General features: G+C 59.4%; 49 protein-coding genes (2 of these 49 only partly in view). 22 read left to right on the top strand and 27 right to left on the bottom strand.

The features are described 5' to 3' along the window. Positions 1 to 321, bottom strand: partial view of a hypothetical protein gene (locus tag VFQ24_15275; GenBank protein ID HET9179715.1) — the beginning only. 774 nt of this gene lie to the left of the window's left edge; only the first 321 of its 1,095 coding nucleotides appear in the window; it begins with the start codon at positions 319 to 321; its stop codon lies beyond the left edge, outside the window. 371 nt (positions 322 to 692) lie between these two features. Then, the gene (locus VFQ24_15280) at positions 693 to 2,624 is read right to left on the bottom strand and encodes a peptidyl-prolyl cis-trans isomerase (protein ID HET9179716.1); all 1,932 of its coding nucleotides are present in this window, start codon (positions 2,622 to 2,624) and stop codon (positions 693 to 695) included. A 183-nt stretch (positions 2,625 to 2,807) separates the two neighbouring features. Here VFQ24_15280 and VFQ24_15285 point away from each other — a divergent pair, with 183 nt between their 5' ends. The 7 genes from VFQ24_15285 (at position 2,808) to VFQ24_15315 (ending at position 12,820) form a co-directional block, all read left to right on the top strand. Then, positions 2,808 to 4,106: a hypothetical protein gene (locus VFQ24_15285; GenBank protein HET9179717.1), complete on the top strand. Its 1,299-nt coding sequence runs from the start codon at positions 2,808 to 2,810 to the stop codon at positions 4,104 to 4,106. Between the two features lie 47 nt (positions 4,107 to 4,153). Beyond that, a complete protein-coding gene (locus VFQ24_15290; GenBank protein HET9179718.1) occupies positions 4,154 to 5,179 on the top strand; it encodes a rod shape-determining protein in 1,026 nt (341 codons plus the stop codon). Positions 5,180 to 5,325: 146 nt separating this feature from the next. After that, positions 5,326 to 6,219: a rod shape-determining protein MreC gene (gene mreC / locus VFQ24_15295; protein ID HET9179719.1), complete on the top strand. Its 894-nt coding sequence runs from the start codon at positions 5,326 to 5,328 to the stop codon at positions 6,217 to 6,219. Between the two features lie 116 nt (positions 6,220 to 6,335). Next, a complete protein-coding gene (gene mreD, locus VFQ24_15300) occupies positions 6,336 to 6,848 on the top strand; it encodes a rod shape-determining protein MreD (protein HET9179720.1) in 513 nt (170 codons plus the stop codon). A 186-nt stretch (positions 6,849 to 7,034) separates the two neighbouring features. Next, the gene (mrdA, locus tag VFQ24_15305; GenBank protein ID HET9179721.1) at positions 7,035 to 8,921 is read left to right on the top strand and encodes a penicillin-binding protein 2; all 1,887 of its coding nucleotides are present in this window, start codon (positions 7,035 to 7,037) and stop codon (positions 8,919 to 8,921) included. Between the two features lie 15 nt (positions 8,922 to 8,936). Then, the gene (gene rodA, locus VFQ24_15310) at positions 8,937 to 10,025 is read left to right on the top strand and encodes a rod shape-determining protein RodA (protein ID HET9179722.1); all 1,089 of its coding nucleotides are present in this window, start codon (positions 8,937 to 8,939) and stop codon (positions 10,023 to 10,025) included. 281 nt (positions 10,026 to 10,306) lie between these two features. Continuing rightward, the gene (locus VFQ24_15315) at positions 10,307 to 12,820 is read left to right on the top strand and encodes an Rne/Rng family ribonuclease (GenBank protein ID HET9179723.1); all 2,514 of its coding nucleotides are present in this window, start codon (positions 10,307 to 10,309) and stop codon (positions 12,818 to 12,820) included. Positions 12,821 to 13,030: 210 nt separating this feature from the next. Here VFQ24_15315 and VFQ24_15320 read toward each other — a convergent pair whose 3' ends face one another. From VFQ24_15320 to VFQ24_15365, 10 genes are all read right to left on the bottom strand, one after another. Beyond that, complete coding sequence (locus tag VFQ24_15320; GenBank protein HET9179724.1) at positions 13,031 to 14,215, bottom strand: hypothetical protein; 1,185 nt, start codon at positions 14,213 to 14,215, stop codon at positions 13,031 to 13,033. Further along, entirely contained in the window at positions 14,203 to 14,886 is a 684-nt protein-coding gene (locus VFQ24_15325; protein HET9179725.1) for a methyltransferase domain-containing protein, read from the bottom strand. Before VFQ24_15325 ends, VFQ24_15320 begins: the two co-directional genes overlap by 13 nt. 14 nt (positions 14,887 to 14,900) lie before the next feature. After that, positions 14,901 to 16,151 carry a beta-ketoacyl-[acyl-carrier-protein] synthase family protein gene (locus VFQ24_15330; GenBank protein ID HET9179726.1) on the bottom strand — a complete coding sequence of 417 codons (1,251 nt, stop codon included), beginning with the start codon at positions 16,149 to 16,151 and terminating at the stop codon, positions 14,901 to 14,903. Positions 16,152 to 16,286: 135 nt separating this feature from the next. Then, a complete protein-coding gene (locus VFQ24_15335) occupies positions 16,287 to 16,847 on the bottom strand; it encodes a YceI family protein (GenBank protein HET9179727.1) in 561 nt (186 codons plus the stop codon). Between the two features lie 252 nt (positions 16,848 to 17,099). Continuing rightward, positions 17,100 to 18,323: an NAD(P)/FAD-dependent oxidoreductase gene (locus VFQ24_15340; GenBank protein HET9179728.1), complete on the bottom strand. Its 1,224-nt coding sequence runs from the start codon at positions 18,321 to 18,323 to the stop codon at positions 17,100 to 17,102. Positions 18,324 to 18,468: 145 nt separating this feature from the next. Beyond that, the gene (locus tag VFQ24_15345; GenBank protein ID HET9179729.1) at positions 18,469 to 19,746 is read right to left on the bottom strand and encodes an MFS transporter; all 1,278 of its coding nucleotides are present in this window, start codon (positions 19,744 to 19,746) and stop codon (positions 18,469 to 18,471) included. Between the two features lie 42 nt (positions 19,747 to 19,788). After that, complete coding sequence (locus VFQ24_15350; GenBank protein ID HET9179730.1) at positions 19,789 to 20,568, bottom strand: glucosamine-6-phosphate deaminase; 780 nt, start codon at positions 20,566 to 20,568, stop codon at positions 19,789 to 19,791. Positions 20,569 to 20,679: 111 nt separating this feature from the next. Then, on the bottom strand, positions 20,680 to 21,585 hold the full coding sequence (locus tag VFQ24_15355; GenBank protein ID HET9179731.1) for an amidohydrolase family protein: 906 nt from the start codon (positions 21,583 to 21,585) through the stop codon (positions 20,680 to 20,682). 228 nt (positions 21,586 to 21,813) lie between these two features. Continuing rightward, the gene (locus VFQ24_15360) at positions 21,814 to 23,247 is read right to left on the bottom strand and encodes a Gfo/Idh/MocA family oxidoreductase (protein HET9179732.1); all 1,434 of its coding nucleotides are present in this window, start codon (positions 23,245 to 23,247) and stop codon (positions 21,814 to 21,816) included. Between the two features lie 48 nt (positions 23,248 to 23,295). Further along, on the bottom strand, positions 23,296 to 24,303 hold the full coding sequence (locus VFQ24_15365) for a PmoA family protein (protein ID HET9179733.1): 1,008 nt from the start codon (positions 24,301 to 24,303) through the stop codon (positions 23,296 to 23,298). 539 nt (positions 24,304 to 24,842) lie between these two features. On the opposite strand from VFQ24_15365, the gene VFQ24_15370 reads away from it, so the two are divergent. The 13 genes from VFQ24_15370 (at position 24,843) to VFQ24_15430 (ending at position 41,273) form a co-directional block, all read left to right on the top strand. After that, positions 24,843 to 25,886 carry a LacI family DNA-binding transcriptional regulator gene (locus VFQ24_15370; protein ID HET9179734.1) on the top strand — a complete coding sequence of 348 codons (1,044 nt, stop codon included), beginning with the start codon at positions 24,843 to 24,845 and terminating at the stop codon, positions 25,884 to 25,886. 179 nt (positions 25,887 to 26,065) lie between these two features. Next, positions 26,066 to 26,941, top strand: coding sequence for an alpha/beta hydrolase (locus VFQ24_15375; GenBank protein HET9179735.1), 876 nt, complete (start codon positions 26,066 to 26,068; stop codon positions 26,939 to 26,941). Between the two features lie 238 nt (positions 26,942 to 27,179). Beyond that, positions 27,180 to 28,313 carry a DNA-processing protein DprA gene (gene dprA, locus VFQ24_15380; GenBank protein ID HET9179736.1) on the top strand — a complete coding sequence of 378 codons (1,134 nt, stop codon included), beginning with the start codon at positions 27,180 to 27,182 and terminating at the stop codon, positions 28,311 to 28,313. A gap of 83 nt (positions 28,314 to 28,396) precedes the next feature. Next, on the top strand, positions 28,397 to 30,808 hold the full coding sequence (gene topA, locus VFQ24_15385) for a type I DNA topoisomerase (protein ID HET9179737.1): 2,412 nt from the start codon (positions 28,397 to 28,399) through the stop codon (positions 30,806 to 30,808). 197 nt (positions 30,809 to 31,005) lie between these two features. Continuing rightward, complete coding sequence (locus tag VFQ24_15390; GenBank protein HET9179738.1) at positions 31,006 to 32,076, top strand: SMP-30/gluconolactonase/LRE family protein; 1,071 nt, start codon at positions 31,006 to 31,008, stop codon at positions 32,074 to 32,076. 27 nt (positions 32,077 to 32,103) lie between these two features. Further along, positions 32,104 to 33,156, top strand: a complete 1,053-nt coding sequence (locus tag VFQ24_15395; protein HET9179739.1) for an alpha/beta fold hydrolase — start codon at positions 32,104 to 32,106, stop codon at positions 33,154 to 33,156. Between the two features lie 69 nt (positions 33,157 to 33,225). After that, positions 33,226 to 34,620: a methylenetetrahydrofolate--tRNA-(uracil(54)-C(5))-methyltransferase (FADH(2)-oxidizing) TrmFO gene (gene trmFO / locus VFQ24_15400; GenBank protein ID HET9179740.1), complete on the top strand. Its 1,395-nt coding sequence runs from the start codon at positions 33,226 to 33,228 to the stop codon at positions 34,618 to 34,620. 22 nt (positions 34,621 to 34,642) lie between these two features. Next, a complete protein-coding gene (gene xerC / locus VFQ24_15405) occupies positions 34,643 to 35,587 on the top strand; it encodes a tyrosine recombinase XerC (protein ID HET9179741.1) in 945 nt (314 codons plus the stop codon). Between the two features lie 211 nt (positions 35,588 to 35,798). Beyond that, positions 35,799 to 36,992 (top strand): acetyl-CoA C-acetyltransferase, encoded by a 1,194-nt coding sequence (locus VFQ24_15410; protein HET9179742.1) that lies wholly within the window; start codon positions 35,799 to 35,801, stop codon positions 36,990 to 36,992. A gap of 13 nt (positions 36,993 to 37,005) precedes the next feature. After that, positions 37,006 to 37,974, top strand: coding sequence for a signal peptidase I (lepB, locus tag VFQ24_15415; protein HET9179743.1), 969 nt, complete (start codon positions 37,006 to 37,008; stop codon positions 37,972 to 37,974). Between the two features lie 32 nt (positions 37,975 to 38,006). Then, positions 38,007 to 38,897 (top strand): 3-hydroxybutyryl-CoA dehydrogenase, encoded by an 891-nt coding sequence (locus tag VFQ24_15420; protein ID HET9179744.1) that lies wholly within the window; start codon positions 38,007 to 38,009, stop codon positions 38,895 to 38,897. Positions 38,898 to 39,003: 106 nt separating this feature from the next. Next, on the top strand, positions 39,004 to 40,056 hold the full coding sequence (gene recA / locus VFQ24_15425) for a recombinase RecA (protein HET9179745.1): 1,053 nt from the start codon (positions 39,004 to 39,006) through the stop codon (positions 40,054 to 40,056). 107 nt (positions 40,057 to 40,163) lie between these two features. Further along, positions 40,164 to 41,273, top strand: coding sequence for a penicillin-binding transpeptidase domain-containing protein (locus tag VFQ24_15430; GenBank protein ID HET9179746.1), 1,110 nt, complete (start codon positions 40,164 to 40,166; stop codon positions 41,271 to 41,273). 67 nt (positions 41,274 to 41,340) lie between these two features. Here the strand turns inward: VFQ24_15430 and VFQ24_15435 are convergent, their stop codons facing one another. From VFQ24_15435 to VFQ24_15480, 10 genes are all read right to left on the bottom strand, one after another. After that, positions 41,341 to 42,084, bottom strand: coding sequence for a phosphoadenylyl-sulfate reductase (locus VFQ24_15435; protein HET9179747.1), 744 nt, complete (start codon positions 42,082 to 42,084; stop codon positions 41,341 to 41,343). Positions 42,085 to 42,142: 58 nt separating this feature from the next. Then, complete coding sequence (locus VFQ24_15440) at positions 42,143 to 42,913, bottom strand: sulfite exporter TauE/SafE family protein (protein ID HET9179748.1); 771 nt, start codon at positions 42,911 to 42,913, stop codon at positions 42,143 to 42,145. Then, the gene (gene sat, locus VFQ24_15445; protein HET9179749.1) at positions 42,907 to 44,076 is read right to left on the bottom strand and encodes a sulfate adenylyltransferase; all 1,170 of its coding nucleotides are present in this window, start codon (positions 44,074 to 44,076) and stop codon (positions 42,907 to 42,909) included. Before sat ends, VFQ24_15440 begins: the two co-directional genes overlap by 7 nt. Before the next feature lie 341 nt (positions 44,077 to 44,417). Beyond that, positions 44,418 to 45,134, bottom strand: coding sequence for an HAD-IA family hydrolase (locus VFQ24_15450; GenBank protein ID HET9179750.1), 717 nt, complete (start codon positions 45,132 to 45,134; stop codon positions 44,418 to 44,420). A 45-nt stretch (positions 45,135 to 45,179) separates the two neighbouring features. Beyond that, complete coding sequence (gene add, locus VFQ24_15455) at positions 45,180 to 46,202, bottom strand: adenosine deaminase (GenBank protein HET9179751.1); 1,023 nt, start codon at positions 46,200 to 46,202, stop codon at positions 45,180 to 45,182. Between the two features lie 68 nt (positions 46,203 to 46,270). Next, entirely contained in the window at positions 46,271 to 47,179 is a 909-nt protein-coding gene (locus VFQ24_15460; protein HET9179752.1) for a hypothetical protein, read from the bottom strand. 51 nt (positions 47,180 to 47,230) lie between these two features. Then, a complete protein-coding gene (locus tag VFQ24_15465) occupies positions 47,231 to 48,793 on the bottom strand; it encodes an amino acid permease (protein ID HET9179753.1) in 1,563 nt (520 codons plus the stop codon). Positions 48,794 to 48,947: 154 nt separating this feature from the next. Next, positions 48,948 to 49,103 (bottom strand): hypothetical protein, encoded by a 156-nt coding sequence (locus VFQ24_15470; protein HET9179754.1) that lies wholly within the window; start codon positions 49,101 to 49,103, stop codon positions 48,948 to 48,950. Between the two features lie 15 nt (positions 49,104 to 49,118). After that, entirely contained in the window at positions 49,119 to 50,417 is a 1,299-nt protein-coding gene (locus VFQ24_15475; protein HET9179755.1) for a redoxin domain-containing protein, read from the bottom strand. Positions 50,418 to 50,449: 32 nt separating this feature from the next. Beyond that, positions 50,450 to 52,816 carry a UvrD-helicase domain-containing protein gene (locus VFQ24_15480; GenBank protein HET9179756.1) on the bottom strand — a complete coding sequence of 789 codons (2,367 nt, stop codon included), beginning with the start codon at positions 52,814 to 52,816 and terminating at the stop codon, positions 50,450 to 50,452. 438 nt (positions 52,817 to 53,254) lie between these two features. Between VFQ24_15480 and VFQ24_15485 the strand changes: the two genes are divergently transcribed. Together VFQ24_15485 and VFQ24_15490 are read left to right on the top strand one after the other, a co-directional pair. Further along, the gene (locus tag VFQ24_15485) at positions 53,255 to 53,632 is read left to right on the top strand and encodes a hypothetical protein (protein ID HET9179757.1); all 378 of its coding nucleotides are present in this window, start codon (positions 53,255 to 53,257) and stop codon (positions 53,630 to 53,632) included. Beyond that, on the top strand, positions 53,629 to 53,991 hold the full coding sequence (locus VFQ24_15490; GenBank protein ID HET9179758.1) for an EamA family transporter: 363 nt from the start codon (positions 53,629 to 53,631) through the stop codon (positions 53,989 to 53,991). Before VFQ24_15485 ends, VFQ24_15490 begins: the two co-directional genes overlap by 4 nt. 8 nt (positions 53,992 to 53,999) lie before the next feature. Here VFQ24_15490 and VFQ24_15495 read toward each other — a convergent pair whose 3' ends face one another. From VFQ24_15495 to pssA, 5 genes are all read right to left on the bottom strand, one after another. Then, positions 54,000 to 55,181, bottom strand: a complete 1,182-nt coding sequence (locus tag VFQ24_15495; GenBank protein ID HET9179759.1) for a hypothetical protein — start codon at positions 55,179 to 55,181, stop codon at positions 54,000 to 54,002. A gap of 17 nt (positions 55,182 to 55,198) precedes the next feature. Then, positions 55,199 to 55,930, bottom strand: a complete 732-nt coding sequence (locus VFQ24_15500) for an SDR family oxidoreductase (protein ID HET9179760.1) — start codon at positions 55,928 to 55,930, stop codon at positions 55,199 to 55,201. Positions 55,931 to 56,075: 145 nt separating this feature from the next. Then, positions 56,076 to 56,609 (bottom strand): LptE family protein, encoded by a 534-nt coding sequence (locus tag VFQ24_15505; GenBank protein HET9179761.1) that lies wholly within the window; start codon positions 56,607 to 56,609, stop codon positions 56,076 to 56,078. Next, positions 56,606 to 57,670, bottom strand: a complete 1,065-nt coding sequence (locus tag VFQ24_15510; GenBank protein ID HET9179762.1) for an Asd/ArgC dimerization domain-containing protein — start codon at positions 57,668 to 57,670, stop codon at positions 56,606 to 56,608. Before VFQ24_15510 ends, VFQ24_15505 begins: the two co-directional genes overlap by 4 nt. Beyond that, positions 57,667 to 57,671 carry the end of a CDP-diacylglycerol--serine O-phosphatidyltransferase gene (pssA, locus tag VFQ24_15515; protein HET9179763.1) on the bottom strand. It continues 862 nt past the right edge of the window, so only the last 5 of its 867 coding nucleotides appear in the window; its start codon lies off the right edge, out of view; the stop codon is at positions 57,667 to 57,669. The genes VFQ24_15510 and pssA overlap by 4 nt, the downstream gene beginning before the upstream one ends.

A 57,671-nucleotide genomic window follows, 5' to 3' on the forward strand; every position in this document is an offset into this window, starting at 1 on the left:
AAATCCTTTACTGAACTGCTGGATGAATTTTTCTCCCGCTTCGTCCAGTTTTCTCCTGGACTGCACGCTCAGATACAGCTTCCCGTTTCCTGTCTGCTCGGACTTTTCCAGCGACCGGAATACGGCGACGACAGCATTCCTGGAAGAATTGTCTCGAGTGGCTGGAACCGGAGGCGTTTCGCTGCGTCCCTTGGAACTCCAAGAATGGACCGGCGTTGCAAGCACCAGGATCAACACAAAAGCAAAAAGCCGGTTCTGATATTTCAGGTCCGCTCGTTGCGATCCGCGTCTGTCTTTGCTGTCGAGCATCGGGTCTCTCATGATTCTTCACTCCCAGGCGGTCAGATCCGAACACCGGCGGGCCGATACCCTGCGGCCTGTTGCGGAGTTCAAAATCAAGAACAGCATAGCAAAAAGGCAGGCCGTGGAACACCCCAGCTAACGAAGAGCTGGTAGCGAGGACCACCTTTTTGGAGGTCCGCAGTGTTCGATCGAATGAGGATAAAATCCGCAGACCGCGGATGCGGCGGTTTGCGCTATCCCTGCTTCTTCGAGCGGCGGGTCGGTGTGGCGCGGCACGCGCGAAGCGGAATGTCAAATTTGAAAGCCCAGATTTCAGATGTCTGTTCGGTGCGGCGAGCCGCGGGCGGGAGCTGAGATCAGCCCCGAAATGGCGCGCCGAGCTGGGGCAATTATTGAGTTGAATAGGAAGCCAGGAAGGTTTTCATTCCCTGCTCGTTCATTTTGAGCTGGCCGGAGGCGATAAGTTCCTTCTTGAGGTTCTGGCGGTAGATCTCATACGCGAGGGCGCGCTTCTGGGTCAGAAGCTGTTCGCGGATCTCGGTTTGCTGCGCAGCGAAGCCGCTTTCATCCGGAGGAGTGTGAGTCAGGACGTGGATCACGACGTCATTACCCTCCGCCGTAAGCACTCCGCTAGTCTGGCCAGGCTGGAGCGTGAAGGCTTCCGGCACGCCCTGGCCGGGTCCGAGATTGGGGACGGTGTCCTGCTGGGTAAAATCATTGCTCTCCTGCAAGTTGTAACCGCCGGCCTTGGCAAGCTTGGCAAAGTCGCCCTTTTTGGCAGCCTCGGCGAAAGCCTGCGCTTTCTGGTGGGCCAGGGTCTGGGACTGCGCCGCGCGGTAATCCTCTTCCACGCGGGCGCGAACGTCGTCGAGCTTGGGCGTGTGGGCAGGGACAATCTGCGTCACCTGGATGATGGCCGTGCCTTTGGGAACGGTGATCGGCTGGCCCACTTCGTCCTGGCGCAACTGGAATGAGAGGTTCTGGAAGGCATCGTTCGAGCCGAAGTCGGGAACGGTCTGGTTGTACTGGTAGAGAGGGGTCTGCTTGACCTCGAGCCCGGCCTGTTTGGCGACGGACGCAAACTGCTTGGGGTTGGCCTTGAGTTTGGTTTCAAGCTGGTCTGCATAGGCCTCGAGCGCGGCAGCCATTTTTTGCTTCATCAGCATGTCGTGGATGGCGCCCTGGACATCGTTGAAGGATTGCAGGTGTGCGGTCTGCTTGTCGAAAACCTTGATGATGTGGATGCCGTAGGTGGTGTGCACCAGCCCGCTGACCTGCCCGGGGGCCATGTTGAACGCCGTGTCTTCAAACTCCTTCACGGTCTGCCCGTGCGTGATCCAGCCGATGTCGCCGCCGTTTGAGGCGCTGGTGTCTTCCGAATATTTTTTCGCCATGTCGGCGAAGTTGGCGCCCGCCTTGATTTTGGCCAGCACGTCGGCCGCAGTCTTTTCCAGTTGCTTAACCTGCTCCGGGGTCTTGCCCGTGGTCTTGAAGAGAATGTGCGAGACCTTCACGCGGTCCGGCACGCGGTAATCTTCAAGGTGGCTGGTGTAATACTGCTTCATTTCAGCGTCGCTGACGTTGACGTTGGCGCGCACGTCGTCGGGAGTGATGAGGACGTACTGGGCCTGCCGCTGCTCTTTCTGCTGATAGCGGGCGGCGTTTTTCTGGAAATAAGCCTGCAGGTCCTTCTCGGTGACGGGGACGGCCTTCAAAAACTTGCTGGGATCAAAAACCACGTACTGAATTTTCGCTTTCATGTAGTGCTGGTTATAGTCCTCGTGCACCTCGGCAGGCGCGACCGCAACGCCGTCGGACACCACCGCCTGGATCTTCTGGATCAGCAGGCTCTGACGAATCTCGTCCTCGAACTCCTGGGTGGAAATGCCCATCTGCTGGCTGACGAAGTTCTGGTATTGCTGCATGCCGATAAAATTGCCGTTGGGATAGAGCCAGGGCAACTGTCGCATCGCGGCCCTCAGTTCCTGGTCGGAGACCTCCAGGCCCATTTTCCTGGCCTGCATCGCCATGGCCTGGTTCAGGACCATCTCGTCCAGCATGGTGCCGGCGATGACGGGCACAAGCTGCGGATTGCTCCCCAGCGAGGAGTTGCGCAGGCGGGTATCGATGCGGTCTCTGAGGTCCTGCATGGTGATTTTGACGCCGCCAATGCTCGCCAAAACGTCGCTTGAACCCTGCTGAATGTCCCCGCCGCCGAGCGGCGTGAACACCAGAATCATGCCGAGAGAAACGATGGTGAGGAAAAAGACCAGCAGGTACTTTTTCACCCGCTCCCGGTGTTTTTGAAAGAGTCTGAACATTATTGCTCCGGACGCATAGTGTCGATCTTAACCATTATAAGTCAGCCCGAAAGGGCTAACAACTGAAAGGAATGAGCGGATTGAAGGACAAATCGGATTGCAGGCTCCCGAGAGGCTCAAACCAGGGAAAACTGCTTGACCCAATTTAACCTTTGGTCAAGAATGCTCTAGGGTGTTGGCCGAATGGCTCTGAAATCACGAGTTTCAGGCCCCGAACAAGGACATAAAGTCGAGGTCGAATGGACGACCGTCAGCTATCGCACCATCGCTTTCTATGCTGTGCTCGGCCTGGTCGCGGTGGGTTTTATCCTCTACCTTATAGCGCCGGATTACTTTGCCCGGAGGGCCCGAGGCGCGCTCGACGCCCTGACGGCGGGGGTGGTGGAGAATGGAGCGGCAAACGATGCGTCGTCAAAGCGCGATGCACACTTCGTGAACCTTGACGGGACGGTCCGCGTAAAGAAGGCCCAGTCGCCTCAATGGGTGCAGGCGAATTACAATACCAATCTCGCCACCGGAGACTTCATCCAGACCGGCAGCGACGGAGTGGCCAGAATCATTTTTGCAGACGGGACCAATTACGTCATTAAGCCAGACTCCCTGATTGCAGTGGAGGAAAGCGGCGAAGACCCGGTGACCCGGGCGACGCGGGTGTCCGTGCAGGTAACTTCCGGCGCCGTAGACCTGTCCACGGGAAAGTTTGAGGTCCCGGGTTCCACCTCCAAAGTGGCCTTCGCGGATGCGCTGGCCAGCCTGGGCGAGGAAAGCCGTGCCGTGGTGCAGAACGATCCAAAGCGGAACATCCACCAGATGACCATGGACCAGGGCGACGCGCGCCTGACTCGAGGGTCAACCACTGTGCAACTGGGACAATATGACAAGGTAGCTTTCTCCGCCAGCCGGCCCGGCCTGCTTCGTGAGAAGGTGATTGCGCCGCCGGACCTCTTGTTGCCCGCCAACATGGCCCTGAGCGTCGTCCAGAATACGCGATCAACCAGAATTGAATTCAGGTGGTCAGCCGTGGAGGGCGCCCGGGCATACGTGCTGGAGGTTTCGCCTTCCGGCATGTTCTCGAACCTGGTGGTGAACCGGAAAGTGGAGGGGACCTCGGCGGAGGTGTCGGGGCTTGACGAAGGGGTTTACTATTGGCTTGTTAAGTCGATCGACGGGAGCGGGAATGAGAGCCAGCCGTCCCTGCCCAACCGGTTCGACCTTGTTCAGCAGATTTCAGAAAACCACCAGGCGTTTCTCGAGGTCACGAACATCACCCAGCACGGCCGCGTCGTGGAAGTTGTGGGCCGCACGGAACCGGGTTCCACGGTGATTATCAACAATCAGCAGGTGTTTAATATTGCGGCGGACGGGACGTTCCGGCACTTTACGTCTCCGCTGGCCAGAAAGGGCTCAAACCAGATCACGATTACGGCGCAGGACCGGAAAGGCAATACCAAGACCATCCGCAAAGCGGTCGTGATCGAGTAGCAAAAACCGAATCGCTATTCGTTTCCAGAAAGGGACCCGTTAAAAGAATGAGTTTTCGTTCTCTCTTCAGCGTTTTTTCTTCAGACCTGGCCATTGATCTCGGCACGGCCAACACCCTGGTTTTTGCGAAAGGGAAGGGCGTGATCGTCAACGAGCCCTCGATTGTCGCCATCAACAAGGTCAACGGCGACATCGAGGCTGTGGGCCGCGATGCCAAGGAGATGCTGGGGCGCACGCCCGGCAACATTGTGGCCATCCGCCCCCTGAAAGACGGCGTGATTGCAGACTTCAAAGTAACCGAGAAGATGCTGAATCATTTCATCCAGAAGGCGCACAACCGCAAAGTTTTTGTCCATCCGCGCATCGTGATCGGCGTGCCCTCGGAAATCACCCAGGTGGAAAAACGCGCCGTGCAGGACTCGGCGTTCCGGGCCAAGGCCAGCGAAGTCTATCTGGTGGAACAGGGCATGATGGCCGCCATCGGTTCCGGCCTGCCCATCACCGAACCTTCCGGCAGCATGATCGTGGACGTCGGCGGAGGCACCACCGACATCGCGGTGATTTCGCTTTCGGGCATTGTGTACAGCCGGTCGGTGCGGGTTGCCGGAAACGAAATGGACGAGGCCATCACCGCCTATTTGAAGCGCCGTTACAACCTGCTGGTGGGCGAGCGTACGGCCGAGGGGATCAAGATGGAAATCGGCTCCGCCTATCCGCTGGAAAAGCCCCAGACCATGGAGATCAAGGGGCGGCATCTGCTGGAAGGCGTTCCCAAAACCATCACCATCGACGATTCAGAAATCCGCGACGCGCTCTCGGAATGCGTCGCCACCATCGTCAACGCCATCCGCGTGGCGCTGGAGCGAACGCCGCCGGAACTCTCCGCGGACATTTCAGACCGCGGCATCGTGATCACCGGCGGAGGCGCTCTGCTGAAAAATCTTGACAAGCGCATCCGCGAGGAAACCGGCCTGCCCGTTTCGATTGCCGAGGACCCGCTGGCATCCGTGGTTCTGGGAACGGGACGAATGTTAACTGATTTTAACCTGCTGCGGCGGGTTGCTATAGAATAGAAGGTCCTCCGGGCTGCCGGACCAGAGACCCCGGCGCCTGGAAGGAATGGCCGGCGCCGAGAAAGGAACGGAGCGATAGACGACGAAAGGCGCGACCTGTAAGCACTCTTCAGTGATCTGCCAGGGCCCGGATTGAAGCGGCTGCATTGAAACGAACTGCCTTTGCACAATTCGACAAGAGCGCCTGGCTGCCGGACGTTGTAGTAAGGCACGCGTCCTTTTTTGTGCTGCTGGGAGTTCTGCTCGCCCAGCTTCTGCTGCTCTCGATTCAGGTCACGCGAAACCAGAACGTAAAGCTCATCAACGTCTGGGCCGCGGAATCTTTCGGTCCTTTTGAGCGCGGCTTGCACGGCGCCATCGGAGGCACGGTGGAAGCCTGGGCATCCGTTCACGACCTGTGGGCTTACAAGCAGGCCAACAAGCAACTGGGTTCAGAACTGGTGGTTGCCCGGTCGCGGATTCAGCAGCTCTCAGAACGAGCTTCTGAGGTAGACCGGCTGAAAGCCCTGCTGCAATTCAAGGAACAATCGCCTTACAAGACCGTCGCTGCGCAGGTGATTGCCGCAAGTCCGCAAGACAGTTCCAACACGATCACCATTGACCGGGGCAAGGATGCGGGCATTGAAGCTGATATGCCCGTCATTACGCCGGAAGGCGTAGTGGGCAAGGTTGTCACCGCTTATGCCCATACGGCGCAGATCCTGCTGATCACGGACAGCATGAGCGGCGTCGGCTGCATGTTGGAGGAAAGCCGCATCCAGGGGGTTTTGAAGGGCGGCAGCCGGAACCAGTGCGAACTTCATTACGTGATGGACGACCAGAAAGTGCCTGCCGGCGAGGCCGTCATCACCTCCGGCCTGGACCAGGTTTATCCCAAGGGCCTGCTGGTGGGACACGTCGTCCGCTCGGAAGAGGGCAACATTTACCGGCAGATTACCGTGAAGCCGGCAGCTTCCCTCAACCGGCTCGAGAACGTTCTGGTCCTTTTCAAGCCAGCCACGGCGCAGGAAGAAGAAGTGGCGCAACACGGGCGTCGATAAGGACGGGGCCGGGAACGTCTGCCTTGCCAGCCCAATCGCATTCTTAGCGGCGGCCGGGCCGTTTGTTTCCTGAATCCCGTTGCGCATAACGGGCCAATGCACCGCGGGTGGATGAAATGGAGCTCTACCGCCATCGACCGAAAGAGGCTTTCCGGGCCCACCCTGTAGTCCTGTCACTGATTGTTTTCGCCAGCCTCCTGCTGGAAGTCACGCTGCCGCCCGCCCTGCCGGTCGCCCGGCTGTTTCAGCTTCCCCTGCTCGTCACCATTTATTTCTCGATGATCCGGGAGAACCAGGTGTTTGGCACGGCCTTTGGCACCATCGTGGGACTGCTGGAAGACGCGCTCTCGCACGGTTACCTGGGCCAGATGGGTATGGCCAAGGCCCTGGTGGGCTATCTGGCCGCAACGGCGGGGCTGAAGCTCGAATTCGATAACCTTCTGGTGCGGGGATTTCTAATTGGCGCACTCGTTGCCGTCCACAACAGCTTTGTTTATCTGCTGACCCGCCAACTGCTGGGCTTGCCAGCCCCCTTTGAGCCTCTCCACATTTTGACCAGCACGCTGGTTAACGTCGCCCTCGGCCTGGCTCTGTTTCCCCTGTTCGACCGCCTCAGAAAGAGGGCCTGAAATTACAGCTCGCGAAGCGGGGACAATTGCTTTATTTTGCTCAGGCTGGTGTGTTATCGTGTGGGCTGGTTGGGAGGGGAAATTCTGTATTGCTCCTTGCCGCGCCGGTCATCGGGATGAAATCCGGACGCGAGAGGAGTGGCGGCCCTGTTGTCTCTGAAGGACGCCTGACGGAAGTTTCTGGTAATGCAGGTTCGATTCCCCGAGGACGAGCGGTTTCCCTCCTGGAAGATTACCTTCCTCGAATATTTCGTCGCGGCGGCCTTTATCGGTCTGCTGGTGGGTTACTGGCGCCTGCAGGTCGGGCAGCACGTGCAAATGCTGGAACAGGCCGAGCACAACCGGATTCGCGAGCTTCCCATCATTGCTCCACGGGGCCGCATCCTTGACCGGCAGGGGCGCGTCCTGGTGGACAACTTCCCGTCGTTTACCATCCTGCTAAATCGCGAAAACGCTTCGCAACTCCGCGATGCCCATCTTGAGAAGCTCTCCCGGGCACTGGACCTTGATCCTGGCGATGTCGAGGACATGGTGAAGCGCTCCGTGAAGCTGCCCCGTTACCAGCCCATCGTGCTGAAGCAGGCGGCCACCTTGAAGGACGTTGCCTTCATTGACGCGCACCGGTCCGAGCTGCCTGAAGTCGACGTCATCCAATCACAGCAGCGTTTTTATCCCAAGCATAGCGTCGCCTCGGCGGTGTTGGGCTACGTCGGGGAAGTATCTCAGGCTGACCTGGCGCGGCCCGGAGCAAATTACCGCGCCGGCGACCTGATCGGAAAATTCGGCATCGAGAGGGAATACAATTCCATCCTGCGCGGGCGCGACGGGATGAAGCGCGTGGTGGTCAACAGCCGCGGCCAGGAAGTTGGAACGCTTGGAACGGTAAACGCACTGCCGGGCCACGATCTGCGTTTGACGTTGGATCTGGACGTGCAACTCACCGCCGAAGCCGCGCTGGGAGACAGGCCGGGCGCCGTGGTGGCGCTGGATCCGCGCACCGGAGAAGTGCTGGCCATGGTCAGCCATCCTACCTTTGATCCCAATGACTTCACGCACCACATCCCCGTGGCGACCTGGAAGCAGCTCACCAGTGACCCGATGCATCCGCTGATGAACAAGGCGATCCAGGCGCAGCTTGCGCCGGGGTCGATCTTCAAAATCATTACAGGGACTGCGGCGCTCGAGACCGGGACCATCACGCCGGACTTCAAGGTCCTCTGCGACGGCAAAGTGACCATATACGGACACACGTATCACGACTGGACGTGGTGGACGCTCCACGGAGGCCACGGGACCGTCGATCTCCATCGAGGGATTGTGGTTTCCTGCGATGTCTACTTTTATACGCTGGGCAAGATGCTGGGCATCGACAAGATCGACTACTTTGCCGAACGCCTGGGTCTGGGCCATCGGACAGGCATTGATCTTCCGGACGAGGATGCCGGACTGATCCCGTCGCCGGCCTGGGTCCGAAAGGTTTTTCACCACCCCTGGTGGCCGGGCGTCACCATGTCCGTTGCCATCGGACAGGGGGCCGTGCAGGCTACGCCCTTGCAGATTGCGTACGTGATTGGGGGCATCGCATCGGGCGGCGACTTTGCGCGGCCTCATCTGGCATTTGGCCGGGAGCTTGAAAATCTGGGCGTCGATCCACCGGCGAATTCCACCGTGCGCTTTCCGCTTCATGAGAGTACGGTGCAGGCCGTGACCAGCGCGATGTGGGGCGTCGTGAATGAACCCGGAGGAACCGGAGCAAGCGCCCGGTGCCAGGGGCTGAACGTCGCCGGAAAGACGGGGACCGCCCAGGTGGTCAGCACCAGCCTGGAGGCGGCCTCCCACAACGCGGAATACAGGAACAACGCCTGGTTTGTGGGCTATTCGCCCTCGCCGGACCCCGGCATTGTGGTGGCTGTCCTGGTGATGCAGGGTGAACACTCCTCGGTGGCGGCGCCCATAGCCGGGGATGTCATCAGGGCGTATTACCATGAGAAAGGCCAGGCGCCGAATCCAGACCAGTTAGTGAGCCAGGTGACCGGCAAAGCGAAGCCGGGGGCCGCGCCCCGGCAGCCCTGAGGTTGGCGGCAGTTCATGCGAAATTCGTTCAATTTTCATGATTTTGACTGGGTCCTGTTCGGGCTGGTGCTGCTGATTGCCGGCATTGGGCTCCTTGAAATTTACAGCACTACCACACTGACGCCGCTGGCCGGCCAGTTTCAGAAGCAGATTTACTGGCTCCTGCTGGGCTGCGCCCTGACCGTGATCGTGAGCCAGTTGGATTACCATCTGGTTCTGGCCCATATTCCCTGGATTTATTTTCTCGCCGTGCTCACCCTGGGCGCCGTTCTGCTGCTGGGGCCGCGCCTGGCCGGAACCCATCGGTGGATACAGGTGGGCGGGTTTACTTTACAGGTGTCAGAACTCGCCAAGTTGGTTATAATATTAGCGGTGGCCGCAGCGTTCACCAGGAGGCGAAACCGGGCCTTCACCTGGGGAGAATTAGCCAGGCTGGGGCTCCTGGCCGGTGTGCCGGGAATCCTGGTTGCGCTGGAGCCGGATCTTGGGACCGCGTTGACCTTTCTGCCGATTGTGGCAGCAGGGGCATTCATGGCAGGCATCCGGCGCCGGCAAGTGATGGTTTTGGGACTGATAGGGATATTGGCATTGCCCGCCGGCTGGTTTGTGTTACGCCCTTACCAGCGTGAGCGGCTGGAAGCTTTTGTGCATCCCAAGCAGAACACCCAAGGCTCCAGTTACCAGGTAACCCAAACCAAGATAGCAATCGGCTCGGGTGGTTTGTGGGGCCGGGGACTTGGGAACGGCACCCAAAGCCAACTGGGGTTCATTCCGGTTTCCCACGCAGATGCCATTTTTGCCGCGTTTTCTGAAGAACGGGGCTTTATTGGCACGCTGGCCGTTTTTGTGCTTTATGCTATTCTGCTCTTGCGTTTGCTTGAAGGCGCAAGGACGGCGGCTGACCAGGCGGGAAGCTTCCTCCTGATCGGTTTCGCTTCGGTCCTGTTTTTTCAGGTTGCTGTAAACGTGGGGATGATGATTGGCCTGTTTCCAATCACCGGCATCCCGTTACCGCTCATGAGCGAGGGCGGGTCTTCGATGCTCTTTATTTTTCTGGGGCTCGGGCTCGTTATGAGCGTCAAGAAGCAACGGTTTGTGAATTAGCTGAAGATTGAACGCGAAAAGTGGCAGCAGCTTTTGGATTAAGTTTTCGGACCCAGATGTTTTGGGACGGCTCAAAGCAGCCGGATATTTTTTAGTGATGGTTCGGGCACGCTCACCCGAGGCCCGCACGGTCTGGTCGGGGACCTCCGGGAGGTTTCCCAAGACTGGCCGGACGTGCGTAGCGAAAGAAAGGGCGTGTGCGGCCGGACCCGGGACAATCGAAGTTGATCTCCGCATTTGCGGATTGATCCTTCCCGATTGCCCGGTATAAAGGAGTTTCCATGAACAAGGAGATGTTTATTTCATCGTCTCCACACGAGACGAAGGTGGCCGTGTGCGAAGACGGTCAACTGGTTGAAATTTATTTTGAGCGGGACACCGACGTGGGTCTGGTGGGGGGCATTTACAAGGGCCGTGTCAACCGCGTGCTGCCCGGAATGCAATCGGCTTTCGTCGATATCGGGCTCGAACGGGACGCCTTCCTGTACGTTTCCGATTTCTCGCTCCAGGACCAGGATGAGTTTGAAGGCGTCCTGGATGAATCGCAAACGCGGGGTGCCACCCTTGAGGTAGAACCCCCAAAGCCTCTCGCCGAAACAGCGGCCCCAGCCGGCCCGGAGAAGCCCGAGGCCGGGCGACCCACCGCAGCGGGTCGCGAGGCAGTGGAGCCGGCGGAGGTGAAGGAAAAACCTGCCGTCGCGTCAGCCACCCAGCCGTCCACCACAGATTCGGCCACGGCGCGCCACTCCGGCCCTCCCACGGAACCCTCCGGCGAGGGCAGGGATTTTCATCGCCGCTCTCATCGGGGCCGCAGGCGCCGCGGACGTCGCGGACGCGGAGGCTTTGGCGACCGTCGCCCCGAACGCCACGCTGAGCCGCAGGCGGAAGTTCCTAGTCCCCAGCCGCCCGCTCAAACCGATGATTTCGAAATTCTACCTGGTGAGTCACTGGCCAAGCATAGACATCCTTCCGCCGAGGCGACGGCCTCCGCCAGAGGCGCTGCGAATCCAACGTTCGAGGAACCGGGTCCAGCAATCGTAACGGGCCGGACAACGGCAGACTTCGATGCGCATGCTCACGACGCAGGGCTGGGCGACGATTCGGAAGCGGAAGAATATCGCGCGGAAGTGGCGGGCGAAATCGGCGCTGAATTCGATCAAGAAGGGCCGGAGCCTGGCGCTACTGATTTCGACGACCCTGTCCCCGATTTTTCCTCCGCAGCTCGCGCGCAGGACGAGGATGCTCCGGAAGAGTCGGAGCGCGCCCATGAGTTCGCGGCCGAAACCGAGCCAGAGGATTCAGATACCGAAGAAGCCGTGTGGTCCAAACCATACGAGGATTCCAGGCTGGAAGCGTCCCTGACCGGGGACGAGGATTCCGGCGCCGACGATGGCTCCCAGGCAGAGGAACAGGCCGCCGGGACTCCTGAAGGGGCCGGCGAGCCATCCGAGCGCTCTTTTACGCTGCGCGAACCTCATGGACGACCGCATTTTGCGCCACGCAGAGGACGCCGTGGACGCCGCCGCACGGGCAGGAATTCCCGCCGCAACGTCGGCCGCGAGCGCGAGTCGGCGCGGCCAGGCGGCCAGCAGGGGCTGCTGATTTCCGAACTCCTCAAAGAAGGCCAGGAAATCATTGTCCAGATCGCCAAGGAGCCGCTGGGAACCAAGGGCGCCCGCATCACCTCGCATGTGGCCTTGCCGGGGCGCTACGTCGTCTACATGCCGACCATCACCCACATCGGGGTTTCGCGCAAAATCGCCTCCGAGCAGGAGCGGCTGCGGCTGCGAAACATCGTGATGGAGCACAAGGGTGCGCTGACCGGCGGGTTCATCGTTCGCACGGCCGGAGAAGGCCGCTCGGACGAAGAAATCAAGGCCGATCTCAGGTTCCTGACGAACCTCTGGAACGATGTCCGCACGCGCGCCGAGCAGGTGAAGGCCCCGGCGCTGCTCTACCGCGACCTCGACCTGGCGCAGCGGCTGATGCGCGACCTTGTGACTCCGGACTTCAAATCCATCTGGCTGGATAACGAGGCCGACTACGAGCGCGTGGTGGAATTTATAAACCGGCTGCAGCCCTCGCTGGTGGGATGCGCCAAACTCCACACCCGGCTGACCTCGCTCTTTGAAGAACACGGAATCGAAGATGAAGTTGCCAAGGCGCTCAAGCCGAAAGTATGGCTGAAATCCGGTGGCTATATCGTCATCAACCAGACCGAGGCGCTGGTAGCCATTGACGTCAACACCGGCAAGTACGTCGGCAAGACCAACCGGCTCGAGGACACCATCGTCAAGACCAACATTGACGCGGTCAACGAAATCGTGCGGCAGATCCGCGTGCGCGACCTGGGCGGGATTATCGTGATCGATTTCATTGATATGGATGAACGCCGCAACCGCAACAAGGTGGTGCAGGCGCTCGAAGAAGCAATGCGCCGCGACCGCGCTCCGACCAAGGTGCTCTCCTTTAATGATTTTGGCCTGGTCGCGGTGACGCGCAAGCGCGTGAAGCAATCGCTGGAACGCACTCTATGCGATCCCTGCGCCTACTGTAACGGATCAGGCTGGGTGAAGTCCGTCAGCACCGTCACCAACGAAATCATGGCTGAAGCGCGCAAGATGGCCGATGAAATCGAGGGAAAGACGATGACGCTGCGGGTGAACCCCGAGGTTGCCAAGGAACTGAAATCGAAGGATGGAACCTTCATCCGGGAAATCGAAGCTCTTACCCACAAGAACCTGGTGATCAAGAGCGACCCGGCCATTCATCAGGAACGATTTGAGATCTTCTAATCAGGATGCCTGAAGGGCGCCTGCTTTTATGAGACGGTCTGCTTCTCATCTCTGAAAGCACGACGCGTCATTCCGATCCCGCAAAGCGGGAGAGGAATCTGTTTTTTCCGGGCAGTACCCTTCGATGCAGCAGATCCTTCGCTTCGCTCAGGATGACGTTGGCCAACGGATGTGATTTTTCGCATCCGCCGTTTATCTCACTGCAGCTACTTAGCTGAGTTCTGCTTCCGCATTTCCGCGCCAGCGCGTCTCGCGAACCAGACGCCGCCCAAGCCAGGGAAGCGGCGCAGTCACCAGGCCGTGCGCCCAGTCGGGGCAGTGAATCAGTCCGCGGGCCAGGCCTGCAATCCAGTAACTTCGCCGCACGGCCTCCGACAGGCTCCGGGTGTAATTCTCGGCCGCTGCTTGAGCATCGAATCCTTCGATCAGCGTGCCTGCGACCGCCTGCGCGGCCAGTCTGCCACTGTGCAAGGCCATTGAAATCCCCTCGCCGGTGAAAGGATCGAGAAAGCCCGACGCATCGCCCACCATCAACGCCCCGTCCTGCGCGGCCTGGCGCCGGGCCAGGCGTACCGGGGCCGTTGTTACCACGGGAGAAACCTGCGCCGCGCCGCGCAACCGGGTTTCAAGGGCAGGTAAATGGGACACCTGCGCCAACCACGCGGCGAAATCCTCCTGCACCTTCAGGCCCGCTTGCCGGGCGTGCCGGCGATGCACCAGGCAGCAGACGTTACAGGCCCCATCTTCCACCGGAGCCAGCCCGCAATAACCCCCGCGGAACAGATACATTTCAACCTTGTCGCGGCGTGCAATGCCGGCAAAATGCGCCTTGGCTCCAATCCAATCGCCGCGGCCTGGAAGCCCAGGCCGGCCCGCAGGCGAGCACAAACCCTCGATTGCCCACCAGCGCCCGCAGGCGACAATCAACGATCTTGCCTTTCGTCTACACCCGGCGGCAGTTTCAATTTCCCAAAGGCCGGCCCCGTTGCTCCCGCACTCTGGCGCGCGCACCCTGCACACGGCTTCGCCTTCATACGCCTCGACGCCAGCCGCTTCCGCCGCCTTCCAGAGCTCGTGGTCAAGGCGGCGGCGCGACAGCCCCATTGCAGGCCGTGGCAAGCCGAAAGTCCGCGACACGCCGCGGTGGGTGATGAATTGGGCGCCGTGAATTTCAGCGCCATCGGTGATGGCTGAGGGAATATAGTTTTCCAGAATGGGACGGGCTTCGGAAGAAATGAACTCGCCGCAAACTTTGTCGCGCGGAAAACGGTCCCGCTCCCACAGGGCGGCCCGCAGGCCATGGTGGCGGGCTTCCAGCGCCGAGATGGTTCCGGCGGGGCCTCCGCCGATGATCGCCAGATCGAGAATGCCTGAAGGCGGCGTCAATTTTTCCATAGTAAAAGTCCCAGCCGGTAGGCAGGAAGCCGCTCGACTTCAAAATCGGTGAAGCCGGCGCGCGCGGCCAGAGCTGCCAACTCGACCTTCGTGTATGCCTGGCGCACGCTGGCCGCGCCGTCATGGCGTGTGATGCGGCTGCGCGCAAAGGGCCAGGCGAGACGGATGAAAATATAGGGTAGAAGATTTCGCTCGAGGTCGTTGATCAGCACGGCTCGAGAGGCGATGCCGGCAAGAGTGCGCAGTAACCGAACGGCTTCATCGCCGGAAAAGTGGTGCAGAAAAAGATTGCAGATGACCACATCAAAAGACCCGCCTGCGAAAGGAAGCTGGAAAACGTCAGCGACGATCTGTGACAACTTGCCGGAGGGACCGTTCCGGTTGCGCAGATGGCTAAGGCGGCGGTCGAGCGCCACAAACCGGGCGCTCCGGTTGGACCGCGCCAGCTCGGATTCGAGATGCGCCGCAAGCCGCGAATCGCCCGCGCCCACGTCGAGGATGCGCGCGTGCCGGGAACCGCTGCGCGCGAAATAGCGGTCCAGCAGATGCAGACAGCCGGATACGCCTCCCAGCCAGCGGTTGATTCGCCACAGGTCGTCAAAGCTCTGCCGGATTTCCTCGGGTGTGCCGAGGTCATCGTCAAGCCATTCCTGTGAGGGAGCGCGAAGCACGGAGCCATCCTTCTCTACGCGGCCCGCGAAACCACCAGCGCGGAATTTTTTGACCCGAACGCGATGCAGTTGCAGAGGGCGTGTTCAATTTCAATCTGACGCGACTGGTGCGGCACGTAATCCAGGTCGCACTCCGGGTCGGGCACATCGACGTTGAGGGTGGGAGCGGCACGCCCGTCGCGCATGGCCAGCAAGGTTGCGGCGAGTCCCGCCGCGCCGGAAGCTCCCTGGGGGTGTCCAATCATGGACTTCAGCGCCGAAGCGGGCACGCGATAGGCGCGATCGCCAAGGGCCAGCTTGAGCGCCCGGGTCTCGATGCGGTCATTGAGCACCGTGGACGTGCCGTGAAGGTTCACGTAATCCACCTGGTCCGGGCCGATCCTCGCCTGCTCCATTGCCAGGCGCATGGCGCGCGCCGGCTCTTCGCCGTTTTCTTCGAGGCGCACACGGTGGAAAGCTTCGCAGGTGGAACCGTAACCTGAAATTTCACCATAGCTGCGCGCGCCCCGTGCCTGGGCGTGCTCGTCAGCTTCAAGAACAAACATCCAGGCGCCCTCGCCCAGCACAAAACCGTCACGGTCGGCCGAAAACGGCCGCGAGCCACGTTCCGGCTGACTGTTCCATGAAGAAGTGAGGATGCGCATCAGAGAGAAGCCTTTCATGATTAAGGGCGCCAGAGGAGCGTCGGCCCCGCCGCACACCACCACGTCCGCCATTCCGCATCGGATGTTCTGCGCGGCGTAACCGATTGCGTCGGTCGATGAGGTGCAGCCGGTCGAGATGAGGTGGCTGAAACCGCGAAAGCCGAAGTGCATTGAGATCTCACTGGCAAGCGTTCCGATGGTCGCGGAGGGGATCGTATAAACGCTGCATTGACGCGCCTGCCCGGAGTAGTAGAGTGCAAATTGATGCTCGACAAATTCCTGGCCGCCGCCGCCTGAGCCCAAGAGTACGGCGACGCGGCGCCGGTCTTCCACCGCCATTTTGGACGGGTCGAGCCCGGCGTCCGAGACGGCCTCATGCGTGGCCGCAATCGCCAGGGGCACCACGCGGCTGACATTCGTCGTGTCCTTTTCACTGATGTAGCGAGTTGGTTCAAAACCTACAACTTCACCCGCGATCTGAACAGTGAGCATCGACGGATCGAAACGCTGGATGCGGCGAACGCCGCTCCTGCCCTGGCAGCATGCCTGCCAGAAGGCCTCGCGACCGAGCCCGTTGGGGCTTACCACGCCGATGCCTGTCACCACAACACGGCGGCTCAATTGGCCCTCCTGACGATGCAACAGATTACCTTCTCATCTGGTTTTCGGCTGTTTATAAAATAAGAACGACGGCCGGGGAAAATAATCCTGAGGTACCCAAAGCGACACAACGGTGCGCGAGAGGAAATCGCGCGCTCAGCGGATGCGGTCGAGGACAATGTTGTAGGTGACCTCAAAATCATTTTTTATCTTAACCGTTCCGAATGCGGTGCTAAAGGGTTGGATGTTGAAATTGGTCAGTTTGAACGTCGTTTTTCCCCGAATTTGCAATTTATCGCCAATTTGTTGACAATCCAGCGAAAATTGCTCCCTGCGGGTGACGCCGTGAAGCTCGACGGCGGCCGTCATGCGCCAGGCGGCGTCCTGCTCCGTCGGACTAAACGAGACCGAGCGGAGCTTGATCACAGGAAAGTTTTTCACGTCAAGCTGGGTGGGCCCGAGCATTGTCTCTTGCACCTCCTTGCGATCGGCAGCGCCTGCCCACGGGTCAATCACCGCGAGAGACGCCGACTCACCCAGCAGTTCGGCTGCCCAGCCATCGGCCGGCGAAAAATTTGCTTTGCCTGAAAAATGATCCAGAGTGATCAGGTGATTGCCTCCCAATCCGCCCAGCAGCCCGCCTCTGAAGAGGTGAATTTCAATCCGGCTTTCTTTCGCATCGACCCGGTAGCACCCCGGGCCCTGAGCTGGCAGCATCCTCGGTGCGGCGGGAAACGACGCCAGAGTAAGAAAGAACAACAGGAGCGCCCGTCTGGCAGGAGCAATTGTCGAACACGCGCAAAACCTGTTTTGAAGATCAATTCCGGCGGTTCGCAGTCGCCTGCCGCGGGAACCAGGGGAAATTTGATTATCCAATCGCTGTCGCTCACTCCTCAGGAACTGCGCACGACATCACCCGCACCCGCAGGCCAAACGCCGCCTCAATCTTAGAGGCAAGGGGGACCCAAATCAACAGGAAGAACCCGGAAAAACAGGGTGTCGGCCCCGACTACTGCCCGAGAGCTGGAACGAGCGCAGGAGGGTTACAACCGAGGGGTTTTCCCCGTACAGGAACGCCCTGCCAGCAATTCGCGGGACGAGTGGGAATTTGAAAATCATTTCAATACGGCCTCGGGTCTGACTTTCCCGATCGCCTCCCGGTAGCCTCTTAACATAGTCGCCCAATTTCCGGCGCCATTTCGTATTGTAAGTTTCAAGCACGGCTGCAGGCGAAGGTCCCTTCAGCGCCTGGTGGACGACATCAACGGCGACCTCTGCGCTCACCATGGCCGGATATATTCCTTCTCCCGTCGAGCCGGAAACAAAGCCAGCCGCATCGCCAATCAGCATCACGCGACCGCGCGCCAGGGCGGGAAGGCGGTAAACGCCTCCCACAGGATCGAGATCGAAATAAATCTTTTCCTCTGGCAGATCGTCTGGGACCTGTTTCTTCTCACGAAGCGCGCGGACAAACTCGCGAAAAAGCGGCTGAATCGAGCGGCCGTCCTTCAAAAGAGCGCCAATGCCGATGCAGACGTGCCGGCGCTTGGGGAAGACCCAGCCGTAGCCTTGAATGTCCCTGAACTCCAGGAACACCTTGAAGGGAAACCTCTCGCCGTAAAATGCTCTGATGCGCTCGGGTGGGAATGGAACGTCGGTGTTGGCGCACAACACGTAATCGCCCGGCGACCATCCTTTGTGCAGACCCGCCTTGACGGCAACCCGGCTGGACGCGCCATCGGCGCCGATAAGGACACGCCCTGTAACTTCCCTGCCGCCCTCAAGCCGCACGCGGACACAGTCCCGCTCCTCCACCAGGTCAGCAACGGCCGAGCCGCCCATGAACTGCGCACCCGCCTCCATCGCGATCCGGCGCAGTCCGTCGTCGAATTTGGACCTCAAGGACAGATAGCCGGACGGACGGCCTTCCACGTACCGGGCCTGCCTCTCAATCGCGCGATCATAAAATGCCACGCCATAGAACGGGTTCTCGACCAGCTCTGAAAGCGAACTCTGTAGATAGGTGAACCGTTCAAAGGCCAGGCGGTTGATCCAGCTTGCGCAGGTCTTGTGACGGGGAAAATTCGACCGGTCAACGAGGAGTGTGGAATAGCCGCGATCTGCGAGCAATCTGGCTGCGGTGGAACCGGCTGGCCCCGCTCCAACCACGATGACATCTGCACCATTATTCATCGCCACTAACCGTCATGTCCGCACAGAAACACGCAAAGGGAAGTGTCACGGCAAGCCTGCCCCGAAAGCACCCGCGGTCTCACAATAAAGTTCAGTGGCATTTTCATCCGTCTGCGGGAGTCCGGGCTTCAACTCACGTGGCGCTTCACGCTTTTTCGCTGCTTTCGGGAGCCCGGATGAGAATAAGGACGATGGCAGTCGCCAGCAGTGGAACGGTACCGGCGGCTACGAAAGCGGGAAAGTAAGAAAACTTGTCAACAATATATCCAATCAGAAGCGTAAAAGCGGTGCTCACCAGTCCCGCGCCCAGCCCGCTGAGTCCGGTGACAGAAGCAACCACATCCTGCGGAAAGAGGTCGGAAGGAAATGTCAGCCCCATGGTGGACCAGCTCGCGTATCCCCACGTGGCAAGGCTGATCAGCAACAGAGCGGACATCGCGCTGTGAGCGGTGGCGGCAGGGATGCCGGCAAGAATGGGCACTGAACTCAAAATGCACACCAGCTTGCGCGAGCGAATCACGGGCATTCCGCGCTTGATGAAAAATCCGGTCGCAAACCCTCCGGTGAAGTTTCCAATATCGGCGGCAAGAAAAGGGATCCAGGCAAACGCGCCAATCTGTTGCAGGCTGAACCCGCGGGCCTCGCTGAGGTATGCCGGGAGCCAGAACACGTAGAACCACCAGATTGGATCGGTCAATGAGCGCCCCAGGACGATGCCCCAGACGTTCCTTTCCTTCAACAGGCTCAACCAGCGTTGGGCGCCCTTCAGCGCCGAGGGGCCTGGCGTGCCCCGGCGCTCCTGGATCATTTTTCGCTCCTCTTCGCCCAGCCGGGGATGCGAGTTGAAGGGATGATAAAAATACAGCCACGGAATGAGCCAGATGAAGCCCAGAAGCCCTGCGGCCACGAATGAGTATCGCCATCCAAATTCATAGGCGATGAACGCCACGAAGGGCGGCGCGATAACGGCGCCAACGCTCGAGCCGCTGTCAAAGATGGCCACGGCAAGCCCGCGCTCATCAGCAGGAAACCACTCCGCCACGGTCTTGCTGGCCCCCGGCCAGTTGAAGCCCTCGCCGATTCCCAGCATGAAGCGGAAGACGGCAAGCGAAAACACGGAACTGGCCATCGAATGCACCATGCTCGAAATCGACCACCAGATCATGGCCAGGGTCAGCCCGCGCCGCGTGCCGATGATGTCAATGATGATGCCGCCGATCAGCCACATGCCTGCATAAGCAATCTGGAATGCCGACACAACGTAGGAGTAGTCCTCGTGGGTCATGTGGAACTGCTGCATGATGACGGGAGCGAGGACGGAAAGGGTCTGCCGGTTGATGTAATTAATGACCGTCGAGCAGAAAAGCGTCCAGACAATAAACCATCGCAGGCGCTTAATCGGTTTGGCTTTGTCGTCCAGCATGCGGTTCAAACTTCAAGCAAATCAGTTTGCCTCATCGAGCAGTCATTGCGGTAACTCGGCAGACGAGGCAGGGTCAAGATATACGGTCGTGTTGGGATGCTTCCGCATGATGGTGGCCGGGCAGCGGGTGGAAATCTCTTCGGTCAGCGTGCGGCGGACAATGTGCGCCTTCCGCTCTCCGGGAACCGACGCGATCAGCCGGGGGACGCGAAGCAGAGTGGGAATGGTCAGGGTGATCGCTCGCGTGGGCACCGCCGCGAGATTTGGAAACCAGCCTTCGTTCACCTGCTGCTGACGACATTCCGCGTCGAGGGAAACGATCTTGATGTCTAGCGGGTCCTCGAAATTCGCTTCAGCCGGATCGTTAAAAGCCAGATGTCCGTTTTCCCCGATCCCCAGCAGGCACAATTGCGGTTTCAGCTCCCGCAACAGGTCCGCGTATTTCCGGCACGTCTCTTCAGGATTGGCGCTGGTGCCGTCAACGCCGTGAAACTCACGCATCTTCACCTTGCTCGTGAGCCGTTCGCGCAGATAGCGTCGGAACGACGCAGGATGATCGTCCGGAATTCCGAGATACTCATCCATATGAAAACCTATAACCTTGTCCCAGGGCAAACCTGGAATGGACGTCAAAGCCTCGAGAGTTGCCATTTGGGAAGCCCCGGTTGCAAAAATCACAGCGACGGTCTCGTTCTGCGCCGCCAGCGAGCGCAGGCTCTCGGCGGCGGACTCGGCCGCGGCCTTACCCATTGCCTCGATGCTTTCATATGACTCCACTTTCAGGCGTTCCACCTTAAGAGATCTGATGATGCTCGTGCTCATTGCATTAGCTCCTTGCTGATAGGTGTAAGATTCATCCGCCACGACAAGCTCAGTCCATGGCATCGTAAGAACCGGCACTATAAAAGCGGGCATCCCGGGCTCATTGACCCGTCATTTCGAGGCCATGGCTTCCTGTTGTTGTTGGAGGATGTGCCACAGGGTACCACTGAAGATCATGGCCTGGGACTGCTGCGACACCCCGCAGGCGTCGAGCATTTCGTGATACCGCTTCAGCTCGCGGTCAAACTCCTCCAGCTCTCCGCCGAACACGTCGGAACCGAACACCAGCTTTTCAAAAGCGCTGTGCTCGGATTTGGGCGTGTGCGGACTTACAACCCCTGACCACCAGAAAATGGATTTAAAGAAGGTGTAATCGTTCTGCTTCTTGAGCAGAGATGATCCGGAAAGGTCTACGTAAAAGTTGGGGTTCCACCGGGCGATTTCCGCACCCCAGGCGTAATCGGGATTGCCCATATGTGCCGCGACAACGGTGAGCTTCGGAAACTTTCTGGCGATCAGGTCTAACCGCATGACCTGCATTCGCGCGATGCTTACGTCCATCGACACATTCGGATGTTCGCGGTTCACGATGCCGGTATGGAACAGAGCGATCATGTGGTACTGTTCAGCGCGTTTGTAAATGGGAAAATAAACTGGATCGTCATAATTGTGCAGGACGTATTCCAGTTCGCCGATGCCGCGAAATCCGGCTTCATGGGCCAGGTCGATGTCCTCGAGAGCGTGCGGGCTGTCCATGTCGATTTCGGCAAAGCCCACAAAGCGGTCAGGATGCGCGTGGATGAAGGGCACCGCCGTTTCCATATCCGAAGGAGGAACCAACAGAAACGCCATGCCGTCCACCGACTCCATTTTCGCCAGCACCTTCTGCAGAAAGGCCGGGTCGCCGTTATAATGGAGATGCCCGTCGATGATTTTGGGCTGAGCGGACTGCGCCCAACCCGGGCCGCAAACAAAAATGCACGTCATTATAGCGAACAGCAGGCTGATCTTCTTCATCTTCCCTCCTGATAATTGTCACAATTCGGTTTACGGCTGGCCTGGTTCCCGCGCAAAGCAATCGTCGAGCCAGGACCAAATCCGGCCGACAGCATCAATTTGAATAAAAACGGTCGCGATACTCCCTGCACCCGTTGGCAGGCGTTTCATTGATGAGGCACCGTTGAAACGCGACTGGCCGCATTTTACCATTCGATCAGGCAGTGACAAGACTTGTCTTTGCCACCTTCACACCTCTTCCGGAACCGTGAATGGCGCGCGATAGCCGCGTCCGCCGTCTCGCACCAGTTCTGCGGCCTCCTCATCGCCAACCACCTCCTGAGTTTCGGGGTTAAAGTTCACCGTGCGCTTGAGGCGATAGGAGGCGTTCGCCAGGTGTACCAGCGCACAGGACATGTGCCCCTCCTCGATGGGCGCGTTCAGGTCTTCCTTCTTTCGGCTGACGACACAATCGACAAAATTCTGGAAATGGACCACTTCATCGTCGTCGTACCGGCCCTCCGTACCGGGCCGCTGCTCCTTGCCCAGCCAGGTCCTGTAGTTTTCAGGTTCATCGCCATCCGCAAGCGCGATGTAGCCTTTCGAGCCGTAGAAGAGGTTGCCGATCGCGTTATGGGTTCCGGACAACGGACCCAACTTGGGTTGGTCGCCCGAGGCAGCCGACCGGTTGCCTGCCCCCACCACCGCCTCGCCGTTGGTGATCCAATGCCGGACTTCGAATTCCAGCATGCGGGTCTTGCCGTCGGGCATGTCGTACTCGAAGGCGCAGGTCACCGTATTAGGAGTCTCCTGGTCGTCATCAAACATGAAGTGGCCGCCCAGCGCGGTTGCCCGGTTGGGGAACCCCAGCCCCAGGCCCCAGCGTGCCACGTCCACCTGGTGGATTCCCTGGTTGCCCAGATCGCCGTTGCCGTAATACCAGAACCAGTGCCAGTTATAGTGGAATCGGTTGTGGGTGAAGGCGTGCTCGGGGGCCGGACCGGTCCACAGGTCATAGTGCACCCCGGCGGGCACCGGAGCGACGGGAGCGCGGCCAATCGTGTCCCGCCACTTATAGCACAAGCCGCGGCTCAGATAGATTTCTCCGATCTCGCCGTTGTGGACCCGTTCGATCGCTTCCCTGGCCGTCTTGCTTGAGCGCGACTGCGTGCCGTGCTGGACAATCCGGTTGTACCGGTTGGCAGCCTGCACCAGTTGCCGCCCTTCCCAGAGATTGTGCGAACACGGCTTCTCAACATAAACGTCTTTGCCGGCCTGGCAGCCCCAGATGGCCATCAGCGTATGCCAGTGGTTCGGGGTGGCAATGGATATGGCATCGATCGATTTGTCCTCAAGCAGTTTCCGCACATCGTAGTAAATCTTCGGCCGGGGTATTCCCTTTTTTTCCATCTCCCCCACGCGCTGGCCCGCCACGTTCTCATCGATGTCGCAGATTGCGGCGATCTCCGCGTTGCGGATCTTGGCGTAGTTCTCAACGTGGTCGAAGCCCCGGCCATGGACGCCGCAGATAGCTACGCGGACACGGTCATTCGCGCCAAAGATCTTCTCCGGGCGGGTGAAGAAGCTGACGCTCGAGAGCGCGGCCAATCCTGCCGAGGCACCCGCGCCGGTCTTCAGAAAATCTCGGCGGCTTACTTCTGGCTTGTTGGATTCTTCTGGCATGGCATCCCCTTTCCTGTCATCGTTCCCAGGACCAAACGTGCCCCTGGCTCACTTCTCCTGGGCGGCATACTTCTGGTAGGCGCCTGCTACGTCGGCCTGCTTATAGTCGCCGTGGTGAATAAAGACGCGGTAACGGAAAAGCAAAGACTTACCCTCATGCACGGTCCAACTGCCGTCCTGCTTGGGATCACGGGTGAAAAAGCTGAGCCCGAACGGGTTGGCCGCGAACAGGCCGTAACCGCGAGCGTGCCAGTAGGTGGGATGGCGGAAGCTTCGCGGGCTGTCGAAGACGGCAATTCCCAGGTTTTCACCCTTCACCGTCCCGTCGTAGTTTACCCAGTTGGCGCGAGTCCCCCAGATGCCCTTCTCTCCCTCCGCGCCATTTGAATCGACCATGCGCGCCGGGGGCGAATTCAGCTCCGGCGCCAGCCGAATGCCGAACGTGCCCTCTTTGGTGTCTCCAAACACCACGGGGTTGCGGCCGGCATGGACCACAAACTGGCAGTCAATGGTCCGGGTGTCTCCGTCGCCGTGGAAAGTAAAGGTCTGGGTCTCCGTGGCAATCACGCGATTGTTGGGAGATATCAGGTCAAATTCAGCCTGAATCGTTCCAGAGTCGGGACCGCCCTGCATTTCGTCAATTTTTGTGAGCACCATCCGTCCATAAGCATGGCCCTCGCCCTCACGTCCGTATAATTTGTTAAAGACTTGCTCACTCCAGAAATCCATGCCGTTGACGTCTCCATGATCAAAATAGAGTGGCCGCTGATGAGGTTCGAGGGAGCGGTCGTGGAGGTTAGCCGCCGGAATCGTGTTTCCGATCGGATAGCTGCGAGTGATGATGTTTCCCTGCGCGCTGCGCAGAGGCTGTAAGTACGGCTTGGCGACATCAGGATTAAAGTAATAAGTCGTGAAAGGCTTCCCGCCAATCGTCACATGGATTTCAGAACCCTGCCTTTGAAACTGCACCGCCTCCGCGGCAGCCATCGCCGATGGGGAAAAACAGCACAATGCGCCCGCGAGCGCGAGTAGAATGACTGCGGTCCTCTGCATCATCGTCGTTTTGCACCTCCGTATGCCAGGATTTCAGATTACCGGCATGCTGATGTTCTTCAGGCGCATCGCCGGGGGTACTTGCAGGAAACCCGGACTCCTCCGGGCCATCCCGTGCAACCGTTCCCGCCAGAAGCTAGCATGCCGCGACGGGATGATAGCACGAGACCCAATCAAGATCACAACATTGAACGCCGAAGGCGATCAGCCTTTCTAAGTGGCAAACCTAAGCCGCTTGTTTACCAGCTTTGCCAGTAATGGTCAAGGCAAATTTCCGTAGAATTTCAGAAAAAACCGTATCAAAATTGGACTGGCGGAGTGGCGCGTCGATCAAAAACCCTTGAGTTTGTGGAGAATATGTCTGGGAAGACATCGCCACGCCAGAGATCGTGTTTCTACAAATACGGACTCGTTTACGAAAAACCATGCAAATTGACAAATTTTCTGGTACCTTCTTCCAGATAATTCCATAACGATACTCCGGGGCGCGCCGTGCTGGTCGCCCCCGGCGGCGAATGCAGTCGGATGAAAGGACTAATACCATGGCAGGAAAATTAAGGGTTCAGGAACTTGCCACCAGAGCGAGCGTAAGTGTCGCTACCGTTTCGCGCATCCTGAACGGCTCGGCGCGCGTCAGCCAGGAACTTCAGGACCGGGTGAGGAAAGCGGCGGCTGAAATTGGAATCAATCTCCAGGACACAACGCGCTCGAGGACCGTCGCTTTCGTTCTTGGCAATCGTCACATGCTGCACATGTTCCATTCCAGAGTGCTGGCCGGCGCTCAGGACTACTGCACGGCGCATGGGTGGGACGCCATTTTCCTTTCCTACAATTACCAGCCAAGCGTTCCCTGGAAAGAACTGCGTTTCCCCCAGGTGTTGCGAAGGCGCGACATCATCCGGGCGGCCATCCTGGGCGGAACGCATTCGGAGAATCTCCTGATTGCTCTGGGGCATCGAGGAATTCCCTTCGCGGCGCTGGGCAACAACCTGCTGCTGAACGAAACTGAGCACCTGGATTATGATGTCGTTTACTCGAACGACCTGCAGAGCGCCTATGAATTGACCCGCTATCTGCAGAGCCTGAATCATCGGAATATCTGGTTCGTAGGCAACACCAAGCTTCCCTGGTTCGCCCGCTGCTACAGTGGGTATAACCGTGCTATGAAAGACGCCGGGCTGCTGCCTCGCTTGAGCGAGTTCTACTCTCAGGATGAAGAGGAGGTGGGCTACCTCGCAGCCAAGTCGATCCTGGGAGGCGGTCAGGCGGTGACCGCCATCTTTGCCGGCACCGATCCTGCAGCGCGAGGCGTCTATCGGGCCGCCCGGGAAGCCGGGAAAAACATCCCCAATGATTTGAGCGTGGTGGCCTGCAATGATACCTACGGCGCGCTGCTGAGCCCGCCGCTCACAACCATCAGGGAGTTTCCGGAACTGCTGGGCAGCCAGCTTGTAGAGCTGGTGCTCAGCCGGATTGCCGATCCGGACCTCCCGCCCCGGCAGGTGACGATTCCCACAGAGATTATCAAGCGGGAATCCTGCGCGTCCCTTTCGACTGTGGCCGTCCACGCGGTCTCAAAGAATTAGAGGATTGCTGAAGATCTCATTCGGCAGTCTGGACGCAATAAAATACTTGCTGCACCATAACTAAGCGAACTTACCAGATTCCCGTCAGCGGGAGCAGCACGGCGCCGAGGCGTTTCACCTTGCTTCCGCACTCGACGCACCTGAATACTGCTGATCACCCGCGACGCGGAGGTTGTGAATTGAGAAGAGCGGCCATTGCGGTTCTGTTGACGATTCTCAGCGCCGGCATTTCCCAGGCTGCAACTCACCAGACCGTATTGCTTTGGCCCAACGGCGCGCCCGGCGCTCAGGGCAATCAGCCTGAGGACACGCCGACCCTCACCATTTTCCTGCCTGATCCGGGCAAGGCGACACGGGCGGGCGTTGTGGTGTGCCCCGGCGGCGGCTATGTCGAGTTAGCCATGCAGAAGGAAGGAACGGATATCGCTGAGTGGCTCAATTCCATCGGTGTTGCCGCTTTTGTTCTGAAGTACCGGCTGGGGCCGCGCTATCATCATCCGATTGAGATGTGGGACGGCCAGCGCGCCGTGCGGTATGTCCGCTATCACGCCGAAGAATACGGCATCGCGCCGGACCGCATCGGCATCTGGGGATTTTCCGCCGGCGGGCATCTGGCTTCCACCGTCGGCACGCACTTTGACAGCGGCAAGGCGCAGGCGGCTGATCCGATTGACCGCGTAAGCTGCCGGCCCGATTTTATGGTGCTCGCCTATGCCGTGATTTCGTTTGTGACGCCGTACGTCCATCGAGGATCGATGCGCGCCTTGCTCGGCGATCACCCCGACCCTAAGCTGCAGCGCCTGCTTTCGAATGAGCTCCAGGTGACTGCCGAAACTCCGCCCACCTTTCTGTTCTCCACCAACGATGACACCGGCGTTCCCTGCGAGAACAGCGTCTTGTTTTTTCTGGCGCTCCGCAAGAACCACGTTCCGGCGGAAATGCACATCTTCGAGCCCGGACCGCACGGAGTGGGTCTCGCGCCGACCCACGCGGCGCTCTCCATCTGGCCAACGCTGCTTGCCAACTGGTTCCGTACGCGCGGTCTGCTGAAGTGATACTCGCGGGCTTCCAGCGAGCGGCGGGTTCCGCTACGCGGCGAGTTTCCTCCCCGCTTTTCTGCGCCACCACGACGTTGAGTGCTCGCCCTTTCGGCTGGCGCGACTGCGGCTTCACGTGCAAAAAGACTTGCCTTTTTCCTGTTGCTTCGGCAAGTTTGTTGGTGCAACGCTTAGCACACTCGTTACTGGAGCTTGTACATCGGATAGCGCGCGGCGCGGGCGCCAGGGAGAATTGATGGATAACGGCACGGTCTATTGGGTTGGGCTCTCACAAATTGAAGGTCTGGGGGTCCGCGGTGTCCACAAGCTGGTTGCCCACTTCGGCTCTCCCAAGGCCGCGTATATGGCCTCTCTGACGGAGCTCGAGGGTTCGGGTCTTCCCGCGACCGTGTGCCATTCGGTTTTTTCTCAGGCTGGGCTGAAAGAGGCCGAAAACGAGATAGAAGCTGCCTTGAAGTCCGGTTGCCAGTTGATCGATTATGAGAGTCCGGCTTATCCTTCGTTGCTCAGGCAGATCGCCGATCCGCCGCTGGTACTTTACGTGAAGGGCGATGTCCGCGCGCTTTCCGGGCACTGTGTGGCCATCGTCGGTTCCCGGCGGCCATCCGCTTACGGATTGCAGGTTGCGCGGCGGTTGGCGCGCGACTTGGCGGAAAGGAACCTGGCAATCGTCAGCGGCCTGGCACGGGGAATTGATTCTGCTGCTCACCACGGTGCGCTTGAGGCCAAAGGGAAAACCATCGCTGTCCAGGGCAGAGGCATGGACGGGATTTATCCGGCAGAAAACAGGCGATTGGCAGACAAGATCCTGGAATTCGGGGCCGTGATTTCGGAATTTCCGCTGGGCACGGGGCCGACTCCCGAAAATTTTCCCATTCGTAACCGCGTGATCAGTGGACTCTCACTGGGAGTCATGGTGGTCGAAGCCAGTGAATACAGCGGCTCCCTGATTACGGCGCGATTGGCGACCGAGCACAACAGGGAAGTATTCGCTGTGCCCGGCAACATCACGTCGGCGCAAAGCTTTGGTCCTAATCACCTTATCAAGCAGGGCGCCAAGCTGGTGGGCGAGTGGATGGATATTGTGGAGGAATTCCCGCCGGAGGTCCGCATGCAACTCCTGCCGTCCGACGAGGCATCGGATGATGGGCGGGACAATGCAGGATCCGGGGCGCTCTTCGAGGAGTCTTTGACGCAGGAGCAGAAGGAAGTCTTCGAGGCGCTGCGTGTGGATGAGTCGCTCTTCGTCGATTCAATCCTGGACTCGGTCCGGCTGCCTCAGGCGCAGGTCATGCAGGCCCTTCTGGAGCTGGAAATGAACGGCTTGGTCCGCCAGCTACCGGGCAAAAATTTTATTCGTAAGCTATGATGGAATGTAACAAGCTCAACTAAAGGGCATCTAAGGAGAAGCGGACCGGGACAGGATTGATCCCGGTCACGGGTTGCTAAAGTATGGCTAAATCATTAGTTATCGTCGAATCACCGGCTAAGGCCAAGACGATTAACCGCTATCTGGGCGCCGGTTATACCGTCAAAGCCTCGATGGGACACGTGATGGACCTTCCCAAGAAGGAACTGGGCGTGGACCTGGAGAACAATTTCAAGCCGAATTACGAAGTGATCCCTAGCAAGAAGGAGACCATCAAGTCTCTGAAGTCTGCAGCAAAAGATGCGGATACAATTTACCTTGCTGCCGACCCTGACCGCGAAGGCGAGGCTATCTGCGCGCATCTGCGCGAGTTGCTGGACTCCAAAAAGAGAAAATTCTATCGGGTACTTTTCAATGAGATCACCCGCGAAGCCATTCGCAAGGCTTTTGAAAATCCCCAGGAAATCGATACCCGGCTGGTTGACGCCCAGCAGGCGCGGCGCGTTCTGGACCGCCTGGTGGGCTACCAGGTAAGCCCGCTGCTGTGGGACAAGGTGAGGCGCGGGATTTCCGCCGGGCGCGTGCAGACCGTTGCCCTGCGCCTGATCGTCGAGCGTGAGCGCGAGGTTCAGGCTTTCAAAAAAGAAGAGTACTGGACGATTGGCGCCAGGCTCGAAGGCAGGAATCCACCGCCGTTTGAAGCGCGCCTGTTGAAGTTCAAGGACAAGGAACTGGAAATTCCGGACCAGGCCGCCGCGGACAAACACCGTGCAGCGATTGAGAGCGCGACTTTTCAGGTGAGTTCCGTTGAAACGCGCGAGCGGCGCAAGTTTCCGGTGCCGCCGTTCATCACCAGCAAACTCCAACAGGAGGCCGTCCGCAAACTTCGCTTTACCGCCAAGAAAACCATGATGCTGGCCCAGAAGCTTTATGAGGGCATCGACCTCGGCGAAGGTCCGGTGGGCCTCATCACGTACATGCGTACGGACTCGACCCGGGTTGCAGACAGCGCTCTCGAGTCCGTTCGGGCCTACGTCAAGAAGACCTATGGCGCGGAATATCTGCCGGAACAGGCCATCAGGTACAAGACCAAGAAGGGCGCCCAGGACGCGCACGAAGCAATCCGCCCCACAGCCATGGACCGTCCGCCTGACTCGCTGCACGGGCAGCTTTCCGCCGATGAGTTGAAGCTCTACCGGCTCATCTGGCAGCGCTTTGTGGCTTCGCAGATGAACCCCGCCGTCTTTGACCAGACCACCATTGACATTGCCGCGGGCGATTATCTGCTGCGCGCCACGGGATCAGTCGAAAAGTTCAAAGGTTTCCGCGCCGTTTACGAAGAGGGACAGGACGACAAGGCAGCCGAAGACGGCGATGAGGCGGCTTCGCGGCTTCCCGCGGTGGAGAAGGAAGAATTGTTACGCTTGCTCGGCCTGATGCCTGAACAGCACTTTACGGAACCGCCGCCGCGATACAACGAGGCGACCTTGGTGAAGGCATTGGAAGAGAAGGGCATTGGGCGCCCTTCAACTTACGCCACCATTCTTTCGGTCATCCAGAACCGCGATTATGTCGAGAAACTCCAGGGACGGTTCCTTCCCACCGAACTCGGCATGGTGGTGAACGATTTGCTCGTCAAAAGCTTCACCGACATCTTCGACGTCGCCTACACGGCGCGCATGGAAGAAGAACTCGATGAGGTTGAGGATGGCAAACTTACCTGGACTGGAGCGCTGGCCGAGTTCTACGAGAAGTTCCGGAAGGAGCTTAAGGCTGCCGAGCGCGAAATGGTTGACCTCAAAGGCGAAGGCGTCCCCACCGACCTCCAGTGCGAACAGTGCGGCAAGCCCATGGTGATCCGCATGGGACGCAGCGGCAGATTTCTTGCCTGCACCGGCTATCCCGACTGCAAGAACACCAGCGACCTCCCGCCGGAACTGGCCGCGAAGTATGGCACGCCTTCTACTGCTCCCGAGGTCCCTGAGCAGGCCTGCGAGAAATGCGGTAAGCCGATGGCCTTGAAGCGGGGACGCTTTGGCTACTTTATGGCCTGTACCGGCTATCCCGAATGTCGCAACACGAAGAAGATTGTGATGAAGGAAGGCGAAGCCACCGCCGTGGCCGACGTTCCGCTGGATGAAAAGTGTCCCGAGTGCGGCAATAATCTGGCAAAAAAGCACGGACGCTATGGCGAATTCATCGCCTGCAGTAACTATCCAACGTGCAAATTCGTCAAGCGGGAAACCTTGGGAATCGCCTGCCCGGAGGAAGGTTGCACCGGCGAAATCGTGGTCCGCCGCACCAAACGCCGCAAAACGTTTTACGGCTGTACGCGCTATCCCGACTGCAAATTTACGGTGTGGGACAAGCCTGTGGCCGAACCCTGCCCCGACTGCGGCTCGCCAATCCTGCTGGAAAAGAACAATAAGAAAACCGGCGAGGTCACACGGTATTGCCGCAATGAAAACTGCAAATACGAGCGCATCGTAGAATAAGACGCCGGCAAGCCCGGTGCCCAACCCCACCTCCGCTGACGAGTGCTAAGCAATCGTGTCTTTTGATGTCCCTCCATCGGTCATTGCGGTCCCGCGAAGCGGGGAGGAACCTGCTTTTCCGTTTGGGGAGTAAACTCCGCGGGTTTCCTGGCGACTTCTGATTGCTTTCGCTCGACCGCGGCGGTAGAATCGCCCGCATGAAAATGCGTTGGGTGGTCACATTATGTTTGCTGGGTCTAATCACCGGCTGTTCTCAGCAGGAAGCGCCGAAGAAGGCGGAGCAGTCGGCCTCATCAACAATCGGCTCGATCGTGCGGCTCGATCCGGCGATTGATGCCATCATTCCCCAGGGGGCAACCGTCGAGAAAATTGCCGGCGGTTATGAATGGACCGAGGGGCCCATCTGGACTCACAGCGGCGTCCTTTACTTTGCCTCGATTCATCACAACAGCATCAACAAATGGGTTCCAGGCCAGGGCGCTTCGGTTTTTCTCCATCCCAGCGGCTATCTGGGGACCAAACCCTATCCGGGGCCGGAGTCCGGCTCAAACGGCATGACGCTTGACAAGCAAGGCCGCCTCACAGTTGCGGGCCACGCGCAGCGCGATATTTATCGCTTTGAGTCGCTGGAACCCGGCGCAAAGCTGACCGTGCTCTGCGACAGCTATCAGGGCAAGCGCCTGAGCAGTCCCAATGACCTGGTCTATAAATCCGACGGTTCGCTCTATTTTACTGATCCGCCTTACGGCCTGCCCACACAGAGCGACAACGATCCGCTGAAGAAGCTGCCGTTCAATGGCGTTTACCGTCTGCCGGGCGCAGCCGCGCACAAGCCTGGAGCGCCGCCCGACAATCGCCACCTTCAGCTTCTGATTAAGGACCTCACGCGGCCCAACGGCATCGCTTTTTCGCCCGATGAAAAATATCTCTACGTCGCCGTTTCCGATCCTGGCAACATGGTTTGGATGCGTTACGATGTCAAGCCCGACGGCGCGGTGGCCAACGGCAAGGTTTTCTGCAAAGCCGATTCCAGCCAGGGTGCGGGCGGTCCGGACGGCATAAAGGTGGATGAAAAGGGAAATCTTTACGGCGCGGGTCCGGGTGGCATCTGGATCATTTCGTCTGAAGGAAAGCATATTGGAACCATCAAGCTTCCGGAACGGGCCGCTAATTGCGCCTGGGGCGATGCGGACGGCAAAACCCTTTACATGACCGCCAGCACCAGCGTGTATCGCATCAAACTCAACATTGCGGGCGTTCGACCCTAGAGAAGATACCGGAAAGAAAGGCTACTCATGGTGATCAGGATTTCGCGAACGGCCAGAGGTCTGCTCGTCGCCGCCATTTTGTGTGTCTGGGCCTCGCCGATGTCCGCGCAGCAACTCAAGTACGCTTCGCTTGGCAATTTTCAACTGGAAAACGGGCAGGTGATTCAGGGCCTGAGGATCGCCTACCGCACCTTCGGAACTCTGAACGCACAGAAGTCCAATGTGGTTGTCTTTCCCACCTGGTTCACGGGCACCACAAAGAACCTGGTGCAGTATGCAGGTCGCGGCAAAATGGTTGACACTTCCAGGTACTACGTCATTCTGGTGGACGCGCTGGGCGACGGCAATTCGTCCTCGCCGTCGAACAGCAGGTCGCAGCCGCGCATGAAGTTTCCCGAATTCAACATCAGAGACATGGTGAAATCGGAGCACGAGCTGCTAACGCGCGCCCTCGGAATCTCGCACGTTCACGCCGTGATCGGAATTTCCATGGGCGGCATGCAGACATTCCAGTGGATGGTCTCTTATCCCGGTTTTATGGATGAAGCCATTCCCATCGTCGGCTCCCCGCGCCTCACTTCCTATGATCTGCTGCTCTGGACGGCTGAGCTACACGCCATCCAGTCGGCGGCGGATTGGGACCACGGCAACTACTCATCGCCGCCGGTCGAAGCCATGGACACCGTCGCCGACATCCACACTTTGAACCTCACCACGCCCGCCTACTTTGCAAGCCACACCAGCCGCGCGGAATTTTCAAAATTCATCGCCGACAAACAGAAGGCAACCATGGAAGACTTTGACGCAAACAACTGGATCCGGCAGTTGCAGGCCATGATGGCCAACGACGTTTCAAAACCTTTTGGCGGCTCGATGGAAAAAGCCGCAGCGGCGGTCCGCGCCAAGGTGTTGGTGGTTCCAAGCCTTCAGGACCACATGGTCAATCCGCAGCCTGCGCTCGATTTTGCCAGGCTGATCCACGCTCGAGTGCTCCGGCTCACATCCGATTGTGGACACATCGCCACCGGCTGCGAGTTGAACAAACTCGAGCAGGCGGTCAGCGGTTTCCTCGTACAATAACCACGCAAAATCAATAGCGTTGGTACGATCATATCCTCGCATTGGTTGCTATAATCATTCAGGCGACCGATGGTGGAACAGGTTCTCATTGCGGGAGGCGGTCTGGCGGGCAGCGAAGCGGCCTGGCAGCTTGCCCGTCGCGGCGTTCGTGTCACCCTCTGCGAAATGCGCCCCCGGTGCTCAACACCCGCCCACAAGACGGACCACCTTGCAGAGCTGGTTTGCAGCAATTCGCTCAAGTCCAACGCTCCTGGCGCGGCTTCCTGGCTGCTTAAGGAAGAGATGCGCCGTGCGAGTTCGCTGCTGCTGCGCCTGGCCGATGAATGCGCAGTGCCCAGCGGCTCGGCCCTGGCCGTCGATCGCGAGCGGTTTGCGGCGTCCGTCACACGAGCCATCGATGAGCATCCGCTCATCACCCTCCGTCGCGAAGAATTGACCGAAATCCCCGGCGATCGTTTCGTGCTCATCGCCACCGGCCCGCTCACTTCCGACGCACTTGCCGAAAGCCTTCAGCGCCTCGCCGGGACCGAAAGCCTGGCTTTTTACGATTCCATCAGCCCGATTGTCGATGCCGAAACCCTCGACATGGACCGCATCTTCCGCGCATCGCGTTACGGCAAAGGTGGCGATGATTATCTGAACTGCGCGATGTCGCAGGAAGAATACCGCGCCTTTCATCAGGCGTTGATGAGCGCGGAAACCGTCCAGGCACACGAGTTCGAAGACGTTAAATATTTCGAGGCCTGCCTTCCCATTGAAGAGCTGGCGCGCCGCGGCTTTGACACGCTGCGATTCGGCCCCATGCGCCCCGTGGGCTTTATTGATCCGCGCACCGGCCGACGCCCCTACGCCCTGGTGCAACTCCGCGCGGAAAATCTGCGCAGTTCGAGCTACAACCTGGTTGGTTTTCAAAACCACCTGAAATTTCCCGAGCAGAAGCGCATCCTGCGCTTGATTCCGGGCCTGGAAAATGCGGAATTTCTCCGCTACGGGCAGATCCACCGCAACACGTACATCAACTCGCCGGTCCTTCTCAATCCCGATCTGAGTTTTCGCTCGAGCCCGCAGGTTTTCATCGCCGGACAACTCTCAGGCGTTGAGGGTTACGTGGAGTGTATCGCAACCGGATTGCTGGCCGGCACGGCGCTGGCCCAGCGGGTGCGGCAGAAACATTTCGCTCCGCCGCCCCGGGCGACGGCGCTCGGCTCGCTGGTCCACTACGTCACCCACGCCAGCCCGCAGAATTATCAGCCGGCAAACATCGCGTTCGATCTTCTGCCGCCCATCGAGAGACTGCCAACGCAGGTTGCCCGTGACCGCCGCGCGCGCCGTGAAAAACAGTGCGAGCGGGCGCTCCATGAATTGGAGCCATGGCTTGAATGTGTAGCGCCGGGCTTCAGCCCGGCACATGCCGCCCTGAAGGGCGGCGCTACAGGTCCCATGACTTCCGCCGCACCACGCTAGAGGTGAATCTGGCGCAGACCTTATGGACGACCTGATCGAGCGTTACATCGAGTATTTGAAATTTGAGCGGAACGCTTCGCCGCACACCGTGCGCAACTACCAGAGCGACCTCGTCCAGTTTCGCGATTTCCTGGCCGGGAAGGACGAAGCCGCTGCCACGCCACACCATACCGGGCAGGGCAAGGTTGACGTTGACGCAGTGAACGCGATCAGGATCCGCGCCTACCTTTCACACCTGTTTAAGATGCAGGAGCAGAAATCGTCCGTCGCGCGCAAGCTGGCGGCGATTCGCGCCTTCTTCAAATTCCTGGCCAGAGAAAGATTGATTGCTGAAAACCCCGCGTTAGCCGTCTCAACGCCGAAACTCGAAAAGAAGCTTCCGCGCATCATGACCGAAGAAGAGATGAACAATTTCCTCGACCGTGTGGCCCAGGCGGCCCAGGGCGGCGAGCCGGCGATCCTGCGCGATCGCGCCATTCTGGAATTGCTTTACGCCTCGGGACTCCGGGTCAGCGAGCTTGCGGGGCTGGATCTGCGCAACGTCAACTTTGGCGACGCTTTTGTGCTGGTGCGCGGCAAAGGTGACAAGGAAAGGATTGTTCCCTTCGGCTCAAAGGCCAAGGGAGCGCTCGATGCCTACCTGCCCGCCCGCGAACGCCTGCTGCGCGAAGCCCGCACCGGCTGTGCCGCGCTCTTCCTCAACGTTTACGGCCAGCGGCTCACCACGCGTTCCGTCGATCGCATTCTCAAACGTTACGTACGGACCTTCGGCCCCGACATGAATGTCAAAGTCAGCCCGCACTCGCTGCGCCACGCCTTCGCCTCGCACCTGCTGGCCGAAGGTGCCGACTTGCGCGCCATCCAGGAAATGCTCGGCCACAAAAGCCTCGCCACCACGCAGCGTTACACCCAGGTCTCCATCAAGCAGTTGATCGACGTCTACGACCGTACCCACCCGAAAGCGTGACGCGTTGTGGCACAGCGGCCCGCCCCCTCAGGTGGGATTTTGAATCCGATAAGACAAAAGGAAAGTTGTGGATCGTTCAGAAGGGCCGCGTCCGTGAGTACCAGGAAGAAGAGGCGAAGGATGAACGTCGCTACAACTCCCGAAAATTCCATTACGCGTATCCCCTTTCCTTGACTTCATTCCATGGCGGCGACATAATCTCAATTCAGTTATGCAAGAAGCGGTGATTATAGCCGCCGTCCGCACTCCGATTGGCAAGTTTCAAGGTTCTCTTTCCGCCCTTTCCGCGGTGGAGCTTGGGGCCTGTGTGGTGCGGGAAGCTGTGCGGCGGGCGCAGATTGAGCCGGCCCTGGTGGACGAAGTGATCATGGGCAACGTGGTCTCGGCGGGCCTGGGACAGAATCCTGCCCGCCAGGCGGCGCTGAAGGGCGGACTTGACCCGCGCGTGGCGGCGATGACCATCAACAAGGTGTGCGGGTCGGGCCTGAAAGCGGTGGCGCTGGCCGCGCAGGGCATCGCGACGGGCAACAGTGACGTCGTGGTGGCAGGCGGTATGGAATCGATGAGCAACTGCCCGTATCTGGTGCCCGGCGCCCGCCAGGGGCTGCGCCTGGGCGACAAGACGCTGGTGGATTCCATGGTGCATGATGGCCTTTGGGACGTCTATGAAGACTTCCACATGGGCATGACCGCCGAGCTGGTGGCGGAAAAATACCAGATCTCGCGCGAGCGCCAGGATCGGTTTGCACTCGAAAGCCACCGGCGCGCCGTTGCGGCCATCAAAAGCGGAAAGCTGAAAGACCAGATTGTGCCTGTTTGCGTGCCCGGCAAAAAGGGCGAGATGCGGGAGTTTTCCGTTGACGAATCGCCCCGCGAAGATACTTCGCTTGAGAGGCTGGCCCGCCTGAAGCCGGCTTTCAAACAGGGCGGAACGGTGACTGCGGGCAACGCTCCGGGAACCAACGACGGCGCCGCCGCCACGCTGGTGACCTCGGCTGAAACCGCGCATAAGCTGGGGAAAGAGCCCCTGGCGCGGATTGTGGCGCAGGCGGTGAGCGGAGTGGAGCCGCGCTGGGTGATGATGGCGCCAGTGGACGCCGTCGAATCGCTGCTCAAGAAGACCGGCTGGAAAGTGGAAGATGTTGACCTGGTGGAGCTGAACGAGGCCTTTGCAGTGCAGGCTGTGGCCGTGATCGAGCAACTGGGACTCGATCCGCAGAAGACCAACGTGAACGGCGGCGCAGTGGCGCTGGGACATCCGATCGGCGCCTCGGGAGCGCGCATCCTGGTGGACCTGCTCTACGAGATGGAACGCCGCGCCGCGCGCCGCGGAATTGCCGCTCTGTGCCTCGGCGGCGGCAACGCCATCGCGCTGGCGGTGGAAAGAACAACTTCGGGTGGTTAGGCGATTGGGGGAAATGGGAACTGGGGAAGAGAATGCGGCCCAGGGAGGCCCAACGCATCCAGTTTCGCGCCGTGTTCCATGGCGGGCCGCGCTACTCAGTGTGGCAGTCGCAGGACTCGGTGAGTTGTACAGCGGACGGCCGCTCCGGGCGCTCGCAGTCAATGTAGCCGCGCTCGTTGCCGGACTGGTCTACTTCAAATCGCTGTTCATTCCGCTCCAGCCTTGGAATATCCTCGCACCGTCACTAATAATCCTATCGGCTGGAGCCTACGTTCTAGGGGACTCCGTCTACTGCGCTCGTAAAGCTCCCCGTGACTACCGGCTGAGAGCCTACAACCGGTGGTACGTTTACGTTCTTTTAATAGTCCTATTTGGGGCAGGGCAAGATTCACTGAAGTCTATTATCCATTCTGAATTTATGGAAGGTCGCAAAGTTACGTCAGAATCCATGTTTCCTACAATGTTGAAAGGAGATTATTTCCTGGTTGATAAGAGAGCCTATACAGGGCGTACGCCGCAGGTTGGCGACATAATCGCCTTTCGCCTCCCCACCAATCCCTCGGTTGTGTACGCCAAAAGGATTGTCGCAACGGGTGGAGAAATACTGAAGGTCAAAGATGAAAAGGCCTTTACCGACGGGAAGCCTCTGGACGAGCCATTCGTGCAACCGCCAACTCAGCCGATGCCTTTGCGCGACGACTTTCCGCCTTACCCAGACTTCCCGGCGGCCAGACTTGTTTCTGCGGCATTCGACCCTAAATGGGTACAGCAGATGCCTCAGTTCATCCGCAGCGACGGCATCCACGTCCCACCTGGCGACTTTTTTGTCATGGGTGATAACCGTCTACATTCGTATGACAGCCGTCACTGGGGCTTTGTCCCGCAGGCTGATATCCTGGGGAAGGTTAGTTCAATCTATTTTTCGTGGGACGCTGTAAATCGCCACGTTCGATGGTCTCGCATCGGTGAAGTTCTCAGATAGAATGGGGGACTGCCCGGTCTTGTTATATGCTTATGGCGGAAGCAGAAAATCGGTCGTCACAAAAAGGCGTAACTCGGATCGTTGGCGTTGTAGGCGCGGGGACGATGGGCAGCGGAATCGCGCAGGTGCTGCTCCGCAGCGGGTATTCCGTAGTTCTGCACGACACCACACAGGAACTGGTGGGGCGCGGGGCGGAAAAGATATCGTTGGGTCTGGCGCGCGAGGTTGAGAAAGGCCGGCTGACGGCAGAGGAAAAGCAGCAGGCTGAAAACCGGCTGAAGACCACCACTGAGCTGGTTGCTCTTGCTTCCGCCGACATGGTGATCGAGGCGGTCACGGAAAAATTTGAAATTAAGGCGGAAGTCTTCCGTTCGCTTGACGTCCTCTGCCGCCCGGAAGCGCTTTTTGCCAGCAACACCTCGTCGATTTCGATCACGCGCCTTGCGAGCGTGACACGGCGCCCGACGCGGTTTGTTGGGCTGCACTTTTTCAATCCCGTGCCGGTGATGAAACTTGTGGAAATTGTTCCCGGGCTTGATACTGCGGAAGAGACCGTGGCAGCAGCCGAGCAGATTGCTACCTCGGTGGGCAAGACGCCCATCCGCGCCAGGGACTTGCCGGGATTCGTCTCAAACCGATTGCTGATGCCGATGATCAACGAAGCCGTTTATGCCGTGATGGAGGGTGTGGCCGCTCCGGAAGGTGTGGACGGAGTGATGAAGCTGGGCATGAACCATCCCATGGGACCGCTGGAGCTTGCCGACCTGATCGGCCTGGATGTATGTCTGGACATCATGAACGTGCTCCACGAAGGGTTTCACGATTCAAAATACAGGCCATGCCCGCTGCTGGAAAGAATGGTGGAGGCGGGCCGGCTGGGGCGCAAATCGGGGAGAGGGTTCTACAGTTACGCAAAGGCGTAGCCCAATCGAGAGTCGGCGCGGCTTCCACGAAGAGAAAAGTCAGGGAAAACCAGCCGTCGCATAAGACCTGTCAAGCACGCCTGAGGGACAAAGGGAGGGTTCGAGAATGCCAGAAGAACGAACTGAACGTATGAGGGCCATCGAGGTGGCCCTGACTCAAATCGAAAAGCAGTTCGGCAAGGGCTCCATCATGCGCCTGGGATCGAAAGGGGCGCTGGTACCGGTAGAGGTGATTCCTACGGGGGCGCTTTCCCTGGACGCAGCGCTGGGCGTGGGAGGCGTTCCGCGCGGCCGCGTGATAGAGGTTTACGGCCCGGAAGCCAGCGGCAAAACCACCTTAACACTGCACCTTGTAGCCGAGGCCCAGAAACGCGGCGGGATGGCGGCCTTTGTGGATGCCGAGCACGCCCTGGATGCGAAATATGCTGCGAGGCTGGGCGTGGACGTTGACAACTTGCTGGTTTCGCAGCCCGATTTCGGTGAGCAGGCGCTGGAAATTGCGGAGGCCCTGGTACGCTCAAACGCCATTGATATCATTGTGATAGATTCGGTAGCAGCCTTGGTTCCACGGGCCGAACTGGAGGGCGACATGGGCGACTCCATGCCCGGCCTGCAAGCCCGGTTGATGTCACAGGCGCTGCGCAAGTTGACCGCATTGGTTTCAAAATCAAAGACTTGCCTCGTTTTCATCAATCAGATTCGAGAAAAGATCGGGGTGATGTTCGGCAATCCTGAAACTACCACAGGCGGGCGCGCGCTGAAGTTCTACTCATCCGTGCGCCTGGATGTCCGCCGGATTGCCTCAATTAAGGATGGCGACAAGGTGGTGGGCAACCGGACCCGCGTTAAGGTGGTGAAAAATAAGATGGCGCCTCCGTTCCGCGACGCCGAATTCGACATCCTGTACGGCGAAGGCATTTCGAAGGAAGGCGACCTGCTCGACCTCTCCGCAGGAATGAACTTGATTGAAAAGAGCGGTTCGTGGTATTCCTTTGCTGGAGAACGGATTGGGCAGGGGCGGGAAAACACCCGCCAATTCCTGCAACAGAATCCGGATGTTTACGAAAAGATTGAACGAGAATTGCGCAAAGCACTGAATCTGCCGTCGTCGAAGGAGGCTGAGCCAGCCGATGCTGGCGCGGCAAAAGGCAAGAAGTAGTCCTGCCTGCAAAACGGCTTGAGATCCAGAAGCCATATGCGTTGTTGATAAAGCTTTTAGACGGTGCGCCAGCCCGCGAGAGGATGTTTGTGCACGCTGGGAGACAATTGAAGAGACGTATTCCTCTGCTGGTTGTGCTCTCAGCGCTCATGGGATTCATCCTTCCCGGCGGAATTCTTCCGCAGGTGCTGGCAGCCGCCCGGACGCCGGTTGTGCATCGACTCATCCGCCATTCGAGGCGACGACGGGTCCGCAGGCGCTGGAGTCCGTGGCTTGTCAGTTCCTACGACCAAAATCCCGGCGCGGGCGACATCACGGAAGGCGACGACCCCGGCGTGCGCCAGGCCGCGCTCCAGGCATTAGGCAAACTGAATGGAAGCATCGTGGTGGTGGATCCGAGCGACGGCCGGATCCTCACGGTCGTCAACCAGAAACTGGCTTTCAGCGGAGCTTTCCGGCCCTGCTCAACTTTCAAGCCTATCGTGGCCCTGGCGGCGCTGAATGAAGGCATCATTACGCCGCAAACAAAACTCTATGTTGGCCGCCGCTCGAGGATGGATCTGACGGATGCGTTGGCGCATTCAAACAATCGGTTCTTCTACAAGCTAGGCCAGATGGTTGGTTTTACGGTCCTGTCCCGTTACGCGCTTGAGTTCGGGTTGGGAGCGAAGGCGGGCCTGGACATTAAGGGAGATTTGCCCGGCGAATTTCCGGCCGAAGCTCCCACCGACGGGGAGGTGGGTTATCTGGCCTATCTCGGCAAAGGGATCGAGGTGACGCCCCTGCAATGGGCGGCCGTGGCTTCAGCCTTCGCCAACGGCGGAACGCTCTACTACCTGCAGTATCCACGGACACAGGCACAACTGGTAAATTTCCAGCCCCAGGTGCGACGCCAACTGAGCAACCTGCAAGCACAATTCCCTGAGGTGAGGGAAGGCATGGCGGCAGCGGTATCGTATGGCACAGCCCGCCTGGCCAACGACGGAGTTGTGCAAATACTGGGGAAGACAGGGACGTGCAGTGAAGACGGCGCGAGGCTGGGATGGTTCCTTTCTTACTCCGACGCGCCACCGCGATACGTGGTTGTAGTCCTGTTGCGAGGAGGCTGGCCAATGGACGGCCCGCACGCTGCTGAAATTGCAGGCCGCCTCTATGAAGGCTTGCAGCAAGTTGTCCCCAACGAGCTACGGGAAACCAAGACCCTTCTCGGCCAGTAGCTAAGCCTGACGGCACCCCGGAGGGCGCGGATTATCCCAGCCCTTCCACTCCGCTCAGGACCGATTCTTATGCCTTTGCTTGCGCTTCAACGTTGCCGGCGTGCAACCCGCATTCCTTCTTCGTCTGATCTTCCCACCACCAGCGCCCTTCGCGTTCGTGTTGCCCCGGCAGCACCGCACGCGTGCAGGGCTCGCATCCAATGGAAACGAAGCCGCGTTCGTGCAGAGGGTTGAAAGGAACGTTGTTTTCGCGGATGTAATTCCAGACCTGCCTGGAACTCCAGTTGGCCAGAGGATTGAATTTGATCAGGTCGCTTTCGGGCGTGGAAAAGACGGGATCAACTTCAACCACAGCCACCTGCGCGCGCGTGGAAGGACTTTGATCGCGTCGCTGGCCGGTGACCCAGGCGTCGAGAGTTCCAAGCGCCCTCTTAAGCGGCTCAACCTTGCGGACCCCGCAGCACTCTTTGTGGCCGTCCTGGTAGAAAGAAAACAGCCCCTTCTCCTTCACCAGCTTCTCCACTGCAGCCACTTGCGGGAAGAAGATCTCGATCGGAAGGCCGTAGTGCTGGCGGACTTTGTCAATGAACTGGTAGGTCTCGGAATGAAGCCTTCCCGTATCGAGCGAAAAAACCCTGAACTTGCCGCCCACTTTTGCCGCCAGATCGATCAGGACAACGTCTTCCGCCCCGCTGAAGCTGATCCCGATGCCGTCCGAGTAGTTTTCGAGCGCGAACTGCACGATCTCAATTGGATGCCGCTCGGCAAGTAACTTAGCAATCTCAGGAATATCTACTGTTCCAAGTTCCATATCTTCCTTTCGTCCATTTCAGAGTTAGATGGCCGGCAGGCCATGCCCCGTACCTCATCTAGCCGATGAGCAAGCGCGCCCCCAGCGAAAAGTAGAGGATGCTGAACAGCCAGGTTATGTAACGTTCGGGAATGCGGCGGGTCAGCCGGCTGCCGATAATCACCCCGGGCACTTCGCCCGCCACCAGCAGCAGGAACAGGTTGGCGTTGAAATTCCCCATCTCCCAGTGCAGCGACCCGGCCAGCGCCGTCGTGACCAGCCCGAAGAGGATGTCAGTCCCCACGAGGCTCCCAAGCGGCAACGGTACCAGCACCAGCAAGGCGATCATCAGCAAGCTTCCGCTGCCCACCGAGGTCATGGAGACCAGGAACCCGACGATCGCGCCCACCCAAGCCAGTTTGAGGCCGCCCTCTCGCCAAGTGAGGTCTGCAAGACCGGAGGAAACCACCCGCTGCTTGCCCCGCAGGAAAGGCAGGAAAAATGAGACGCCGAAAAGAGTGAGGCCCAGTAGAACCTTTAAGGCATGGTCGAGCTGGCCTTCAGACATCATGCTTTTCAGGAAGTGGATAAACAGGATGCCCCCAAGCGAAGCGGGGATGCTTCCCGCCAGCAGGTATCCTGCCATGTTCCACCGTACCTGCCCCAGCTTGCGGTGCTCGACCACGCCCACCAGCTTGGTGAGTGCCCCGCTCATCAGGTCAGTGCCGATCACCGTCAGCGCGCTGAACGGGGTCAGGATCAATAGGAGTGGCGTCAGGATGACGCCCGCGCCCGTGCCCGTCAGGCCGACCAGGATGCCGGTGATGAAGGCAAGAAAACTTATCAGCACGCTGCCTCCTGCTGGAGTTGCTGGCTGAACGCCTGGTGAAGGACCGCCGCCACTTCGGGCCGGGTAAATTCGGGCGGCAACTGTCCGCCATCCCGCAGCACAGTGCGCACCTGGGTGCCACTCAGCATCACGCGGGACTGCTTATCGTGCCCGCAGGTCTTTTGCGAGGCCATGCCGGAGCACTCGCGGCAGTAAAAGGTGTGTTCAAAAAACAGCGGTATGATTCCCAGTTCATCCTTGCCGAACTCGCTGAAGATCTTCTGGGAGTCGTATGGGCCATAATAATTCCCGACCCCGGCGTGGTCGCGCCCCACGATGAAATGCGTGCAGCCAAAGTTCTTGCGGATGAGCGCATGGAAAATGGCTTCCCGCGGGCCGGCATAACGCATGGAAGCAGGATTCAAGGCCAGCAGCGCGCGGTCGCGCGGGTAGTAGTTCTCAAGCAGCACTTCGTAGCAGCGCAGCCGGACCTCCAGGTTGATGTCATCGGACTTGGTCTCGCCTCCAATGGGGTGCAGCAGCAACCCGTCAACAATTTCGAGAGCGGCCTTCTGGATGTACTCGTGAGCGCGGTGCACGGGATTGCGGGTCTGGAAGCCGACCACTGTGTTCCATCCGCGCTCCGAAAAAATTCTGCGGGTATCAGCAGGACCCAACTTGTATTCTGAAAATTCTCCGTTTGGACGCCGGAAAACTTCCACTGGACCGCTGATGACCCAGTCACCCCGCGAAGCCACGTAGCGGGCGCCCGGATGGTCGCTATTGGCCGTGCGGAAGACCGCCACGGATTCCGCCTCACGGTCGTAATGAAAAATGTCCTGAATTTCAAGAATTGCGAGGAGCGTGCCGGTGTCGTCCGCCAAGGCTAGGCGCGAAGCATTCTTCAGGCTATCAGCCTTTTCCTTGTTGACGGCCAGCGTAACCGGCAGCGTCCAGGGAAGGCCGTTGGCCAGGCGCTTATCATTGATGACCCGGGTGTAATCCGCCCTTCCCATAAATCCCTCGAGCGGACTGAAGGCGCCGATGGCCAACATCTCCAGGTCAGAAACTTCAAAGGGATTCAGTTGGATCACGGGAAGCGCCAGAGCGGCAGCCTCCAGTTCCGCTGCCTTTTCTCCGCTCATCAAACGATTTACGAGCCGTCCTCCGTGGGGTTCGATCATTTCCTTTTTTTCTCCTCCAGCTTCCTGCTCCAGCTTCCATTTCGTAGAGCGTCCAAAAACAAAAACGCCCGCCAACGTTTTCGTCAGCGGGCGTCCGTTTAAGAACTACTGGAAGTTCGAATTACAAGTCGTTAATTCCAGCCACACGGCGCCCACCAACGGAAGACGTACAACAACACATACACATCCGCTGTGCGCCTGCGCCATTAACCGGCTTGTTCATCGAGACTGCCATAGATGAATAAACAAGATTGTAACAACCCTGCCCAGCCCTGTCAACAGATTTTAAGCGTCGGCCCATCCGATTGGAATTATTCAAGATAACCCGACGGCACTGCCTTTCAACGGTCGACCAGATCCGAAAGGTCGATCAGTTGGGAGATTGAGGTGATGCGGGGGCATTCCGCGTCCGGATAAGCGCCCACGCGGTCGATCAGAATGCCGTGAAGGCCGGCGAGTTCGGCGCCGCCCATGTCGATGGGATACGTGTCGCCCACATAAAGCGCCTCGTGAGGCTTAAAGCCGGCCCGGTCCAGGGCCAGCTTGAAAATCTCGGGATGCGGCTTTTCAACGCCTACAACTGAAGAGTCGATCACAAACTCCAGGTATTCGTGAAGACCGGCGCTCTGGAGCTCGCCTTCGACCGTGCCGTCGGAATTCGAGATCACGGCGAGGTAGTACCCCGCCGACTTCAGTTTCTGGAGAGTTGGGAGCGTGTCCGGAAGGACCTTGGACCAGGTGCGGGTATCCCGAAATCCCGCAATTACTCGATCGCTGAGATCCTTGCGAGCCTCTGCCGGGGGCCCGAGTTGGTCCATCAGGGCCGTGAGATAATGCTCCCAGAAAACATGGTTAGTGGTTCGAGGAATGCGCCCGTTCCGAATCTGCGGCCAGAGCACTTCATCCAGTTTTTTCTTCCCCGCACGCTCCGCCTGGTGGAATTGCTCGACGCGGGCCGGAAAGCCGGCAGCCTCGAGGTCTTGAGCAAGCCTTTCAAGCTGTGGAAAAAGCAGGGTGTACCCTGCATCCAGGAAAATAGCGCGTATGGGTGCCTTCATTCAGTCGATTTCCTTTCGCCAATCGGCCGCGGCCAGCGTTCCTGGTTACGTAACAGCTATCTGCTCGATCTGCTTGATCAGTGCTTGCTTTTCGTGTTCCGGCAGAAAGGCAGCGCGTACCGCGTTTTCGCAAAGCTCCACCGTCTGAACCGGAGAAAGCGCAAATTCAGCGGCAGCCTTCGTGAATTCCTGTTCGATAGAAGTTCCGAACAGGGCCGGGTCGTCCGAATTCAGAGTTATCGTAACTCCGGCGTTCAATAATGTCGGCAGCGGATAGTCACGAAACTCCGGCAACAACCCTATCGATACATTGCTGCCGGGACAGCCCTCGAGTGGAATTCCGCGATCGCGCAGGAGCGCCATCACTTCGGGATCGCGGGCGGCCGCAAGGCCGTGGCCAATCCGCTCCACGTTGAGCAGCTCAACCGCGTCGCGGACGCTGTCCGGCCCGGTGGTTTCTCCCGCATGGGCCAGGGTGTGCAGGCCGCAGTCGCGCGCCTGGCGATAAACGTCTGCAAACAGGCGTGCCGGGCCGCGCTCCTCATCGCCGCCCAGTCCGAACGCCACAACTCCGTCGGACCGGTACCGGCCTGCCCACTTCACCACTTCGCGCGCGTGATCGGGCCCAAACTGACGGACGGCATCAAGAATCCAGCTGACCTTCATGCCGAGACGCGCTCCAGCCTCGATCGACGCGGCGTGGACGGCCTCATACACCTGATCGAGCCGCTGCTGCTTCCAGAGGATCACGCCCGCGGCCAGCGTGATCTCCGCATACTTCACGTTTTGCTCTGCCAGCCACTCCATGAGCCGGACGGTTGCCAGCGCATAGTCTTGCGGAGTATCGAGCAGCAGGACGACAAACTTGAACGCCTCGATGAAATTCGCGAACGTCGAATAGCGATAACCCTGCAGCTCCCGCTCCAGAATCCATTGCGCGACTTTACTCTCCATGCTGCCCTTGCCCCGCGATAGCTCGCGCAGCGTGTCCGGCCGCAGGCTTCCCTCCAGGTGCAGATGGAGTTCCGCTTTGGGCAGCTTTGTGATGAAGCCGTTGGGAAGGGGCATGTGAATATCCTTCAAGGCGCGCCAGGTGTATCCGCGAGGCACCCGCAAGGGAAGGTTCTCGGGAGCAACTAATGGCCGGGCAAGTCAGGGCGACCGGCGTTGAGCCACGCGCTGTACCAGTAAGAACCAATATCGTGCGCAGCTTCGCTGATCTCCTTCATCGCTGTCGATCCTACTCGAGAATAGAAAGCGTCAAAATAGGCATCGGTGTAGCCCGTCCGGCCCTGCTGGGCCACAAGATCGGCCAGGACTATCTGATTAACCCAGGTGTTGGCTTCCAGGATCATCTGGAAGGCCTGCTCAGTGGGATCACTTACCTTTGCCGCGTTGTCAGGCCTGAACATGAAAAAGTGGGAAAAGCGTTCGACCAGCTCGTCGCCAAAGCGCATTTCGAGCCCGGTCTGCCCGGTCATCTGGCCGTTGTAATTTTGCGTTGTGTGTAATGGGTCGTGAGCATCCGCCACATAGAAGGCGAGCGCCGCGCTGTTCAGCTTCACCTGCTCCCAATCGTGGGCGCGGAAGGCGTTGGTCAGTTTAAGACTGTATTCTCCGATTTGCCAGGGCAGCACGCCGTTGCGCGTGATGTGCTTCGCCCCGTACTTTGCGACGGCGGCCTTGTAGGAGTGCGGAAGCTCGAGGTGAGGGAACATCCCATACTTGTTGAGAAAAATGTAGTGGCGCATCTCCTCATATCGGTCCTTTTTTATCCACTCTGCAGGATCGTTCGCATGGCCGAGAATCAAGTTGCGGTTTGAGAGATAGTAGCTGTGCAAATTCGGAGGGAGAGTGCCGATGGCCCAGTCATCCGCCAGCCGGTGGGCCTGCCGTCCCCAGCCATACGCGGGTGGGGCCGCGAGGAGTGCGACGCCAGCCAGCACAAAAAATACGCCCAGGATGTGGATACATTTCTGCTGAGGGCAGGGGGCGGATTCAGAAGATGTAGGTTTGAGCTTCATCCTGTCCGGTTGTGATGCCATCGGGATGCACGAGTATCCTTCTTATTCTACAACATGGCGCGTCGCCCTTTTTTACGTTTGGCCGTAGTGGGGGAGACCAGCGCCACGATCGGCGGTCATTTCCGGCCCCGTGGAACCCTCACGGGCAAACTCGCTGTGACGGCGGCTGTAAGTAAAGTAGATGACAAGACCGATGACGAGCCACACCAGAAACCGCAGCCAGGTTTCCACTGGCAGGCTGGCCATCAGGACCAGACAACAGGCCATGGACGCGATGGGAATCAGGGGCACCCAGGGAACGCGAAAGGAACGGCGGCGGTCCGGCTGGGCTCGGCGCAGCACAAGAACCCCCAGCGACACCAGCAGGAAAGCAAACAGAGTTCCAATGTTGGAAAGATCAGCGAGTGTCCCGATGTTGAAAATACCCGCCGGGATAGCGACAAACAGACCCGCTGTCCAGGTGCTGACGTGCGGTGTGCGAAATTTCCTGTGAACTTTTGAGAAAATCCTCGGCAGCAACCCGTCGCGCGACATGGCAAACCACACGCGGGCCTGTCCGAGCTGAAACACCAGCAGCGAACTGAGCATGCCCGTGAGCGCGCCGATGGTCACCCAGCGTTCCACGCCAGGAAGCCCGATGGCGGCCAGGGCATTGGCCACCGGGGCCGCGTTTCGCAAGGTCTGCCAGTTCTGAATTCCGGTAAGCACAATCGCCACCGTGCAATAAAGAACCGTACAGACAACCAGAGAGGCGATGATGCCGAAAGGAACATCCTTCTGCGGATTGCGGCACTCTTCAGCGGCGGTGGAGACCGAATCGAAGCCGATATAGGTGAAGAAGACGATGGCCCCGCCCGTCAGCACTCCCTGGAAACCATTGGGCATAAAGGGCGCCCAGTTGGAAGGATGTACATGTCCGGAAGCCCAGATGACGAAGATCCCAATGGCGGCGATCTTGACCGCTACCATGAAGTTGTTGGCGCCGGCGCTTTCCCGGATGCCGATCACCAGAACCACGGTGAGAACCATCACCACCAGGAAGCCCGGCAGGTTGAAATACGACCCACTGAAGTGGAGGGATGAATCGAGCATGGGCTCGGAAAGCTGTGCGGGCAGAGAGAGACCCAGGTTATGAAGCAGGCTATCAAAGTAAGCGGAGTAGCCCACCGCCACGGCCATGTTGCTGACCGCGTATTCCAGGATCAGGTCCCACCCGATGATCCAGGCCACCAGTTCGCCGAGCGTCGCATAGGTGTACGTGTATGCGCTGCCCGCAATCGGAATCATGGAAGCCAGTTCCGCGTAGCAGAGTCCTGCCAACCCGCAGGCCACCGCCACCAGGAAGAAAGAAAGGGCGATGGCCGGACCCGCGCCGGGCCGGCCTGACATCCCAATTGCGTGCTCCCCGTGAAGAAGGACGCTGAGCAGAGGGGCCTTGAGCAGAGAGTGGGTCTCAAGGCTCTCGCCCGCCGCTGCAGTGCCCGTCAGCACAAAAATGCCCGCGCCGATAATCGCCCCTACGCCCAGGGCCGTCAGCGACCACGGACCGAGCGTCTTGCGAAGCCGATGCTCAGGCGCATCGGCATCCGCAAGCAGTTTTTCAATGCTCTTCGTGCGACGGAATTGTGAGACCAAAACACTCCTTTAGAAGAAGCATCGGGAAGTGCCGGAGCGGCGGACCATAAATCGGATGTTCAGAGCGGCCGGCGTATCCTAAATACAAGCTGCCGCCGGACACCGATGCGGAGGCAGAGATGGCGCGGCACGCCCGCCGCAAGCGACCTTCTACTTACTTGCGTGTGGCCTGGCCTGGGCCTCTCTTCTTGACCTTGGGTCTGTGCGAGCCGCGCGGCTCAGTCTGCTTGGGTTTGGGAGGCTGTTTCTTGCGCGCCTCCCGCTTCTTTTTCTTTCGCTCTGCCTTGTCTTTGACTGATTTCGTATTCACCTGTCGTCTCCTGGTTCATCTGTGCAGTAGGTTTGCTCCGCTTATTCCTGAACCTCTTGGCCCCGCCTCCTTGGATCGTGCGGCGTCGACCGCCGCCAGCAGTTTCTGCGGGCCTTCCCATCCCACGATTTCATGAACGATGACGCCTTCCTGATCGATTACGAGCACCGTGGGAATAAAGTGTACAGCAAACTTCTTGAAAAGCGTTCGATCCGGGTCAATGAGCGCCGGAAAGCCATAATGGTTTTCATGTAGAAAACTTCTGATGGTCGCCGGGTCCTCATCATCGACGGTGAGGACCTCCACGTCCTTGCGCCCCACGAAGATTTCCTGAAGGATCGGCAACTCGCGCTTACAGGGAGCGCACCACGTCGCCCAAAAGCTCAGGAGCACGACCTTGCCCCGAAAGTCGCTCAGGCTGACGCTGTTCCCTTCGATGTCATTCAGCGTAAAATTTCCCGCTGAAATTCCCTCAACACCTTGGCCCTCGCCGGGGAGTTCCAGCGCCACAACGCGCCAGGCATTGGCGGGCGGCGCGAAGGTGAATAAATCCGGAGGGCGCGCGGCATGGGTAGCGATTTCACGGACGCGGATTTCATCATTCACCAGCGTGCGGCTGCCTGAGCTTGCGGGGGCCTGGGTCCTCTTCTCCCGCAGTACGAGAAAACTCGACCTGCTGATCCACAGTTCGTCCGTCACGCCTTCCAAGCGGATCGCAATCCGGTAGCAGAGGGTCTGCCTGCCCTTGAACTCAATCTTTTCCTTGTCCTCGAGGGTTGCATTCTTTTCCAGTTGGGCCAGCTCCGCAAAGTGGCCCACCAGAAGCTCGTATGCTTGCTGAAACACGTCTTCATGGCCGCCAGCGGGCCCCTGCGCGCCGGACCCATCCCTCAGCGCGGGTCCCGCGCGTTGGGTATATTGGTTCTTAACGGGCGCGTACTGCCAGGTTGTCTTCCCGTCACTGACGATCAGAACGTCGGGTTCATCGCCGGTCAGCGTCATTCGCGCGCGGCCCTGCCAGTCGCCATCCAGCGAAATTTCCGAGTGGCGGGAGAAGCCAGAGTGAGCTTGCAGGAAAAAGCTCTCCCGCGTAGCGGCGATGTGGTAATTGTTCAGGTGGCCGTAAACGTAGCCAACCCTCCGCAGGATTGTGGAGGCGCTGGGCGGCGCGGCCCGCACTGTCGCGGCCGCCACCAGGAAGGCAATCACACAAGCTGAAGCCCCACAAAAGATGCGCACTCCGATACGGCATTTCCACACGGAAGGTGCGCCGTGCCCGCTTCTCTGTTCATCGGAGGCTGCTTGGTACGCCATCGCTTGCCTTCCGCTGCCAATACGCCACCGCATCAGATTCTCTCGAGGGAGGCGTAACGCTCCACCAGCTTCTTGCGGCCATAACCGGGAAAGCTGACGGTGACCCTGGTGTCTGCACCTTCCCCCTCTGAATGGAGAACTGTCCCGATCCCGTATTTGGGGTGTCGCACCTTCGAGCCCTGTCGCCAGCGCGCCGGGGTCGCCTGCCGGGAATGCGGAATCGCCGGTTCTGAGCTGGGTGGTCCCACTTCGCGCCTGCGCTCGGAGAAAAACCTTTCAATACCGTCAACGGAATTGACAGCATTGCCCCACGTCGTGCGCGGCTTGGAAGAAAACATTGCTGCATTGAGCGGATCGATCAGCTCCTGCGGGACTTCGCTCAGGAAGCGCGAAGGCATTGTGCCTTCCTGCGACTGCCGGCCGTAAAAACGGCGCTCGCGCACCCAGGTGAGCACCAGGCGGTCACGGGCACGCGTCATGCCTACATAACACAGGCGCCGCTCCTCTTCGAGGGCGGCGTCATCATCGCCTGAAAGCTTATGGGGAAAGAGGCCCTCTTCCATGCCCGCCAGGAAAACAACGGAGAACTCAAGGCCCTTGGCGCTGTGAAGGGTCATCAGCGTCACGCGGGCGCGCTCGTCGTAACTGTCGGCGTCTGAAACCAGCGCGGCGTGGTCCAGGAAATCCGTCAGCCGCTCCCCGCGCTCTTCGGCTTCTGCGGCGGCATTCACAAGTTCGCGCAGGTTCTCGATGCGGCTTTCCGCTGCCGGCGTATTTTCTGCATCCAGCATTTCAATGTAATGCGTATGGTCGAGAATGGCGCGGAAGAACTCGCTGAGCGAATGCGTCTCGCGGTCGGCCGATAGGCCCGTCATGAGCGAGTGGAAATCATCCAGCGCCTTCAGAGCTCGGTTCGAAAATGTCTGCGTGCCGGCTGCCAAAGCGTATTTCAGGGCCTCCCACAGTGTCACGCCGCGCTCTGCGCCCAGTGCCTGGAGTTGTTCGATGGTGGTATCTCCTATGCCGCGCGGCGGCGTGTTGAGAATGCGTTGCATGGCGGAGGAATCGCGCAGGTTATTGGCCAACCGCGCGTATGCCAGCGTGTCCTTGATCTCCGAGCGGTCGTAGAAACTGGTCCCGCCCACCACGCGGTATTCGATGCGATTCCTGCGCAGGGCTTCTTCCAGCGTCCTCGACTGCGCGTTGGTGCGGAACAGCACGCCAACGCTTTCCACCGAATCCTCGCCCAGCGCCTTTGTAATCTCGCTGGCAACAAACCATCCTTCTTCATCCGCATTACGCGCTTCGTAAAGCCCCACGCGCAGACCTGCGCCGCGGTCAGTGCGCAGGGATTTGCCTTTCCGCGCCACGTTGTGGCTGACCACCGCTGTGGCCGCATCCAGAATCATCTGCGTCGAGCGGTAATTCTGTTCCAGGCGGATGATGGCTGTGCCGGGATAATCCTGGTCAAAGTTCAGGATGTTTTCGATGTCGGCCCCGCGCCATCGGTAGATCGACTGGTCTTCATCACCCACTGCGCAGATATTCTGCTGAGCTCGCGTGAGCTGCCGGATCAACTGATATTGGATCCGGTTGGTGTCCTGGTATTCGTCCACCATAAGGTAGCGGAAGCGCCGGTTGTATTCCTCCGCCACGTCAGGAGCATCATCAAGCAGCGCCACGGTCTTCAGCAGCAAGTCGTCAAAGTCGAGTGCGTTTGATTGGCGCAGCTTGCCTTCGTACCGCTCAAAGATTGCGGCAAGATTACGCGTTGAGGGGTCATAAGCCCCGTCCCGCATCCGCTCTGGAGAGACGCCACGATTCTTGGCAGCGCTGATGCGCGCCAGCACCGAACGCGGCGAACTGATCCAGTCACTCAAGCCCAATTCCTGCCCCGCAACCTTTATGGCCCGCTGCTGATCATCCTCGTCATAAATGGTGAAATCGCGCGTGTACCCCAGGCGCTCGATGTGGCGGCGAAGCACGCTGACGCAGAACGAGTGGAAAGTGGAGATGTGCGGGAGGCGGCCAATTCTTCCCTCGAGCAGCACCGCCACGCGGTCCTTCATCTGGCCGGCAGCCTTGTTGGTGAAGGTCACAGCCAGAATGTTTTCCGGCGGAACGCCGCAAACCTCGATCAGGTAAGCGATGCGGTAAGTGATGACGCGCGTCTTGCCGCTGCCCGCCCCCGCCAGGATCAACAGCGGCCCGCCGGTGAGTTCCACGGCGGCGCGCTGCTGCGCGTTAAGCTGTTCCAGTAATGGCTTCATTCCGGATTCATCAGGCAGGAAGTTCTCGCGGCGGTCCCCATCGGCGCGGTCCCTGCGTTTCCCGTTGCTGCCGGGCGCATCGCCATACGGAAGGCCCAGCCAGCAGGGTGCGAAGACTCGATTGTACACGATGACCGCGAAGCAACCAAACTGCGCAACTTTGAGGGCGCGCAAGACTCACGCTGAAAGCTTGATTCATGCGATCTCCGGAGCCTTGAGACGGTTCGGGAGCCGTGCCGTTTTCAGAGGATGGACCTGCCTTTTTCCAGTTGCTCGAACTTTGTGAAGCGCCGAAGCGTCTAACAAATAGAAGGGGTTGTCGGATGCCCCTCACGCCACAACTCCGGTGGGGCTGACGCCCGAAGATTTGGCGCGCCGCGCTGGGCCGTGCCGGAGGCGCCTACCGGCCCGGCACTGACTTCGACCAGTGTCCCAGCAAGAGGTCTGAAGCGACGGAACGCTGACACTCAGGGGCCGGCCGTCAACATAATCAGCATGGAAAACTCACGCAACGAGCGCCAATCCCAAACTACCGAAAGTCAAAGGCTGGTCTGGAAGACGGCGATCGTGTGTGCGATTGTAGTCGGCACGAATGTCGCCGGTAATTATGCTCTGGCGCGTGGGCTGCGCCACATCGGGGGCATTGAATCCTGGTCGCCTCTGCCTTACATCAGGGCCTTCGTTCACTTCTGGATTGCAGCAGGGGTGATCTTGATGGTGATCTGGCTGATCGCGCGCCTCGCATTGCTGAGCTGGGCTGACCTGAGTTACGTCCTGGTGGTGACTTCGTTTTCGTATGTTCTCTCGGCTGTAGCTGGTGCGGTGGGGCTGAATGAGAACGTGACGTGGATTCACTGGTTGGGGATTTGCCTCATCACCCTGGGCGTGGCCCTTGTCGCGCGCACGGCGCCCCACACCACCGGCCGTCTGGAGTCTGAGGAATGACTTTTCTTATGATTGCGATTGTGGTGATCGGCGGCACCGCCGGTGACGTACTCTGCAGCGCGGGGATGAAGCGGCAGGGCGAACTCGAAGGTTACGGCCCGGGCAGCATCATGCGGATGTGCTGGAGCGCGGCCCGGGACCCGTTTATTCTGGCCGGAATTCCGGCCATGGCCGTCTCATTCTTCGCGCTGATCGCGCTGCTTTCTACTTCGGCCCTCAGTTTTGCCGTGCCGGTCTCAGCCAGCAGCTATGTGCTCGAGGTCGCCCTGGCCAAGTACTTTCTGAAGGAAGAAGTCCACTGGAAGCGCTGGGCCGGCGCGGCGCTGGTAACTATCGGCATCGGCCTGCTTTTCATTTGAGAAGCCGCTCAGTAAACGATTGTGAAATTGCCGTCGGGGCGGGTGTAAACACTCGGCAGGCCCCAGACGGGTACACCGGCCGCATGGCCTTCGGCGCCGACGGGCTGGCCTAACTTATCGAAGGCTTGCCAGGCGAGTGAACCACCCTTCTTCCATCCGGTCCCTTCCGTCCACGCCAGCAGCACCTGGCCTCGAGAATTGGCGGCTACGGCGGGATGTTTACGGTCATTGCTTTGGCCGGGAGCGGCGAATGAAGAAGAGGATTGGAAGGTCTCTGGATTGATTGTGTCGAAGTACACCTCTCCGGCCTTTTCCCACGCGGCCAGCACCCGCTGTCCCCCGGCACTCAGGTAGGCCGTACTCATTGGGCAGGCGTTCAGTTGCCAGGACGAAACTTCACTCGTGCGGAACGTGCGCCCGCTGTTCGTAGAGAACAGCAGCGTCATGTTGCGATGGATGTCTTCGGCAGCGGCGCGATACAGGACGAACAATGCGCCGCTGCGATCGGCAAAGGCGCGCATTCCACAGCAGCCGCAGGCGCCCAGTGAAGCAGGCGAAACCGGCCGTTCGCGCGCGAAGGTCTTGCCGTAATCGATCGAACGCGCCAGATAAACGCGCCGGTGAGCTTCACCGGGAGTCGTTCCCGTGGCGTGCCACACCACGTAGACCTCGCCCTTCGGGCCCGCGGCAACGGAAAGCCCTCCATCGAGACCCTTGGCGTATTGCACCAGATTGCGCTGCGGCGTGAAGCCTGTACCGGACGGATTGAGGCGCGAGAACAGGAGCGGAGTTGAACCATCCGGTCCTTTGGGGGTTGCCTTCGACGAGCCAAACCAGACGACATCAACTTGCCCTTTTGGACTAACCGCCATTTGCGGGCCGCGCACCGTGCCCACCGCGAGGGCGCTGGCCGGCTGGCTATTCACCCGAATGGGTTTTGAAAACGCATTCGCGCCCGGCGCTCGCCGGACGTATTCGATGTTGCCCGCCGATGCGTCGCCCGTGAAGTAAATCATGTGGAGCACGCCGCGCGAATCGATTGCGGTCTGAGGTTGTATCCCGCCGCCCGGAGTGCGCAGGAGTTCCACCTGGGGCGCTTGCGGCGTCTCCGCGGCTTCCGAGTAAACGAACGCCGCGGCGGCGATCACGGCGCCAATCGTCAGCAGGATTTTCAGCCGGTGAAGTTTCATCAGAGAGCCTCCAGGCGCTACTTCTTTTTCGGCGGCTGCGACGGTCGCATTTCGATGCGGCTGGCGAGCGCCGTCTTCGGGAAGTTGTACAGGTCCACCACGGCCTTGGCGATGTCCTCTCCTGTCAGTTTCCATGAGGTGCTGGACTTGCTTCCCGGAGCGGCTCCAAAGTCGGTGTCCACACTGCCCGGCATGATGTAGCTGACGCGGATGCCCTCATGCCGAACGTCTTGCATCATGGCTTCGCTGAATCCGTTCAACCCGAACTTGGAAGCATTGTACGCGCTGCCGCCCGCAAACGGATTCACGCCTGCCAGGCTGGAGACGTTGAAAATGTAACCACCGCCGCGCTTCCGCAACAGCGGAATGGCTTCCCGGCAACAGTAGAAAACTCCCGAGAGGTTCGTCTGGATGGTTTCGTCCCACTCTTCGGGCGTCAACTGGTCCACGGGTTTGAAATGGCCCAACCCCGCATTATTGATTAGAATGTCGATCCCGCCGAACTTTTCCGCCGCGCCCTGCACCACTTTGCGGCAGTCCTCGTAGCGGCGCATGTCCGCCGCGATACCGCCCACCTTGCCCTCAGACTGCTTTCCCAGCGACTCGAGGGCCTTTTTCAGGCGTCCGGCGTTGCGCCCGCAGATGAAAACCTTGGCGCCCTCGTCCAGCAGCCGCTGCGCGATGCTGTAGCCGATGCCCCGCGTTCCACCCGTTACGATTGCAACTTTGCCTTGAAGATGCTCTCCCATTCACGCCTCCTGATCCTTCGTTTCATGATAGCACCGTCGCATGCGATACCGCGCCGCACACCGGCTTGGGCTTCAACCCACGGATTTTGCGAACCGAGAAAGCGGAAAGCTTCAGCGGCGGCAGGAAGGGCGCAGCCGCTGACGGCTAAAAATTCTCAATGATGTCGGTGACCAGCGTCCGGGCAAAATCCTGCGAGAGGCGTTCGAGGGCTGGCTGGTCTTCCTCGAACAGCGCCGTGGTGGACTGGCTGACCTGGTACTCCCCGCGAAAGACGTAATTGGGATTGGAGAACAGCACCTTCCTGGTATGGAAGTCGATCAGTTCGACATCGGCGGTCACCTGGATCTGGAACGTGGTGGCTCGGCCGGTGTTGGGGTCAAAGGTGAGGACACCGGAGTGGACGGCGTTGATGGTCCCCTTTAGTTCGGCATCGGCGCCCGCCAGATCGGGCGTGATGCGAAAGCTGGTGCGCTGGATGAACTCACGCGTAACGGCGGCGGCGACCTGTTGCTCGATGCGGAATCGGGTGCTCTTGTTGGCGAACACAGGAACGGCGATGGTCTTGATGTCGGGCGGCAGGCGCGTCGAGGCGCCGGCCACCCGGTAGCCGCAGGCAACCGTCAGCAGGATGGAGCAGACGGCAAGCGCGGCGGCGATGGCGCGGGAGAGAGGTTTCATTTCAGCAGGTGCAGCGGCTGGCGCTGCCGGTGCAGCCCCTCCGCAATCAGGACGGCGTTGACGGCCGCAATTCGCATGTTGTCCGCGACGGCCCAGAGCCAGAGCCCCGCGGGATGCGCGGCATCGGGTTGAATGGCGTCAACCAGGATATCATTGGAGCCCGCCGCATCGGCCTGCGAGGGGGCCTTCTCGGATGCCCGCCGGATCACCACTGGCGCGCCATCAATCGCCGCAACCAGGTCCGAGGGCGGCACGCGTTCCTGGGTCTCAGCATAGAGCGAAACGGCGGTGGAGTAAAACACAGGTGCCTGAATCAGCCGGATTGCGGGCGCCGGGGCACGGCCGCCGAGGCAGGAATTCAATTCGTTTCGCACGCGCGACTCCAGCCCATCGGCCTTTTCGAACCCGGCTCCCAGGCGCGGCAGCAAATTGAAGGCAATCTGGGCTCCGAAGGCTTCGCGCGGCATTTTCTGAAAGCTGAGCAGGTTGACCGTCTGCTTCTGGAGTTCGTCAATGGCGCGCGGCCCTATTTCCGAAGCCGGACTGAAAATTTGCGCCACTGCGCTGCGCAGGCGCAGTCGTGCCGCCAGCCGCAACAGCAGAACGCCCGTGGCCAGCGTCGCCGCGTGCGGAGCATTAATCACATGGAGGCCCTTGCCGGCGGCAGAGTCGTGAGCGGGGGCGGAAGGTCCCTCGATGAAAGGCGCCCGCAAATCGGCGGTCGCGCCCTGCGAAACGCTTGAACAAAGATCGATGACGACGCGCGCGCCCTGGGGACCGTTCCGTTCACGGCTGGCTCGCTCCATCCAGGAAGCCAGCCCCGGGTGTTCCGCGGCGATAAATGCGAAATCAAAACGGGCGGGAACCTCTTCCTGGTGATCCGCTGCGGCACGGCGCCGCCGGCTGAGGTCCACGATGGGCAAACTGGGCTCGCCGGCTTCTCCGGAAACGGTCACCAGTTTGGCGACGGGGAACTTGCGCTCCTCAATAACTTCCAGGAGCTCTTTACCGAGCAGTGTGGCTGCACCGATAACAGCCACATCGTAGCCGGCGGTCTTCATC

This window comes from Terriglobia bacterium (genome assembly GCA_035712365.1).
Lineage (GTDB): Bacteria > Acidobacteriota > Terriglobia > UBA7540 > UBA7540 > SCRD01.

What these genes read in the sequence shown, in the direction of transcription:
- VFQ24_15280 (HET9179716.1), bottom strand. Translation starts at nt 2,624, where the DNA reads ATGTTCAGACTCTTTCAAAAACACCGGGAGCGGGTGAAAAAGTACCTG.
- VFQ24_15285 (HET9179717.1), top strand. Translation starts at nt 2,808, where the DNA reads ATGGCTCTGAAATCACGAGTTTCAGGCCCCGAACAAGGACATAAAGTC.
- VFQ24_15290 (HET9179718.1), top strand. Translation starts at nt 4,154, where the DNA reads ATGAGTTTTCGTTCTCTCTTCAGCGTTTTTTCTTCAGACCTGGCCATT.
- mreD (HET9179720.1), top strand. Translation starts at nt 6,336, where the DNA reads ATGGAGCTCTACCGCCATCGACCGAAAGAGGCTTTCCGGGCCCACCCT.
- mrdA (HET9179721.1), top strand. Translation starts at nt 7,035, where the DNA reads ATGCAGGTTCGATTCCCCGAGGACGAGCGGTTTCCCTCCTGGAAGATT.
- rodA (HET9179722.1), top strand. Translation starts at nt 8,937, where the DNA reads ATGCGAAATTCGTTCAATTTTCATGATTTTGACTGGGTCCTGTTCGGG.
- VFQ24_15315 (HET9179723.1), top strand. Translation starts at nt 10,307, where the DNA reads ATGAACAAGGAGATGTTTATTTCATCGTCTCCACACGAGACGAAGGTG.
- VFQ24_15320 (HET9179724.1), bottom strand. Translation starts at nt 14,215, where the DNA reads ATGGAAAAATTGACGCCGCCTTCAGGCATTCTCGATCTGGCGATCATC.
- VFQ24_15335 (HET9179727.1), bottom strand. Translation starts at nt 16,847, where the DNA reads ATGCTGCCAGCTCAGGGCCCGGGGTGCTACCGGGTCGATGCGAAAGAA.
- VFQ24_15340 (HET9179728.1), bottom strand. Translation starts at nt 18,323, where the DNA reads ATGAATAATGGTGCAGATGTCATCGTGGTTGGAGCGGGGCCAGCCGGT.
- VFQ24_15345 (HET9179729.1), bottom strand. Translation starts at nt 19,746, where the DNA reads ATGCTGGACGACAAAGCCAAACCGATTAAGCGCCTGCGATGGTTTATT.
- VFQ24_15350 (HET9179730.1), bottom strand. Translation starts at nt 20,568, where the DNA reads ATGAGCACGAGCATCATCAGATCTCTTAAGGTGGAACGCCTGAAAGTG.
- VFQ24_15355 (HET9179731.1), bottom strand. Translation starts at nt 21,585, where the DNA reads ATGAAGAAGATCAGCCTGCTGTTCGCTATAATGACGTGCATTTTTGTT.
- VFQ24_15360 (HET9179732.1), bottom strand. Translation starts at nt 23,247, where the DNA reads ATGCCAGAAGAATCCAACAAGCCAGAAGTAAGCCGCCGAGATTTTCTG.
- VFQ24_15365 (HET9179733.1), bottom strand. Translation starts at nt 24,303, where the DNA reads ATGATGCAGAGGACCGCAGTCATTCTACTCGCGCTCGCGGGCGCATTG.
- VFQ24_15370 (HET9179734.1), top strand. Translation starts at nt 24,843, where the DNA reads ATGGCAGGAAAATTAAGGGTTCAGGAACTTGCCACCAGAGCGAGCGTA.
- dprA (HET9179736.1), top strand. Translation starts at nt 27,180, where the DNA reads ATGGATAACGGCACGGTCTATTGGGTTGGGCTCTCACAAATTGAAGGT.
- topA (HET9179737.1), top strand. Translation starts at nt 28,397, where the DNA reads ATGGCTAAATCATTAGTTATCGTCGAATCACCGGCTAAGGCCAAGACG.
- VFQ24_15390 (HET9179738.1), top strand. Translation starts at nt 31,006, where the DNA reads ATGAAAATGCGTTGGGTGGTCACATTATGTTTGCTGGGTCTAATCACC.
- VFQ24_15395 (HET9179739.1), top strand. Translation starts at nt 32,104, where the DNA reads ATGGTGATCAGGATTTCGCGAACGGCCAGAGGTCTGCTCGTCGCCGCC.
- trmFO (HET9179740.1), top strand. Translation starts at nt 33,226, where the DNA reads ATGGTGGAACAGGTTCTCATTGCGGGAGGCGGTCTGGCGGGCAGCGAA.
- xerC (HET9179741.1), top strand. Translation starts at nt 34,643, where the DNA reads ATGGACGACCTGATCGAGCGTTACATCGAGTATTTGAAATTTGAGCGG.
- VFQ24_15410 (HET9179742.1), top strand. Translation starts at nt 35,799, where the DNA reads ATGCAAGAAGCGGTGATTATAGCCGCCGTCCGCACTCCGATTGGCAAG.
- lepB (HET9179743.1), top strand. Translation starts at nt 37,006, where the DNA reads ATGGGAACTGGGGAAGAGAATGCGGCCCAGGGAGGCCCAACGCATCCA.
- VFQ24_15420 (HET9179744.1), top strand. Translation starts at nt 38,007, where the DNA reads ATGGCGGAAGCAGAAAATCGGTCGTCACAAAAAGGCGTAACTCGGATC.
- recA (HET9179745.1), top strand. Translation starts at nt 39,004, where the DNA reads ATGCCAGAAGAACGAACTGAACGTATGAGGGCCATCGAGGTGGCCCTG.
- VFQ24_15435 (HET9179747.1), bottom strand. Translation starts at nt 42,084, where the DNA reads ATGGAACTTGGAACAGTAGATATTCCTGAGATTGCTAAGTTACTTGCC.
- sat (HET9179749.1), bottom strand. Translation starts at nt 44,076, where the DNA reads ATGATCGAACCCCACGGAGGACGGCTCGTAAATCGTTTGATGAGCGGA.
- VFQ24_15450 (HET9179750.1), bottom strand. Translation starts at nt 45,134, where the DNA reads ATGAAGGCACCCATACGCGCTATTTTCCTGGATGCAGGGTACACCCTG.
- add (HET9179751.1), bottom strand. Translation starts at nt 46,202, where the DNA reads ATGCCCCTTCCCAACGGCTTCATCACAAAGCTGCCCAAAGCGGAACTC.
- VFQ24_15460 (HET9179752.1), bottom strand. Translation starts at nt 47,179, where the DNA reads ATGGCATCACAACCGGACAGGATGAAGCTCAAACCTACATCTTCTGAA.
- VFQ24_15475 (HET9179755.1), bottom strand. Translation starts at nt 50,417, where the DNA reads ATGGCGTACCAAGCAGCCTCCGATGAACAGAGAAGCGGGCACGGCGCA.
- VFQ24_15490 (HET9179758.1), top strand. Translation starts at nt 53,629, where the DNA reads ATGACTTTTCTTATGATTGCGATTGTGGTGATCGGCGGCACCGCCGGT.
- VFQ24_15495 (HET9179759.1), bottom strand. Translation starts at nt 55,181, where the DNA reads ATGAAACTTCACCGGCTGAAAATCCTGCTGACGATTGGCGCCGTGATC.
- VFQ24_15500 (HET9179760.1), bottom strand. Translation starts at nt 55,930, where the DNA reads ATGGGAGAGCATCTTCAAGGCAAAGTTGCAATCGTAACGGGTGGAACG.
- VFQ24_15505 (HET9179761.1), bottom strand. Translation starts at nt 56,609, where the DNA reads ATGAAACCTCTCTCCCGCGCCATCGCCGCCGCGCTTGCCGTCTGCTCC.
- VFQ24_15510 (HET9179762.1), bottom strand. Translation starts at nt 57,670, where the DNA reads ATGAAGACCGCCGGCTACGATGTGGCTGTTATCGGTGCAGCCACACTG.